The organism is Motilibacter deserti (assembly GCF_011250635.1).
GTDB lineage: Bacteria > Actinomycetota > Actinomycetes > Motilibacterales > Motilibacteraceae > Motilibacter_A > Motilibacter_A deserti.
The window spans coordinates 514,523-572,193 of the sequence record NZ_JAANNP010000001.1; the positions used below are offsets into that span (position 1 = coordinate 514,523).

The 57,671-nt window shown below is 69.5% G+C and carries 49 protein-coding genes (1 of these 49 cut by a window edge); 26 read left to right on the forward strand and 23 right to left on the reverse strand.

Going from position 1 to position 57,671, the window contains the following annotated elements; all coding sequences use genetic code 11:
- Positions 1-13: 13 nt before the first annotated feature.
- The 6 genes from G9H71_RS02405 to G9H71_RS02430 form a co-directional block, all read right to left on the reverse strand.
- Positions 14-469 carry a DUF6941 family protein gene (locus G9H71_RS02405; protein ID WP_166277224.1) on the reverse strand — a complete coding sequence of 152 codons (456 nt, stop codon included), beginning with the start codon at positions 467-469 and terminating at the stop codon, positions 14-16.
- A gap of 327 nt (positions 470-796) precedes the next feature.
- Positions 797-3,235, reverse strand: a complete 2,439-nt coding sequence (locus tag G9H71_RS02410) for a ComEC/Rec2 family competence protein (protein WP_331272692.1) — start codon at positions 3,233-3,235, stop codon at positions 797-799.
- Positions 3,232-4,575: a ComEA family DNA-binding protein gene (locus G9H71_RS02415; protein WP_269204422.1), complete on the reverse strand. Its 1,344-nt coding sequence runs from the start codon at positions 4,573-4,575 to the stop codon at positions 3,232-3,234. Before G9H71_RS02415 ends, G9H71_RS02410 begins: the two co-directional genes overlap by 4 nt.
- 157 nt (positions 4,576-4,732) lie before the next feature.
- Complete coding sequence (locus G9H71_RS02420; protein WP_331272693.1) at positions 4,733-5,554, reverse strand: DegV family protein; 822 nt, start codon at positions 5,552-5,554, stop codon at positions 4,733-4,735.
- A gap of 49 nt (positions 5,555-5,603) precedes the next feature.
- A complete protein-coding gene (leuS, locus tag G9H71_RS02425) occupies positions 5,604-8,462 on the reverse strand; it encodes a leucine--tRNA ligase (RefSeq protein WP_166277230.1) in 2,859 nt (952 codons plus the stop codon).
- Between the two features lie 271 nt (positions 8,463-8,733).
- The gene (locus G9H71_RS02430) at positions 8,734-9,798 is read right to left on the reverse strand and encodes a diguanylate cyclase domain-containing protein (protein ID WP_231134136.1); all 1,065 of its coding nucleotides are present in this window, start codon (positions 9,796-9,798) and stop codon (positions 8,734-8,736) included.
- A gap of 159 nt (positions 9,799-9,957) precedes the next feature.
- On the opposite strand from G9H71_RS02430, the gene G9H71_RS02435 reads away from it, so the two are divergent.
- Both G9H71_RS02435 and G9H71_RS02440 read left to right on the forward strand, forming a co-directional pair.
- Complete coding sequence (locus G9H71_RS02435; RefSeq protein WP_331272694.1) at positions 9,958-11,616, forward strand: RecQ family ATP-dependent DNA helicase; 1,659 nt, start codon at positions 9,958-9,960, stop codon at positions 11,614-11,616.
- A gap of 262 nt (positions 11,617-11,878) precedes the next feature.
- Positions 11,879-14,863, forward strand: a complete 2,985-nt coding sequence (locus G9H71_RS02440) for a M36 family metallopeptidase (protein ID WP_231133992.1) — start codon at positions 11,879-11,881, stop codon at positions 14,861-14,863.
- 93 nt (positions 14,864-14,956) lie between these two features.
- Here G9H71_RS02440 and G9H71_RS02445 read toward each other — a convergent pair whose 3' ends face one another.
- Complete coding sequence (locus G9H71_RS02445) at positions 14,957-16,753, reverse strand: amidase family protein (protein ID WP_166277239.1); 1,797 nt, start codon at positions 16,751-16,753, stop codon at positions 14,957-14,959.
- Positions 16,754-16,931: 178 nt separating this feature from the next.
- Here G9H71_RS02445 and G9H71_RS02450 point away from each other — a divergent pair, with 178 nt between their 5' ends.
- Positions 16,932-18,359 (forward strand): M1 family metallopeptidase, encoded by a 1,428-nt coding sequence (locus G9H71_RS02450; RefSeq protein WP_166277242.1) that lies wholly within the window; start codon positions 16,932-16,934, stop codon positions 18,357-18,359.
- A 66-nt stretch (positions 18,360-18,425) separates the two neighbouring features.
- On the opposite strand, the gene G9H71_RS02455 is transcribed toward G9H71_RS02450, so the two are convergent.
- On the reverse strand, positions 18,426-20,204 hold the full coding sequence (locus G9H71_RS02455; protein ID WP_166277245.1) for an ABC transporter ATP-binding protein: 1,779 nt from the start codon (positions 20,202-20,204) through the stop codon (positions 18,426-18,428).
- Between the two features lie 48 nt (positions 20,205-20,252).
- Here G9H71_RS02455 and G9H71_RS02460 point away from each other — a divergent pair, with 48 nt between their 5' ends.
- Positions 20,253-20,822: a TetR/AcrR family transcriptional regulator gene (locus G9H71_RS02460; RefSeq protein WP_166277248.1), complete on the forward strand. Its 570-nt coding sequence runs from the start codon at positions 20,253-20,255 to the stop codon at positions 20,820-20,822.
- A gap of 67 nt (positions 20,823-20,889) precedes the next feature.
- On the opposite strand, the gene G9H71_RS02465 is transcribed toward G9H71_RS02460, so the two are convergent.
- A complete protein-coding gene (locus G9H71_RS02465; RefSeq protein ID WP_331272696.1) occupies positions 20,890-22,452 on the reverse strand; it encodes an asparaginase in 1,563 nt (520 codons plus the stop codon).
- 276 nt (positions 22,453-22,728) lie between these two features.
- On the opposite strand from G9H71_RS02465, the gene G9H71_RS02470 reads away from it, so the two are divergent.
- The 3 genes from G9H71_RS02470 (at position 22,729) to G9H71_RS02480 (ending at position 24,431) form a co-directional block, all read left to right on the forward strand.
- Positions 22,729-23,067 carry a YidH family protein gene (locus G9H71_RS02470; RefSeq protein ID WP_166277255.1) on the forward strand — a complete coding sequence of 113 codons (339 nt, stop codon included), beginning with the start codon at positions 22,729-22,731 and terminating at the stop codon, positions 23,065-23,067.
- Positions 23,067-23,393, forward strand: coding sequence for a DUF202 domain-containing protein (locus G9H71_RS02475; protein ID WP_166277258.1), 327 nt, complete (start codon positions 23,067-23,069; stop codon positions 23,391-23,393). Before G9H71_RS02470 ends, G9H71_RS02475 begins: the two co-directional genes overlap by 1 nt.
- A gap of 180 nt (positions 23,394-23,573) precedes the next feature.
- On the forward strand, positions 23,574-24,431 hold the full coding sequence (locus tag G9H71_RS02480) for an NDNF family protein (protein WP_166277261.1): 858 nt from the start codon (positions 23,574-23,576) through the stop codon (positions 24,429-24,431).
- Between the two features lie 158 nt (positions 24,432-24,589).
- Here G9H71_RS02480 and G9H71_RS02485 read toward each other — a convergent pair whose 3' ends face one another.
- Complete coding sequence (locus G9H71_RS02485; protein WP_166277264.1) at positions 24,590-25,483, reverse strand: LysR family transcriptional regulator ArgP; 894 nt, start codon at positions 25,481-25,483, stop codon at positions 24,590-24,592.
- A 72-nt stretch (positions 25,484-25,555) separates the two neighbouring features.
- Between G9H71_RS02485 and G9H71_RS02490 the strand changes: the two genes are divergently transcribed.
- The 5 genes from G9H71_RS02490 to G9H71_RS02510 all read left to right on the forward strand — a co-directional run bounded on the left by G9H71_RS02490 (position 25,556) and on the right by G9H71_RS02510 (position 32,086).
- Complete coding sequence (locus tag G9H71_RS02490; protein WP_166277267.1) at positions 25,556-26,176, forward strand: LysE/ArgO family amino acid transporter; 621 nt, start codon at positions 25,556-25,558, stop codon at positions 26,174-26,176.
- A 187-nt stretch (positions 26,177-26,363) separates the two neighbouring features.
- Positions 26,364-28,379 (forward strand): MBL fold metallo-hydrolase, encoded by a 2,016-nt coding sequence (locus G9H71_RS02495; RefSeq protein ID WP_166277270.1) that lies wholly within the window; start codon positions 26,364-26,366, stop codon positions 28,377-28,379.
- A 133-nt stretch (positions 28,380-28,512) separates the two neighbouring features.
- Complete coding sequence (locus G9H71_RS02500; RefSeq protein WP_166277273.1) at positions 28,513-29,817, forward strand: endonuclease/exonuclease/phosphatase family protein; 1,305 nt, start codon at positions 28,513-28,515, stop codon at positions 29,815-29,817.
- A 332-nt stretch (positions 29,818-30,149) separates the two neighbouring features.
- Entirely contained in the window at positions 30,150-30,413 is a 264-nt protein-coding gene (locus G9H71_RS02505) for a hypothetical protein (RefSeq protein ID WP_166277276.1), read from the forward strand.
- Positions 30,414-30,415: 2 nt separating this feature from the next.
- Positions 30,416-32,086, forward strand: a complete 1,671-nt coding sequence (locus G9H71_RS02510) for an amidase (RefSeq protein WP_166277279.1) — start codon at positions 30,416-30,418, stop codon at positions 32,084-32,086.
- A gap of 183 nt (positions 32,087-32,269) precedes the next feature.
- Here G9H71_RS02510 and G9H71_RS02515 read toward each other — a convergent pair whose 3' ends face one another.
- Positions 32,270-33,109, reverse strand: coding sequence for a helix-turn-helix transcriptional regulator (locus tag G9H71_RS02515; RefSeq protein ID WP_166277282.1), 840 nt, complete (start codon positions 33,107-33,109; stop codon positions 32,270-32,272).
- A gap of 208 nt (positions 33,110-33,317) precedes the next feature.
- Between G9H71_RS02515 and G9H71_RS02520 the strand changes: the two genes are divergently transcribed.
- Positions 33,318-34,247, forward strand: coding sequence for an SDR family oxidoreductase (locus G9H71_RS02520; RefSeq protein WP_166277285.1), 930 nt, complete (start codon positions 33,318-33,320; stop codon positions 34,245-34,247).
- 603 nt (positions 34,248-34,850) lie between these two features.
- On the opposite strand, the gene G9H71_RS02525 is transcribed toward G9H71_RS02520, so the two are convergent.
- From G9H71_RS02525 to G9H71_RS02535, 3 genes are all read right to left on the reverse strand, one after another.
- A complete protein-coding gene (locus G9H71_RS02525; protein ID WP_166277288.1) occupies positions 34,851-35,477 on the reverse strand; it encodes a hypothetical protein in 627 nt (208 codons plus the stop codon).
- A 158-nt stretch (positions 35,478-35,635) separates the two neighbouring features.
- Positions 35,636-36,697, reverse strand: a complete 1,062-nt coding sequence (locus G9H71_RS02530; RefSeq protein ID WP_166277291.1) for a DUF3644 domain-containing protein — start codon at positions 36,695-36,697, stop codon at positions 35,636-35,638.
- Between the two features lie 128 nt (positions 36,698-36,825).
- Positions 36,826-37,203 (reverse strand): hypothetical protein, encoded by a 378-nt coding sequence (locus G9H71_RS02535; protein WP_166277294.1) that lies wholly within the window; start codon positions 37,201-37,203, stop codon positions 36,826-36,828.
- Between the two features lie 136 nt (positions 37,204-37,339).
- On the opposite strand from G9H71_RS02535, the gene G9H71_RS25415 reads away from it, so the two are divergent.
- Entirely contained in the window at positions 37,340-37,483 is a 144-nt protein-coding gene (locus tag G9H71_RS25415) for an Lsr2 family DNA-binding protein (RefSeq protein ID WP_456238367.1), read from the forward strand.
- Between the two features lie 127 nt (positions 37,484-37,610).
- On the opposite strand, the gene G9H71_RS02545 is transcribed toward G9H71_RS25415, so the two are convergent.
- The 3 genes from G9H71_RS02545 to G9H71_RS25420 are packed head-to-tail and all read right to left on the reverse strand — an operon-like array spanning position 37,611 to position 41,491.
- A complete protein-coding gene (locus tag G9H71_RS02545; RefSeq protein ID WP_166277296.1) occupies positions 37,611-38,786 on the reverse strand; it encodes a PP_RS20740 family protein in 1,176 nt (391 codons plus the stop codon).
- Complete coding sequence (locus G9H71_RS02550) at positions 38,783-40,705, reverse strand: ATP-binding protein (RefSeq protein WP_166277299.1); 1,923 nt, start codon at positions 40,703-40,705, stop codon at positions 38,783-38,785. Before G9H71_RS02550 ends, G9H71_RS02545 begins: the two co-directional genes overlap by 4 nt.
- Positions 40,706-40,738: 33 nt before the next feature.
- Positions 40,739-41,491, reverse strand: coding sequence for a very short patch repair endonuclease (locus G9H71_RS25420; RefSeq protein WP_407939653.1), 753 nt, complete (start codon positions 41,489-41,491; stop codon positions 40,739-40,741).
- Between G9H71_RS25420 and G9H71_RS02560 the strand changes: the two genes are divergently transcribed.
- Complete coding sequence (locus G9H71_RS02560) at positions 41,397-42,365, forward strand: DNA cytosine methyltransferase (RefSeq protein WP_166278967.1); 969 nt, start codon at positions 41,397-41,399, stop codon at positions 42,363-42,365. The genes G9H71_RS25420 and G9H71_RS02560 overlap by 95 nt on opposite strands.
- Here G9H71_RS02560 and G9H71_RS02565 read toward each other — a convergent pair.
- Positions 42,362-43,207, reverse strand: a complete 846-nt coding sequence (locus tag G9H71_RS02565) for an HNH endonuclease (RefSeq protein WP_166277305.1) — start codon at positions 43,205-43,207, stop codon at positions 42,362-42,364. The two genes, G9H71_RS02560 and G9H71_RS02565, sit on opposite strands and share 4 nt — an antisense overlap.
- 62 nt (positions 43,208-43,269) lie before the next feature.
- On the opposite strand from G9H71_RS02565, the gene G9H71_RS02570 reads away from it, so the two are divergent.
- Positions 43,270-44,244 (forward strand): NaeI family type II restriction endonuclease, encoded by a 975-nt coding sequence (locus G9H71_RS02570; RefSeq protein WP_331272698.1) that lies wholly within the window; start codon positions 43,270-43,272, stop codon positions 44,242-44,244.
- A 389-nt stretch (positions 44,245-44,633) separates the two neighbouring features.
- Positions 44,634-45,524 (forward strand): patatin-like phospholipase family protein, encoded by an 891-nt coding sequence (locus G9H71_RS25425; protein WP_407939668.1) that lies wholly within the window; start codon positions 44,634-44,636, stop codon positions 45,522-45,524.
- A gap of 510 nt (positions 45,525-46,034) precedes the next feature.
- Here G9H71_RS25425 and G9H71_RS25430 read toward each other — a convergent pair.
- The 3 genes from G9H71_RS25430 to G9H71_RS02590 all read right to left on the reverse strand — a co-directional run bounded on the left by G9H71_RS25430 (position 46,035) and on the right by G9H71_RS02590 (position 49,214).
- Entirely contained in the window at positions 46,035-46,907 is an 873-nt protein-coding gene (locus G9H71_RS25430; RefSeq protein WP_407939654.1) for an alpha/beta fold hydrolase, read from the reverse strand.
- A 107-nt stretch (positions 46,908-47,014) separates the two neighbouring features.
- Positions 47,015-48,169 carry a hypothetical protein gene (locus G9H71_RS02585; protein ID WP_166277318.1) on the reverse strand — a complete coding sequence of 385 codons (1,155 nt, stop codon included), beginning with the start codon at positions 48,167-48,169 and terminating at the stop codon, positions 47,015-47,017.
- Positions 48,170-48,203: 34 nt separating this feature from the next.
- Positions 48,204-49,214 carry a class I SAM-dependent methyltransferase gene (locus G9H71_RS02590; protein ID WP_166277321.1) on the reverse strand — a complete coding sequence of 337 codons (1,011 nt, stop codon included), beginning with the start codon at positions 49,212-49,214 and terminating at the stop codon, positions 48,204-48,206.
- A 388-nt stretch (positions 49,215-49,602) separates the two neighbouring features.
- Here G9H71_RS02590 and G9H71_RS25435 point away from each other — a divergent pair, with 388 nt between their 5' ends.
- Positions 49,603-50,262, forward strand: coding sequence for a lysophospholipid acyltransferase family protein (locus G9H71_RS25435; RefSeq protein ID WP_407939655.1), 660 nt, complete (start codon positions 49,603-49,605; stop codon positions 50,260-50,262).
- 226 nt (positions 50,263-50,488) lie between these two features.
- Here the strand turns inward: G9H71_RS25435 and G9H71_RS02595 are convergent, their stop codons facing one another.
- Positions 50,489-51,079 (reverse strand): hypothetical protein, encoded by a 591-nt coding sequence (locus G9H71_RS02595; RefSeq protein WP_166277324.1) that lies wholly within the window; start codon positions 51,077-51,079, stop codon positions 50,489-50,491.
- Between G9H71_RS02595 and G9H71_RS02600 the strand changes: the two genes are divergently transcribed.
- A complete protein-coding gene (locus tag G9H71_RS02600) occupies positions 51,063-52,082 on the forward strand; it encodes a hypothetical protein (RefSeq protein WP_166277328.1) in 1,020 nt (339 codons plus the stop codon). The two genes, G9H71_RS02595 and G9H71_RS02600, sit on opposite strands and share 17 nt — an antisense overlap.
- On the forward strand, positions 52,033-52,410 hold the full coding sequence (locus G9H71_RS02605) for a hypothetical protein (RefSeq protein ID WP_166277331.1): 378 nt from the start codon (positions 52,033-52,035) through the stop codon (positions 52,408-52,410). The genes G9H71_RS02600 and G9H71_RS02605 overlap by 50 nt, the downstream gene beginning before the upstream one ends.
- A gap of 176 nt (positions 52,411-52,586) precedes the next feature.
- Here the strand turns inward: G9H71_RS02605 and G9H71_RS02610 are convergent, their stop codons facing one another.
- Positions 52,587-53,453: a hypothetical protein gene (locus tag G9H71_RS02610; protein WP_166277334.1), complete on the reverse strand. Its 867-nt coding sequence runs from the start codon at positions 53,451-53,453 to the stop codon at positions 52,587-52,589.
- Positions 53,454-53,564: 111 nt separating this feature from the next.
- Between G9H71_RS02610 and G9H71_RS02615 the strand changes: the two genes are divergently transcribed.
- From G9H71_RS02615 to G9H71_RS02635, 6 genes are all read left to right on the forward strand, one after another.
- Positions 53,565-53,987, forward strand: coding sequence for a hypothetical protein (locus G9H71_RS02615; protein ID WP_166277337.1), 423 nt, complete (start codon positions 53,565-53,567; stop codon positions 53,985-53,987).
- A 208-nt stretch (positions 53,988-54,195) separates the two neighbouring features.
- Positions 54,196-54,927: a hypothetical protein gene (locus tag G9H71_RS02620; protein WP_166277340.1), complete on the forward strand. Its 732-nt coding sequence runs from the start codon at positions 54,196-54,198 to the stop codon at positions 54,925-54,927.
- On the forward strand, positions 54,924-55,940 hold the full coding sequence (locus G9H71_RS02625) for a nucleotidyl transferase AbiEii/AbiGii toxin family protein (protein WP_166277343.1): 1,017 nt from the start codon (positions 54,924-54,926) through the stop codon (positions 55,938-55,940). Before G9H71_RS02620 ends, G9H71_RS02625 begins: the two co-directional genes overlap by 4 nt.
- A gap of 123 nt (positions 55,941-56,063) precedes the next feature.
- Positions 56,064-56,594, forward strand: a complete 531-nt coding sequence (locus G9H71_RS02630) for a hypothetical protein (RefSeq protein ID WP_166277346.1) — start codon at positions 56,064-56,066, stop codon at positions 56,592-56,594.
- 206 nt (positions 56,595-56,800) lie between these two features.
- Positions 56,801-56,935, forward strand: coding sequence for a hypothetical protein (locus tag G9H71_RS24335; RefSeq protein WP_269204423.1), 135 nt, complete (start codon positions 56,801-56,803; stop codon positions 56,933-56,935).
- 60 nt (positions 56,936-56,995) lie between these two features.
- On the forward strand, positions 56,996-57,671 hold the start of the coding sequence (locus tag G9H71_RS02635) for a recombinase family protein (RefSeq protein ID WP_166277349.1). It continues 1,010 nt past the right edge of the window; only the first 676 of its 1,686 coding nucleotides appear in the window; the start codon lies at positions 56,996-56,998; the stop codon falls past the right edge of the window.

Below are 57,671 nucleotides of genomic sequence, written 5' to 3' on the forward strand. Positions count from 1 at the left end.
GGGGCGGGCCGCCTCAGGGAGTGACGCCCCCCAGGCCCATGGAGACCGGACGCACGAGGAACCCGCGGCTCCAGTGCTCCTTCGACTCGCCGTCGATCTCGAGCTGCCACGTGTAGCGCTCGCCGGGGGTCAGCGGCAGCCCCGGCCCGTAGTTCACGACAAAGCTGGCGTCGATGGGCGTGCCGTCGGGGGTCGCCGCGGGACGGCCCACCTGGACCGTGTTGGGGATGCGCAGCGGCACGTCCCCCTCGGGCCCGGGGACCAGGACGACGTGCCCGTCCGCGTCGAGCAGGGACAGCACGACTTCGTGGGGCTCGTTCGTCTGGTCCCACGGGATCCAGAGGAAGACCACGACCGCTCCGGCCGCGACCGCCGGGCCGGTGACCGACCAGCCGGCGCCGAGGATGTGCACCTTGCCGCCCGGCTCGGACTGCTGGGCCGAGTCGGCGAGGATGAGCACTGCGTCCATGCGCCGCACGCTAGTGCCTCCGCCACGGGCCGTGTCCCCGGGCTCCGCCTGCACCAGATGTGCAGCCACCGGTGATCGGGAGCGCTCCTGTCTCGCGGGTTCCCGGTGCGGACCGCCGGTTACCTCACGGCGCCGCAGTCCCTGCGGTGGCAGGCACGGCGGCAGCGGCCTCGGGAGTCGGAGTCGGATCGGAGTCGGCCAGCGTTCGTGGCCGCGAGCACGACCTCGAACGCTGGCTGACTCGCCCGCCGTCCACTTGGAAGCCTGCGGGCAGCTGACCGTCAGCAGCGGCCCGGGCCTCGATGCATCTGAGAGCCGACGCGGCGGTCACCGCTCCCGCCGCCCCGGGCCACGGCGTACGAGCGCGAGCTCCCCCTCCCCCGTCGTCACGACGGCCACGTCCCCGTCGGTGTCCGTCCGCCCGATCTCGACGCCCTGGCGCTGCAGCGCCGCGAGCGTCGTCATCGCCGGGTGCCCGTAGTCGTTGTCCACCCCCGCGGACACCAGAGCGGCGCGGGCGTGCAGCGACTCGAGGAACGCGAAGTCCTGGTGGGCCGAGCCGTGGTGCGGCACCTTGAGCACGTCGACCACGCCCGGCGCCGCGTCGCGCAGCGCCGCCTGGCCCGCCGGCTCCACGTCCCCGGTCAGCAGCATCCGGAGGCCGCGCGCCTCGAACAGCAGCACGACACTGGCGTCGTTCGCGTTCTCCCCGGCATAGGTCCGCGCGGGAGCGACGACCTGCCACCGCAGCTTCCCGGCAGAGCGCTGGTCGCCCGTCCCGACCGGCAGCGGCACGATGCCTGCGTCGGCCGCCCAGGCGGCGACCCGGTCCGCCTCCCCGGGCGGCTCCTCCAGCGGGCTCACTTCGAGCGCGGCGACGCTCCGGCCGCGGAGGACGCCGGGCAGCCCCTCGACGTGGTCGGCATGGAAGTGCGTGAGCACCACGAGGGCGACGCGCTCCACCCCGAGATCGGTGAGGCACCGGTCGGCGGCCTCCGGATCCGGCCCCGCGTCCACGACGACGGCGCCACCGGGGCCACCGTCGAGGACGAGGGCGTCCCCCTGGCCGACGTCGCAGGCGACGAGCAGCCAGCCGGGCGGTGGCCAGCGCGGGTTGACCGCAGGCTGCAGCAGCAGCGTCATGAGCCCGGCGAGCGCCGCCACCCGCATCGGGCGCACCCGCCACAGGGCCGGCCCGAGCAGCGCGCCGGCGCCCAGCACCGCGGCGAGCAGCGCCGCGCCGCCCCACCCCGCCGGCCACGGCACGGTCGCCGCCGGGAGCCCTGCGCTCACGGCCGCCACCTGCACGATCCACCACAGCGGCACCGCCGCGACGTGCGCGCACCCGGCCGCCGCGGCGGGAGACACCGGCGCGACGACCGCGGCGAGCACCCCGAGGACCGTGGCCGGCGCAACGGCGGGCGCGACGAGGAGGTTCGCCACGACCGAGACGAGGCTCACGGAGCTCGAGAGCAGGACGATCACGGGGGCCGTGAGCGCAGAGGCGGCGAGCGGCACGGCGAGCGCCTGAGCGACAACGAGCGGCAGCCGCCGTCGGTGCAGCGCGGTCACCAACGGCGGCGCGAGGACGAGCAAGGCGCCGGTGGCGAGGACCGACAGCGCGAAGCCGAACGAGCGGGCCTGCCAGGGGTCGAGCAGCAGCAGGACGATCACCGCAGCCGCCAGGGCCGGCACGCCGCGCCGTCGACGCCCTGTCGCGAGGGCTGCCAACGTGACGAGGCCCATGGCCGCGGCGCGCAGGACGCTGGGTTGCGGCCGCGCCAGGACCACGAAGCCCAGCAACGCCAGGGTGCCCAGGAGCGGGAGCCAGCGACCGCGCACGCCCACGCGTACGGCCACGAAGAGCACCGCACCGACGACGATCGCGACGTTCGCCCCGCTCACCGCAGTCAGATGCGTGAGTCCAGCTTCCTTGAAGTCGTCTTCGGTCTCGGAGGGCAGTCGGGACGTGTCTCCCACGACGAGCCCGGGCAGCAGCCCACGCTCGGCGGGGGCCAGGCCGTCCGCCGCGTCCCGGAGGCCCGCGCGGAGCACGCCGGCCACGCGTTGCAGCAGCCCCGGATCGCCGAGCAACGTCGGCCCGCCGTGCACCGAGATGGTCGCGGCCACTGCGTCGCCCGGCCGCGGCGTCGCCAACCGACCCGACGCACGGGCCCGTTGACCGGGGAGCAAGGGCAGCCAGGCCTCCTCGGACGTGAGGACTGTGATCGGTACCCGGAGCTCGAGACGTACGCCGCGCGCCGTCACCACTTCGGCCCGGGCGGGCACGACGACGAGGACCTCGCTGCGCCGCATGCCCTTGACCTTCGGCTCGTGCCGCTGCGGGTCTCCGGTGACGACGAGCTCGACCTCGGCACTCGCGCTCCGGGCCGCCAGCTCGGGCAGCGGCCCGGAGCGCAACGGAGCCGCTCGCAGCGCGGCTACCGCAGTCGCCGCGGCAGCGACGAGCAAGGCCGCGGCTGCCACCGTCGGCCACACCCGCCGCCGGTGCCCGCGCCACGCGAGCACGGCGCAGCCCGTCGCCGCCACCCCGGCTCCCACGGCGACGATGACGGCACCGGCCGCGGGCAGGACGAGGCCGAGCGCAGCGGAGCCCCATCCGGCCGCGGCCGCCGGGATGAGCCGGAAGTCCGGCCGCTGCTCCGTCTCATCCCCCGAACCGCTTCCGTTGCGGCGCCCGTCGCCGCCAGGACGAGTGCCTCCCGCGTGGGCGGCGGCGGCCACCGGGACGTCGGGGGCGGTCACACCCGGACGAGGTCGCGCAGATCGGCGAAGCGGGATTCACCGATCCCGTCGACCTCGCGGAGCTCGTCCACGCTGGAGAACCTGCCGTGCTCGGTGCGCCAGTCCACGATCCGCTGCGCGAGCACCGGGCCGACCCCGGGCAAGGTGTCGAACTGGTCGACGGTCGCGGCGTTCAGGTCCATCTGCCCCCCAGAGGCGGAGCCGCCGGCGGTGGCGGCACCGGGGCCGCCGGCTCCGGGCGCGGCACCGGCAGCCCCCGGGCCGCCACTCGACACGAGGCCGGCACCGGGCGGCGGGGTCTCGCCCTCCCCAAGCACCAGCACCTGCTCACCGTCCACGAGCCGGCGCGCGAGGTTCAGGGACCGCAGGTCGGCGCCCGCCGTGACACCACCGGCCGCCTCGAGCGCGTCCGCCACCCGCGCCCCGTCCGGCAGCTCGACGATGCCCGGGCGGCGCACCCGACCGGTGACGTCCACGACCAGGACCGCGGCTGGCCCGGCAGCGGCGCCGGACGCCTCCGCCGCTGGCTGCGCCAGAGGGCCCGACGCGGGGGTCGAGGTCGCCAGCTCGGCGCGCGGCGGGACCGCGACGGCGTTCGGCCGCGACGTGGCCCAGAGCAGCCCGACCACGACCACCGCGACGACCGCGACCGCGCCAAGGGCCAGCACCGCCGGGGGTGACAGCGCGAGAGCTCCGGAGCGCAGGGTGGGCGGCAGCCGGTCCGCGACCGCGCCCCGCCAAGCCTCGCCTCCGGTCGGCGCCCGCCGCCGACCTTGGCGCGCCGATGACGCCGTGCCCGGCTCGGGAGCCGCGACCGGGAGCGGTTGCTGCAGTGGCTGCGGCAGCGGCGTAGGGGGACTCGCCGGCTCGCCGGTCATCAGCCCCGGCATCCAGCCGCCCGACGTCGCGCCGCCGAGCTGCGGGCCGGCCAGCCGCGGGCCCTCGAACTCGGCGCCCCCGTACTGGGCGCTCCCGGACCCGGAGCCTTCGAATTCACCGTCCCCGAACCCGCCGCCTTCGAACTCACCGTCCCCGTACCCGGCGCGTCGGAACTCGGCGCGCTCGTACGGAATGCCTCGGAGCCCCCCATGCCCGAGCCCTCCGCCCAGCCCTGCATCCGCGGCCCCCGGGCCCTCGAGCTTCCCGTGCCCCCGCTCGCCGCCCGCAGCGAACGTCTCCCACTGCCCGAACCCCTCTTCACCGAAGCTGGGATCCCCCGCAGTGGCGGGATCGCCTGCAGTGGCGGGATCACCTGCTGCGGCGGGGTGCGACAGCGGCGGCGGCACCACAGAACGCAGGCGCAGGGCGGCCGGCGGCTCGTTCCGGCGAGGACGGGGCATGCGTCGACGCTAGGGCGGCCGAGCGCCGCTGGGTTGCCGCCGAACGCGAGCTGTGGACACCGCGCACAGCGCCTTCGCCCTGTGGACGAGGACCGGTGCTGCCGCCGGCCACGACCCGGAAGCCGCCAGCACGGCACGGCCACGACCCCGATGCCCGCTAGTGCGGCGCGACCACGATCCCGAGGACTCCCGGCCCGACGTGCGCGCCGATGACCGCGCCCACCTCGGTGACCACCAGCCGGCGCAGGCCGGGCATCAGCGCGGGCAGCCGGCCGGCCAGGTCGTGCGCGGTGTCCTCGTCCCCGAGGTGGTGCACGGCGACGTCCACCTCGTCGTCGCCCGCGTGCGAGACCGCGGCGGCGACCATGCGCTCGAGCGCCCGCGGCCGGGTTCGTACCTTCTCGAACGGCTCGACCTGCCCGTCGACCACACGCAGCAGCGGCTTGATGGCCAGCGCCGAGCCGAGCAGGGCCTGCGCGGCGCCGATGCGGCCGCCCCGCCGCAGATGCTCCAGCGTCGGCACCATGAACCAGATGCCGGACCGCTCGACCCGCTTGCGCGCGGCCGCTTCCACGTCCCCGAGGGCCGCGCCGGCAGCCGCGGCCTCGGCAGCGGACAGGACCGCGTAGCCCATGGCCATCCCGAGGGTCCGCGCGTCCAGGACGTGCACGTCGAGCGGTGCGTCCCGCGCGGCGATGCGGGCGGCCTCGAACGTCCCGGACCAGGTGGAGGAGAGGTGGATGGAGAGGCAGGCGGTGGCGCCCGCGCGCTCGGCCGCCGCGTACGCGGTGCGGAACGCGCGGGGCGTCGGGCTCGACGTGGTCACCGACGCCCTGCGCCGCAGCGCGTCCGCCACCTCGCCCGGAGCCACGTCGGGCTCGAAGGACTCGTCGCCGTCGAGGATGACGTGCAGCGGGACGACCGTGACCCCGGCGGAGGCCACGAGCTCCGCGGGCAGGCAGGCGGTGGAGTCGGTCACGATCGCGACCGACCCGCCCCTTCCGCCCGCCCGGGGAGCCACGAGGACGTCAGGCGGGGACGACGTTGACCAGCTTGGGCGCCCGGACGATGACCGTGCGGACGCCGCGCTCGCCGAGGGTGCGGCGCACTCCCTCCGTGGCCAGCGCCAGCTCGCGCAGCTCGTCCTCGGTGATCGACGGTGGCACTTCCAGCCGGTCGCGCACCTTGCCCGCCACCTGGACGACGCACGTCACGGTCTCCTCGACCAGCAGCGCGGGGTCGGCCTCCGGGAAGGGCTCGTAGGCGAGCGTCCCCTCGTGCCCGAGCCGCGCCCACAGCTCCTCCGCGACGTGCGGAGCGAGCGGGGCCAGCATGAGCACGAGCGGCTCGACCACGTCACGGGGAGCCGGGCCACCGCGCTTGGTGAGTGCGTTGTTGAGCTCGATCAGCTTCGCGCCGGCGGTGTTGAAGCGCAGCGCGGCGTAGTCCGCACGCACCCCGTCGATGACTCGGTGGAGCAGGCGCCGCAGCTCCTCGTCGGCCGGCTCTTCGCTGACGACCGTCGTGCCGCTGGCCTCGTCGACGACGTTGCGCCACAGGCGCTGCAGGAAGCGGAACGACCCGACGACCGCGCGCGTCTCCCAGGGCCGCGACACCTCCAGCGGCCCCATCGACATCTCGTAGAGCCGCAGCGTGTCCGCGCCGTAGGTCTCGGCCATCTCGTCGGGCGTGACGCTGTTCTTCAGCGACTTGCCCATCTTTCCGTACTCACGGTTGACGACCGAACCGTGATACAGGAACTTGCCGTCCTGCTCCTCGACCTCGGCCGCGGGCACGTAGACGCCACGCTCGTCGGTGTAGGCGTAGGCCTGGATGTAGCCCTGGTTGAAGAGCTTGTGGTACGGCTCGGAGCTGGACACGTAGCCCAGGTCGTGCAGCACCTTGTGCCAGAAGCGCGAGTAGAGCAGGTGCAGCACCGCGTGCTCGACGCCACCGACGTAGAGGTCGACACCGCCGACCGTGTCGTCCCCGCCCCGCGGCGCCATCCAGTAGCGCTCGTTCTCCGGGCCGACGACCTGCTCGGTGTTGACCGGGTCGACGTAGCGCAGGTGGTACCAGCACGAGCCCGCCCAGTTCGGCATCGTGTTGGTGTCCCGGCGGTACGTCTTCGGCCCGTCGCCCAGGTCGAGCTCGACCTCCAGCCACTCGGCGGCGCGCGACAGCGGCGCCTCCGGCATCGACTCCGCGTCGTCGGGGTCGTAGGTCCGCGGCGAGTAGTCCGAGACCTCGGGCAGCGTCACCGGCAGCATGGAGTCCGGCAGCGGCACGACCCGCCCGTCCTCGTCGTAGACGACCGGGAACGGCTCGCCCCAGTAGCGCTGCCGGCTGAAGAGCCAGTCGCGCAGCTTGTACGTCGTGGTGCCCGAGCCGGAGCCGAGCTCCTCCAGCCGCGCGATGGCCCGCTCCTTGGCCTCGACCCGCGACAGCCCGTTCAGGAACTCGGAGTTGATCGTCGCGCCGTCACCGGTGTAGGCGCCGCCCTCGAAGCCCTCCGGCGGCTGCACGGTGCGCACGATCGGCAGCCCGAACTTCTCGGCGAAGTCGTAGTCGCGCGTGTCCTCGGCCGGCACCGCCATGATCGCGCCGGTGCCGTAGCCCATGAGCACGTAGTCCGCGATGAACACCGGAAGCGGCTTTCCGTTCATCGGGTTGACGGCGTACGTGCCGGTGAACACGCCGGTCTTCTCGCGCGTGTCGGACGTGCGCTCCTCCTCGGTCTCGCGCGCCGCCCGCGTCCGGTACGCCTCGACCGCCTCGCGCGGCGTGCCGGCCCCGCCGGTCCAGCGCTCGTCGACCCCCTCGGGCCACGCCCCGGCGACGACCCGCTCGACCAGCGGGTGCTCGGGCGCGAGCACGACGTAGGTCGCGCCGAACAGGGTGTCGGGTCGGGTGGTGAAGACGCGGACCGAGGCGCCCTCGACGCCGGAGACGGCGAAGTCGACGTGGGCGCCGTGGGAGCGGCCGATCCAGTTGCGCTGCATCAGCTTGACCGGCTCCGGCCAGTCCAGCAGCTCGAGGTCGTCCAGCAGGCGGTCGGCGTACGCCGTGATCCGCATCATCCACTGGCGCAGGTTGCGCTTGAAGACGGGGAAGTTGCCGCGCTCGCTGCGGCCGTCGGCGGTGACCTCCTCGTTGGCAAGCACCGTCCCCAGGCCCGGGCACCAGTTGACCGGCGCCTCGGCGACGTAGGCCAGCCGCTTCGCGTCCAGCAGCTCGGCGCGCTCGACCCCGGACAGCGCCGACCACGCGCGCCCGTCCGGCGTGGGCCGCTGGCCAGACGCGTACTCCGCCTCCAGCTCGGACAGTCGACGCGCCTTTCCGGCGTCCTCGTCGTACCACGCGTTGTAGATCTGCAGGAAGATCCACTGGGTCCAGCGGTAGTAGTCCGGGTCGATCGTGGAGATCGAGCGGCGCGGGTCGTGGCCCAGCCCGAGCTTGCGCAGCTGCTGGCGCATGGTGGCGATGTTCGACTCGGTCGTGACCCGCGGGTGCTGTCCGGTCTGCACCGCGTACTGCTCGGCGGGAAGGCCGAAGGCGTCGTAGCCGAGGGTGTGCAGGACGTTGGCGCCCGCCATGCGCGAGAAGCGGCCGAAGACGTCGGTCGCGATGTAGCCCAGCGGGTGGCCGACGTGGAGCCCCGAGCCCGAGGGGTAGGGGAACATGTCCATCACGAAGACGCGCGGCCGGTCGTCGACGGGGCCGGCGAGCGGCCCGACGGGGTTCGGCGCGTGGAAGGTGCCCTCGGACTCCCAGCGGTCCTGCCAGCGCCGCTCGATGTCGGCGGCCAGCGTGGCGGTGTAGCGGAACGCCGGCAGCGCCTCCTCGACGTCCGCCGTCGTGCCCGGCTGGGTGCTGCTCTGCGTCATTCGTCCCGCTCCGTCGCTGCCGTCGTTCGCACACCCCGCGGGCGCCGTCGCCCCTGCTGTCCTGCGGCCGCGGCCCCGCCCGCCCGTCGAGGGCGTGACCTGCCCTGACAACGCGAGAGCCCCCCGGGACACCGAGGGGCTCGCCGCGTCGGCCGGGCGGTCCGGGCTAGCGCGGCTGGACGAGGAGGAGCGGCTGCGCTCGCATGCCGTCAACGGTAGCGCAGGACGCGAGCGGGGCGGGCGGCGAGGCGCGGCTCCCCGCGCCCGCCGGTCAGCGCGTCGCGTCCCGCCGCGACAGCGGGCCGGGCGCGTCCTGCAGCAGCGTGCAGCGGGCGAGCAGCTCCTGGCGCCCCCGCTCGAGCAGCGTGTCGAGGGTGCCCGCGTCCCAGGGGGCCAGCATCGCGCCGCCCGCGACGATCGACGCGGCGACGCGGTCGGCGTCGAGGGAGATCGCCCCCGAGCTCACCGCGGGGTCGGCGGCGAGGCGCCGGCTCACCCGGCGCTCGAGCTCGGCCGGCGGCATGCCCGGGCCGGGGCCGAGCACCCAGAACTCCGCGGCCTCCCAGTGGGCGACGACATCGGTGGTGCGGGTGGCGCCGCGCAGCGCCTCGGCGACGGCGACGAGGAACTCGTCGCGGGCCTCGCGCGGCAGGCCGGCCACGAGCCCGGCGCCGTCGGCCTGGACGATCACGCAGTGGACGGCGTCGCCCTGCCGGCGGGCCGTCTCGACGATCTGCGTGCCGAGCAGGTCGACTCCCTGCCGGTTCGCCAGCCCGGTCAGCGGGTCGCGGACGAGGCTCGCCTCGGCCGCCTCGAGCGCGGCCTGCAGGGCCTCCGCGTCGAAGCGGCGCTGCACTCCGATGCCGAGCGCGAGCAGGGTCGCCGGGAGGCAGCCGAGCACGAGGGCGAGGAGGTGGTCGAGGACCGAGGGCGACGCGAGCGCCGCGGCCAGTCCCACGGCCCACGCGCCGCCGAGAAGGCCCCACAGCACGCGCCCCGGCCGCAGGACCAGCCCCAGGGCGGCGACGGGCACCGCACCGGCGGCCGCCGCGGCGACGGTCCCCGTGAGCGCCGAGGCCGCCCCTGCGTACGCGGTGAGCAGCAGCAGCCCGGCGGCGGCGAGCAGGCCCGCCCGCCCCGGCTGCTTCCACCCCAGGGCCCCAACGGCACCCAGGGCGACTGCCACGACCGCGCCGACACAGAGCACGACCGCGCCGTGCCGCACGTCCGCAAGGGCTGCCGCCGCGCCGGCGAGCAGCACGAGGACCGCTGCCGCCGGCGCCGCCAGCGGCAGCGCACGGACGAGGGCAGCGGATGGTCCGGACGCCTGCGACATCGTCACGACCGCCCATCGGCAGGAGCTGGCATGTGCTTGAGGCTTCCACACGAGGTGCGCGGACGGAACCGACGCGGCGCTGATCACTCGTCAGATCCACACCTCTGGAGCAGAGGTTGCCCGGTTGACGGCATCTCCACCCGGGCAGGACGCCTCCCCGTGGACACGTACGCCGAGGGCCAGCACGCCGACGAGCAGCCGACCGCCGCCACGGACGGGCACGACGAGCACGACGAGCTCGACCGGATCCGCGAGACCGCCCGTGACGTGTTCGGCTGGGACGAGCTGCGCCCCGGCCAGGCCCAGGCCATCAGCGCCGTGATGCATGGGCGCGACGCGCTCGTGGTCATGCCGACCGGTGCCGGCAAGTCCGCGACCTACCAGCTGCCGGCCCTGCACCTGGACGGGCCGACCCTCGTCGTCTCCCCGCTGCTCGCCCTGCAGCGCGACCAGGCCGAGTCCCTGGGCCGCCGCGGAGAGGGCGCCGAGGCCGTCCGGGTCAGCTCGGACGTGGGGGCGCGCGAGCGGCGCGAGGCGTTCGAGGCGGTGCAGGACGGTGAAGCCGAGTTCCTCTTCATGTCGCCGGAGCAGCTGGCCAACGAGGAGGTCCTGGAGCAGGTACGCGCCGCCGCCCCGTCGCTGATCGCGGTGGACGAGGCGCACGTCGTCTCCGCGTGGGGTCACGACTTCCGTCCCGACTACCTCGGCCTCGGCGACGTCATCGACAGCCTGGGGCATCCCCCTGTCATCGCCCTGACGGCCACCGCCGCCCCGCCGGTGCGCGACGACATCGCCGCGCGCCTGCACCTGCGCGACCCGTTCGTGCTCGTGACTGGTTTCGCGCGGCCCAACATCAGCCTCGAGGTCGTCCGCCTCCGCACCGCTGAGGAGAAGCGCGACCAGGTCGTCCTGCGCGCGGCGTCGGAGCAGAAGCCGGAGATCGTGTACGTCGCGACCCGGCGCAGCGCGGAGGAGATCGGAGCGGCCCTCGCCGAGCTCGGCCTGTCGGCCGCCGCCTACCACGCAGGCATGCGCAAGGCCGACCGCGAGCGCGTGCAGGCCGAGTTCATGGACGGCACGCTCGACGTGATCGTCGCGACGAGCGCGTTCGGCATGGGGATCGACAAGCCCGACGTCCGGACGGTGATCCACGAGGCGATGCCGGACTCGCTGGACAGCTACTACCAGGAGATCGGCCGCGCCGGGCGCGACGGGGAGCCCTCGCAGGCGGTCCTCTACTACCGGCCGGAGGACCTCGGCCTGCGGCGCTTCTTCGCCTCGGGCAGCCTCAAGCGCGAGGACCTCGTCGCCGTCGCCCGTCTGCTGGCCGAGGGCCTGGACCGGGACGCCATCGCGGAGCGGACAGGGCTCGGGCCGCGCAAACTGGTCCGGCTCCTCAACGCGCTCGACGAGACGGAGGCGGCCGACCCGCGCGAGCGGGCGGACGAGGCGGTCGAGGCCGAGGAGGCGCGCCGCCGGCTGGACCGGTCGCGCATCGAGATGCTGCGCGGCTACGCGGAGACGGACGGATGTCGACGCCAGTTCGTGCTCGGCTACTTCGGCGAGGACCTCGCCGAGCCCTGCGGCAACTGCGACACGTGCCGGGCAGGAACGGCACAGGAGGCGGCCGAGGAGGTCCCGGAGGACGCGCCCTTCCCGCTCCAGTCGTCGGTCACCCACGACACGTTCGGCGAGGGCATCGTGATGCGCTACGAGGAGGACCGCGTCGTCGTCCTCTTCGAGCAGGAGGGCTACAAGGTGCTCGCCCTCGACGCCGTCACGAGCAACGGGCTCCTCGAGGCGACGAGCGAGGCCTGACACGCGTTCCGTGTCCCGGCTGAGGCCCCATCACGGACCGACGCCGTTGCCTCAAGATCACACCGACAACATCATTGACACTGCGTAGTCACGAGGTTGCAACAATCTTTGCATTCTGCAACGAGATTTCGGCCAAGTCGTTGCAAAGCGGCGGTTTCGATGGTTGCCTACGGCGCGCGCCCGGACCGTGGCGCAGGGGAACGCGAGGCTGCCGAGAGCCTCGCTCATTCTGGAGGCATGTGTGCCTACAACGAGAAGCAAGATGGCTTCTGCCGGGGGTGTGGGCGTCACCGCGTTGATCAGCATCGCGCTGATGAGCCCGCCCTCGTCGGCCGTGGCGGCAGGTAGCTCCACGGCTTCCGTGCCGCCGGTGCCCGTCGGTGTGATGGGCGAAGGGCTGCCGGACAAGTCGATCGACGTGCGCGCCGGATCACTGGCCCCGACCGCCGCCCAGCGCGAGGCGATCGACGGGCGCGCGGTCCGGTGGAACAAGTTCGGCACGCCGGCCAGCATCGTCGAGGCGGGCGACGGGGCGGAGGTCAAGCTCTCCAAGGCGCAGCGCGCTTCGGTGAAGCGCGCTGCGGTCGGCGCCACCGCTGCCGACCCGGTCGTCGTGGCTCGGCAGTACCTCATCGACAACGTCGCGCTCTACGGCCTGAGCGCCGCGGCGGTCGACAAGCTCACCCTCGTCACGACGACGCCGATCGGCAAGGGCACGGTCGTCGTGTTCCGACAGACGCTGGGTGCGCTGCCGGTCACCACCGACGGGATCGCGAGCATCGGGGTCCTCGAGGACGCCGTGCTCTGGGTCTCCTCCAACCTGACGCGCGACGTGACTGCGCCCGCGCCGGCGACGCTCAGCGCGGACGAAGCGAAGGCGATCGCGCTGCGCGAGTCCGGCCTGGTCGAGGGTGAGCTCACCCAGGAGCGCGTCCTGCTCACCGCGGTGCCCACCGCGACCGAGAACCGCGCCGCGTACGAGGTCACGCTGTTCGGCCCGACCGACGTGGCGAACCCGATCGGCACGCAGAGCTGGGTCGACGCGCGGACCGGCGAGATCCTCGTCCGCGACGACCTCTTCGACTACGCGAGCGACAAGAACAACACCAACCCCGACTGGCTGGTCTTCCCGGCCAACCCGCCGGCGGACTACTCCAGCAACGACACCCGCATGCGGGTCTGCTGGAACAAGGAGACCGACTGCGAGCTCAACGTCAACTGGGGGATCTCCGCCCTTCCCTGGGACGTCGACCCGACCACTGGCCTCTCCACCTTCACCACCGCGGGCAACAACACGCTCGACGTGGAGAAGTGGAACACGACGAACGGCAACACGTTCGGCACCAACTACGCGACGCCGAGCCCGACCCGGCAGTACTTCTACCCCTGGACGAACCAGTGGCAGGAGTCGAAGTGCTCGCCCGACGTCTTCACCTCCCCGCAGCGCAACGACATCGACGCGGCCATCACGAACCTCTTCGTCCAGCACAACCGCATGCACGACTTCGCCTACAACCTCGGCTTCACCGAGGCGACGTGGAACATGCAGCGTGACAACCTGGGCAAGGGCCAGCTGGGCAACGACCCCGAGCGCGGCAACGCCCAGGCGGGCGGCGTCGTCGGCGGCCCGCCGAGCTTCGGCGCCCGCAACAACGCCAACCAGGGCACCGGCCCGGACGGCATGAACAACATCACGAACATGTACCTGTGGCAGCCCAACGCGGCGAGCTTCTACGCTCCCTGCGTCGACGGCGACTACGACATGAGCATCATCGGCCACGAGTACACCCACGCGATCAGCAACCGCATGGTCGCCGGCCCGAGCCGCGGCCTGGGCGGGGCCGCCGGCGGCGCGATGGGCGAGTCGTGGTCCGACCTGGTCGCCGGTGAGTACCTCTACGAGATGGGCTACACCCCGGCCGGCAACAGCCCCTGGGTCACGGGCGCGTACGCCACGGGCGACCCGGTGACGGGCATCCGCAACTACGACATCAGCAACAGCCCGCTGAACTACAGCGACGTGGCGTACGACCTGCCCGGCGCCGAGGTCCACTCGGACGGCGAGATCTGGAACGCGATCCAGTTCTCCGTCCGCTCGGCCCTCGTGGACGAGTACGGCGACGGCACCCCGTCGAAGAACGAGAAGTGCGCCAACGGCCGCTTCTCCTACGAGAACTGCCCGGGCAACCGGATGTGGATCCAGCTCATGTTCGACTCGATGGTCATGACGGCACTGCCGCAGCCGACCTTCATCGACCTGCGCAACGCGATGCTGGCCGCCGACAAGCTCCGCTTCGGCGGCGCCAACCAGGCCATCCTCTGGGAGGGCTTCGCCCGGGCCGGCCTCGGCCAGGACGCCTCGACGACCGGCCCGGCCGACGCCGACCCGGTCGCGTCGTTCTCCGCGCCCGGCGGGCAGAACAGCGTCGTCACCTTCGCCCCCACCGGGGACGCGGCGGGCAAGGCGGTCAAGCTCTTCATCGGTGACTACGAGGCGCGTGCCACGCCGGTCGCCGACACCGACCCGGCCACCGCCCGCGGCAACACCTTCTCCATGGTGCCGGGCACGTACAGCGCCGTCGCGCAGGGTGCCGGGCTCGGCCTGCAGCGCCTGACGATCACGGTGGCCAAGGGCCGTCCGGTCACCGTCGCTCCCGACATGGCCCTCAACGTGGCCTCCGCAGCCAACGGCGCCACCGCATCCGGTGACGGCGTCTACACCAACTCCCTGATCGACGACACCGAAGCCACGAACTGGGCTTCGCTGAACTCGCCGGTTGCCGGGAAGGCGGTGACGGTCAAGCTCTCCGGCACCGGCGCTCAGAAGGTCGAGAAGCTGAACGTCAGCGCTCATCTCCACGGCGCCACCCCGGCGAACACGCTCGACCCGCAGACGCAGAACCGCTACACGGCCCTGCGCCAGTTCGCGGTCTACGCCTGCAACACCGACACCGGCACCGACTGCTCGAACAGCGCCAACTTCACGCTGGCCTACACCAGCCCGGCCGACGCGTTCCCGGGCCGTACGCCGCGGCCGCGGGCGCCCGAGCTGATCTTCCGCTCGTTCGACATCCCGACGACGACGGCGACCCACCTGCAGCTCCGCGTGGTCCACACGCAGTGCACCGGCGGGCCGGACTACAACGGGCAGCAGGACAACGACCCGCGCGCGAACGAGGAGTGCGCGACGGGCAGCCCGCAGGCGCTCAACGTCCGCGCGGCCGAGTTCCAGGCGTTCACGCGCTGACGCTCCCCGGCTGAGGCCTGACCGCACAACAGAAAGCGGCGTCCGGTGTCGTCTGACGACACCGGACGCCGCTTCTGTTGTTGCGGGCGCGTGCTACGACAGCGTCGAGACCGCCCGCAGCTGCGCGATCAGCGTCTCTGCGTCGTCGACGAGTACCGTGCGCACCGAGGGGGCGCCGACCCGGCGCTCCGCGTGCTCGACGAACTGGGTCAGCGCGCGTACGGCCTGCGCCGCGTCACCGTCGGCCATCGCGTCCTGCGCCAGGTCGAGCTTGTTGCGCAGGTTCGTCGCGACGCCGCTGCCCAGCGAGGTGCGGAGTCCGGCGACGGCCGCGTCGAGGTCGGCGACCGCCGGCAGCTGCGGGGTGAGGATGGTGTCGGTCGCGCGGGCGTGCGTGGCCTGCTCGTAGGCGTAGGCGTAGCCGAGCATCTGCGGCTCGGTGAACGCCTTGCCTAGGAAGGACAGCCCGACGGAGATGCCCGAGGCGTTCTTCCCCGCGGGCACCATGACCTCCGGATAGCCGGACAGGCTGGCGAGCGCGCTGCCGCTGCCCGTGGCGAAGACGAGGGCGTCGACCCCGTTCGCGTCGATCAGCGCGTCGATGCCGGCGCGCATGGCCGCGGGGCCCTCGGCCACCGCCTTGAGGTAGTCCGCGTCCTGCAGAGTGCCCCGCGTCGCCTCGCTGCGCAGCCGGTTCAGCACCGACGGCGCCATCCCGAAGCCGGGCTGCTCGCTAGCCGCGAGCACGTCGGCGTGCGACGTCACCGCGGCGTTCGGGCGACGGCTCTGGAGGTACTCCCCCAGCTGCGTCTTGAACTCGGTCTCGGAGATGAAGGTGTAGTACTGCCCCTGCAGGGACGACACGGACGAGGGGATCGTGATCCCGTCGACGACCGTGGCACCGAGCCCCTTCAGGGTCTCGAGCGCGGCGTTGATCGGGGCCGCGTTGGAGCCGGTGACGTACGACCGGACGACCCCGATGCGCTTGCCCTGCAGGGCGTCCGTCCTGAGGAACGTCGTGTAGTCGGCGGGGATCTTGCCGGCTGCCGCGGCGGTCCGCGGGTCCTCGAGGTCGACGCCGGCGATCGCGTTCAGCGTCAGGGCGCTGTCGGTGACGGTGCGGGTCATCGGCCCGGCGACGTCGAAGGTGAGCGAGAACGGCACCACGCCCGCGCCGCTGACCAGGCCCATGGTCGGCTTGACCCCGGCCAGCGACTCCGCGCTCACCGGGCCGCGGATCGAGCCCAGGGTGTCGCTGCCGACGCTGAGGACGGCGAAGTTGGCGGCGACGGCGGCCGCCGGGCCACCGCTCGAACCCGCCGGCGAGAGGCCGCGGCCGTACGGGTTGCGCGTCTGGCCGTTGGCCGAGCTGTAGCCGGCCATGCCGCCGTGCGCCCACTCGTCGAGGTTGCCCTTGCCGAGGACGAGCGCGCCGTCGGCCTTGAGGCCGGCCGTGATCGCCGCGTCCCGCTCCGGCACGGAGCCGAGAAGGGCCTTCGAGCCGGCGGTCGTCTGGATGCCGGCGGTGTCGATGTTGTCCTTGAGCACGACCGGGATGCAGTGCAGCGGCCCGACCTTGCCCTTGGCCTTCTTGTACTGCTTGTCGAGCGCCTTTGCCTGCTTCATCAGGCCGGGTGCCAGCGTGACGAGCGAGTTGATCGCCGGGCCGGCGTTCTCGTACGCGGCGATGCGCTGCTGGTAGGCCAGGACAAGGCCCTGGCAGGTGAGCGAGCCGTCCGCGAACGCAGCGTGGATGTCGGCGACCGTCGTCTCCTCGACCCGGAAGGGCGCGGGAGCGGCCTGGGCGATGCCCGGGACTGCGGCGACGAGAAGGAGCGGGGTGGCGACGGAGGCGAGCAGGGCGTGCGGAATTCGGCGGGATGGTCTCAACGGGTCTCCCGGGAGGTGCTTGGCGGAGCGAGGTCCCGGCGGACGGTAGGAAGCGTCGGTGTCGCACGTGTTACGCCTTCGTCACGGCTCTGCGAAAGCGGGGACGGACCGGGCATCCAGGGAGCGCCTGCCCCGGCAACAGGGGGACGTCGCGCCGTTCCCGGCTTAGGGTCTCGGCATGAAGCGACGCTACTACTCCACACTCGCTGTGGCCGGTGCCGCGGTGATGTTCGGCACCACCCCGGCCCTCACGTCCGAGTACAGCCCGGGCTCGACGACCGGCCCCGACGCCTACTTCGAGCAGGCGGGCAACGGCGGCTACGACGCTCAGCACTACGACCTCAAGCTGAAGTACGACACCGCCACCAAGCTGCTGACCGCGACGGCGGACATCACCGTCAAGACGACGCAGGCGCTGGAGTCGCTCAGCCTCGACCTGCGCGATCTCTCGGTCTCGGCGGTCCGGGTCAACGGAATGCCTGCGAAGTTCGTCAAGACGCCTCCGATCACGACCCACGGCTACCGGGAAGGTGGCGAGCTGATCGTCACGCTGCCCTCGCCCGTGCGCCGCCACAAGACGATCGAGCTGAGCATCGACTACGGCGGCACGATGGGTCAGCCGCGGGACAACACCAACACGCGCTACGGGTTCGTCGCCTTCGCCGACGGCGCCTTCGTGGCGAACGAGGCCGAGGGCGCAGCGACCTGGTACCCGGTGAACGACGTCATCGCGGACAAGGCGACGTACGACTTCGAGATCACGGTCCCCGAGGGCAAGACCGCCGTCGCGAACGGGCTGCTCGAGTCCCAGTCCACCGCGAACGGCTGGACCACCTTCACGTGGGTGGCGAAGGACCCGATGACGGCGTACCTCACCACGGCCTCGATCGGCGACTACGACCTCACGACGCAGACCGGGCCGGACGGTCTGCCGATCATCAACGCCGTGGACCGCAAGCTCACGGCGGCCGCGCGCAACACGACGAACGCGAGCCTCGCCCGGCAGCCGGAGATCATCGAGTTCCTCAGCTCGAAGTTCGGCCCCTACCCACTCGAGGCAGCCGGCGCGATCGTCGACAACGACTCCGTCGGCTACGCGTTGGAGACCCAGACCCGCCCGATCTACTCGGGCTCCGCGGGCCTCGGCACCGTCGTCCACGAGCTCGCTCACCAGTGGTACGGCAACAGCGTCTCCCCGACCAACTGGTCCGACATCTGGCTGAACGAGGGCTTCGCCGTCTACGCGACCTGGATGTGGACCGAGCACACCGGCGGCCGCAGCACCCAGGCCTCCTTCGACGCCGCCTACGCCGCTGGGCCGACCAGCGCTCGCTGGGCCGTCCCGGTGGCGGCGCCCGGCGCGACCGAGATCTTCGGTGATGCGGTCTACCAGAAGGGGGCGATGACCCTGCAGGCCCTCCGGGTCAAGATCGGCGAGAAGGACTTCTGGCAGCTCATGCGCCGCTGGCACCAGCAGAACCGCTACGAGGACGCCACCACGGCGAGCTTCATCGCGATGGCCGAGAAGCTGTCCAAGCAGAATCTCGACAACTTCTTCGACGTGTGGCTCTACACCGCCGGCAAGCCCGCCGCCGGCTCCTGGTAGTCCCTGAACCGCAGATCCTGCGACGCCCGGCCGGGAGCCTCCCGGCCGGGCGTCGCCGTCCTCGGGTCAGACCGCGACGGGCGCCATCCTCAGCGCCTCGACGAAGCCGCGGTAGAGCTCGTCCTCGACCAACAGCTGCGCATGCGTGCCCCGCGCCCGGACCCGCCCCCGTTCGAGCACGACGATCTCGTCCGCGTCGACCACCGTCGAGAGCCGGTGTGCGATGGTCACCACAGCACCTCGCTCGGCCGCGAGCCGGATGCCGCGGGCGATCGCGGCTTCGGTGAGCGGGTCGACCTGCGCGGTCGCCTCGTCCAGCAGCAGCACGTCGGGGAGGCGCAGCAGGGCACGGGCCACGGCGACCCGCTGCCGCTCCCCGCCCGACAGCGACGTCGGGCTCACGAGCGTGTCCAGGCCGTGCTCGAGCGCCGCGACCGTCCCGTCCAGCTGCACCGCGCGCAGCGCCGCGTCGATCTCGGCCTCGGTCGCGTCCGGCGCCGACAGCAGCAGGTTGTCGCGCACGGTCCCGGGCACGAGCGGTGCGTCCTGCTCCACGTACGCGAACCGCGACCGCACCTCCCCCACCGAGAGGCTGCGATAGGGCCGGCCGTCGAGCATCACCTCGCCACCGGACGGCTCGAGGAAGCGCATGAGCAGCGAGATGAGCGTCGTCTTGCCGGCCCCGGACGGGCCGACGACAGCGAGGTGGCCGCGCCGTGGGACGACGAGGTCGATGCCCGAGAGGACCTCGCCGCCCTCGTCGTAGCGTGCGTGCAGGCCGCGCAGCTCGAGCACCGGCCCGTTCCTCGGGCGATCCCACGAAGCTGAGGTTGCGAACCGGCGTTCGGGCTTCTGCTCCAGCTCCATCGCGTCGGCCTCGCGGATCCGCTCGGCGGCAGCGAGCCCGGACTGCAGGGCGGTGACGTTCTGCGAGAGCTCGGTGATGGGCCCCATCAGCTGGAAGGCGTAGAGCAGGAACGCGATGAGGCTGGACACCGCGAGCGCTCCGTTCGACACGCGCGCCGCGCCCACGGCCAGGATCACGATGACGGCCAGCTGCACGCCGGACCAGCTGATCGACCAGGCGAACGCCGAAGCCCGGACCGAACGGAGGCTGTGCCGGGCCGACTCCTGCGCCAGGCCGACGATGCGCTCGGCCTGACGGTCCTCGGCGCGGCTCGCCTTGACCGTGCGCAGGGCCCGGACGGCGCCCTCGAGCTCGGCTCCCAGCCGGCCGAGCGCCTCCTGCGAGGCCTGCTCGGCGCGCGCGATCGTGGGCATGAGGAGCGCGAACAGCACCACGACGACGACGACGGTCGCGAGCGTGACGCCGAGCAGCACCAGGTCGAGCACGGCCATGAGCACGAACGTCCCCACGAGGCCGACGACGGCGTTGATCAGCCCGACCACCGCGGACGAAGCCGCCTCGCGCAGCAGCACGGTGTCGGAGGTCACGCGCGTGACGAGCTCGCCGGGCGCGTGCCGCGTGACGTCGCGGACCGTCGCACCGAGGAAGCGACGGACCAGCGACGTACGCGCCGCCAGCACGACCCGCTCGGCCACGGTCCCGAGCAGGATCCACTGGGCCAGGGCGATCGAGGTGCCCGCGACCAGCAGCGCCAGCAGCCCGAGGACCGGCCCGGTGAGCCCGGCCCGGGAGTCGATCGAGTCGAGCACCCCCTTGGTGACCATCGGCGTGGCCAGTGCCGTCGACGTCGAGAGCAGGCCGAGGCCGAGGCCGATCGCGAGCGCGCGGCGGTGCGGGCGTACGACGTCGCGGAGCACGAGGAGCCGGGGGAAGCGCGGGAGGAGGGGCACCGCCCCAGTGGAACACTTGTGTTCCATTCTGAGCAAGCATGGTTCCGGCGTGGAACAGCCTCGTACGATGCGGCCGTGACGTCGTCCCCGCCCGCCTCCGGCGCTCGCAGCCGCACCCGGCAGGCGATCCTGGACGCGGCGATCCGCGTCCTCGGGCGCCGGCCCAACGCGTCGCTCTCGGAGGTCGCGACCGCGGCGCAGGTCGGCCGGACGACGCTGCACCGCTACTTCGCGAGCCGGCAGGAGCTGCTCGACGCCGTCTCCGCCGAAGCCCTCGCGGCGGTCGGGTCGGCGTTCGGGCGGGCCGGCCTGACGGAGGGCAACGGCCGGGACACGCTGCTTCGCGCCCTGAGGGAGCTGCTCGACCTGCGCGACGTGCTGACGCTGGTGTTCACCGGGATCTTCCTGGACCGCCCGGAGTGGCAGGAAGGCACGGAGCCGTCCGGGGAGCTCGTCGAGGTCGTGCGCCGCGGGCACGTGGACGGCAGCATCTCCCCTGAGCTGAGTGCGCTGTGGGTCGAGAACCTCCTGTGGTGTCTGCTCTACGCCGCAGACAGCTACGCGACCGTCAGCGGCGGCTCCCGGCACGACGCGCTCGCGATGGCCGTCCGCTCACTCGACGGAGCCCTGCGCCCCGCTCGATGACTGCACGACGGCGCAGGCCCCGCCCCCTCGGTCCGAGGGGACGGGGCCTGCGCCTGTGCGGGAACGGTCAGCCGGTGACGGTCTTGGCCGCCGGTGAGGCCGCCGAGATCTCGTTCTTCAGCGACGTCGCGAGGTCGACGAGGGCCGTGCGGGCGGCCTCGTCGTCCACGCGCTGCTTGGCCCGGTCGATGAAGTTCTGCAGGTACGTCCCGGCACCCGCGAAGTCCGCCGACTCGTACGCCGACTTGGCGCGAGCGAGCCGGTCCGTCAGCAGCTCGGTCGTCGAGCCGTTGATCGTGCCGGCGGTCGACAGCTCGGCGATCCGGGTCGCCAGGTCGGCGAAGCCCGTCTCGATCGCCGACGGCGGCGTGACCTTCCACTCGGCCTGGCCGATGGTGTCCATCCAGCCGCGGATCTTGGCCGCGTCACCCGGCGCGAACGTGAGGCCGAGCAGCAGGAAGAGCCGCGCCTTCTGGGCGAGCAGGTCGTCGCCGGCGATGATGTTGCCGCTGCCGCCGGTCACCGAGCCGGAGCCGACGCGCGAGGTGCTGATGAAGACGACCCCCGCGTTGGCCGCCGCCGAGCGCGCGGCGCTCTGCGCGGAGGAGATCCCACCGGCGCCGGTGCCCGCCGTGACGATGCCCTTGACCCCGGCGTTCGCGAAAGCCGTGATCGCCTCGCCGCCCGCCTGCTGGTAGTTGTAGACGATCTCGACGCGCGGCAGGGCCGAAGCCGGCTTCGTGGAAAGGTTGAACGGCGTCAGCCACTCCGAAGGCGTGTCGCACTTGGCCACACGCGCGGGGGCGCGGCCCACCTTGATGTAGTCCCCGTCGATCCAGCCGAGGCTGCCCATGCGGCGCGTCTCGAAGGTGTCCATGCGCGTGGTGTTGCCCTTGGTGACGTCACGCGCGGCGTGGAACTCGTCGTTCAGCATCAGGACGGTGCCGAAGCAGTACGTCGTCTGGCTCGCGGCGAGAGTGATGGCGTTGTAGAGGTTCGCCGGGCCGTCGGCACCGATGACCTGCGGGCCGTCGATGGTGCCCGCCGCCCACGGGCGCATCGCGCCGGTGAGGACGACCGGCTTGCGGCTCTGCACCGTGAGGTCGAGCCAGTAGGCGAACTCCTCCATCGTGTCTGTGCCGGTCGTGACCACGACGCCGTCGGCCGTCTTGAGCGCGTTCTCGACCGCGAGCGTGAGCGCGTGGAACTGCGCGATCGTGTAGCCGCCGGAGCCGGCGTTGCCGAACTGCACGGTCGAGACGTCCGCGACGTTGCCGATCTCCGGCTGCAGCTGCTGGACCATGCTGGCGATCGGGATGCGGCCCGCGGAGTAGTTCGTGAAGCTGCTGCGCGACTGCGCGACGCCGGCGATCGTGCCGCCGGTGCCGATGACCGCGACCTTCGGCTTGGCCGCAGCGGCGGCGGCGACCGCCGTGTTGTAGGCGACGCTCTCGACCTGGACCGCCGAGCTGACGCCCGAGACGCTGGAGAAGGACTCCTGCACGACGGGCGTGGCGCCGCCGTTCAGGGTGCCGACGAGGACAGCGGCGAGACCGGCGGAGACGAGCGGAACAGCGGTGGCACGGGCGCGACGCGCCCAGGGGTTGGCGAACAGAGAGGGGGACGACACACGAACCTCCGGGATCGGATTGAGGTTGCGCGCAGCTTCGTCGGGCGACATTGCCGGTCGATTGCCTACTGTTTCGGCTTCGTATCGTTCTGCCGCTCCGGGCCCCGCTTCTGTGTCCGGCGCGAGAAGCCCTGCCTGGGGCAACCACTGGCAACCGGGCTCTGTCGGGCGTACCCCTCGCAAACCGACACCGCACGATGCCCGCCGGCACTCCCCGGTTCGCCGGTCGCACCCCGCTCGGAACAGCGCCGCGCCGGGGCGGCAAGCTGGGGCGCGATGGACGAGCAGGAGCCGGACTACCGCTTCACCCTGGCCAACGAGCGCACCCTGCTGGCGTGGATGCGCACCGCGTTGGCCCTGCTGGCGGCGGGCGTCGGCGCCGTGGAGTTCCTCCCGCAGCCCGACGCCGGCTGGCTGCGCACCGCCGCCGGCGTCGCCCTCGGGCTGCTCAGCGTGGTGGCCTCGGTCGGAGGCGTGCTGCGCTGGCACGCCGTCCAGCGAGCGATGCGGCGCGGCCAGCCGCTGCCGGTCTTCCGGCTCGCGTGGGTCTTCGCCGCCGCGCTCGCCGCGGTCGGCCTGGCGGTCAGCGCCATGCTGCTGCTCACCGACGCCTGATGCCGCCGCGCGACGCACCGACGGGCGCGCAGCTCGAGCGGACCGCGCTCGCCTGGGCGCGGACGTCGCTGGCCCTGCAGGGCAACGGCGCCATCCTGCTGCTGCGCCACCCGCCCTCCCTCGACCAGCCGCTGCACACCGTGCTGCCGGCGTACGCGCTGCTCCTCTCGCTCGTCGCGGCGGTCGTGGGGCGGCGGCGGAGCGGGCGACTGCTGCGCGAGCGACCCGAGTCGCTGAGCTCGGGGCGCGCCGAGGCGCTCGTCGTGGGCATCGGCGTCGCCGTGCTCGCCGTCCTGACCACGGCCAGCCTGCTCCTCGACGGCTGACTCACTACTCAGGGGCGCGCGGCCTACCCAGGCCAGGCCCGGGGCTACTCAAGCCCGCCTCCTCGCCTACTCACCCGCGCTCCCGGCCGTATCGACCGCGGCGCGGGGCTCTCGTTAACCCCCGGAAGGGCGGACAGCCCGCCCGAACGAACGAGAACCCCCGACCCGAAAGGCACTCCGATGCGCTCCCTCCGCAACCGCCTCGCCCGCACCGCCTTCGCGACCCTGGCCCTCGGCGCCGCCGGCGCCGCCACCCTGACGACGACCGCTGCGCCGGCCTCCGCCGACGTCAACTGCGCCGCCGACTGCATTCTCAACGACATCAACCCCCACTCGATCCGCGGCGTCGAGATCGCCACCTCCGCGCAGACCACGGTCCCCACGACGGTCACGGTCAAGATCTCCAAGAACCTCTGGGACCTCGACGCCCAGCCGATCGCCTACACGAGCGGCGCGGGGGCCGGCAAGAAGACCAACCACTACCTGCCGATCAGCGGCTTGACCCCCGGCACGAACTACTTCTTCCGCGTCTTCGCCACGGACGCCGCGGGCAACGTGCGCAAGGAGCTCGGCTTCGTCCACACCGCCGACCGTGAGGTCACGATCAACATCAACAAGATCACCGTGATCGACGACAGCGACTCCAGCGGCGCCGGCGAGTTCGCCGTCGACCTGCGGGTCGGCGAGCAGGTCGCGGTCAACTTCCACGACGACATCTCGATCTCGTCCGGCGAGAGCATCAACCCCAACTGGACCCGGACCGAGATGGGCGGCTCCGTGCCGGCCATGGTCGAGCTGACCGACGACGACGACGACTGCTGGGTCGTGTGCCTCGACACCTCCGGCACGCTGCCCAGCTGGGGCCAGGGCTCGAACTCCGACGCGGACTGGGCGACGGCGAAGTACTACTCGAACGCCTACGCCGGGGAGCCGGAGTTCAGCAACAAGGTCGTCGAGTTCTCCACCCCCGCCAACGCCCCGGTGAAGTTCAAGGTCCTGGCCGCGGTGAAGGTCAAGTACTACGGCTACAAGGGCTGACACCCGGCGCGCGACGCGATGCGACCGTCGTCGACCGCGCGCCCGAACCCCCGCAACGTGATGATCACGGGCTTTGGCACGCGACACGCCGGTGTCGCCGCGCCGAAGCCCGTGATCGTCGTCGTGCGAGGCGCTCACGACCGCCGGGCGGGCGGTGGTCACCTGCGCCGCGCGGGAGGCCGGGCGAGGCTGGCCGCGGCCGCCTCCGTCACTGCGGCTGCGAGCCGGTCCAGGGCCGGCGAGGCGAGCCGCCACTGCTGCCAGTGCAGCGTCACGTCCACGGCGCCGCGCGGGTCGAGGTCCACCAGCGGCTCCGCGAGCCCGGCGGCCTGCAGCTCGGGGACCATCCCCCACCCCAGGCCGAGGCGCACGGCATGCACGAAGTCGGCGGAGGCGGGGACGTAGTGCATGGGCGGACGGGCACGCCCCCGCGTCCGCCGTCGCAGATAGGCGTGCTGCAGGTCGTCCCGCCGGTCGAAGACCACGACCGGAGCAGACCCCAGCGCTGTGGCGGTCACTCCTTCAGGGAACCAACGTTCAGCAAACCTCGGTGCAGCCATCGGCCGGTACCTCATGCTCCCCAGCCTTCGCACCGTGCAGCCGGGGACGGCTTCGGCCTCGCTCGTGACCGCGGCCACCACCGTCCCGTCCCGCAGCAGCCGGCTCGTGTGGGCCTGGTCCTCGCGGAACACGTCGAAGGTGATCCCCTCGTCCGCGAGCGGTGCGAGCGCCGGCAGCACCCACGTCGCCAGCGAGTCCGCGTTGACCGCGACGGGGACCGTGCCGCGGGCCGGGATGCCGGCGAGCTCCGCGGCGGCGTCGGACACGAGCAGGTCGACCTGGCGCGCCAGCCGGAGCAAGGCCTGCCCGGCGGGAGTGACCTGGACCGGGCGGCTGCGCACCAGAAGGACGCTCCCCGCGGCCCGCTCGAGCGCCTTGAGCCGCTGGCTGATCGCCGACGGCGTGACGTGCAGCGCACGGGCGGCGCCCTCGAAGGACCCTTCCGCGGCGACCGCGCTCAGCGCCCGCAGCTGGCCGAGGTCGGGCTCCACGTAAGCAACTCTAATCGAGCTGCAGAATTCCTCGTTCGACTTCATCTGTGCCCCGACCGTAGCGTCGTCCAGGTGGCCCTCTCCCCCGAACTGCTCGCCGCCGCCTCCGGGCTCGGCCTCGGCCTGTCGCTGATCGTCGCGATCGGCGCGCAGAACGCCTTCGTCCTCCGGCAGGGCCTGCAGGGCAGCCACATCACGGTCGTCATCGCGCTCTGCGTGCTGTCCGACGCGGTCCTCATCGGGCTCGGCGTCGGCGGCGCGGGAGCGGCGCTGTCCCGCGCCCCGCAGTTGATGGACGCCGTGCGCCTCGCGGGCGCGGCCTTCCTCCTCGGGTACGCGGTGCTCGCCGCCCGGCGCGCACTGCGCCCGGGGAGCCTGCGGGCGCACGAGCAAGGGGCGAGCACGCCGCTGCTCGCGACCGTGACGACGTGCCTGGCCCTCACCTGGCTCAACCCGCACGTCTACCTCGACACCGTGCTCCTGCTGGGCACGATCGCGAACACCCACCCCGGCCGGCAGTGGGCGTTCGCAGCCGGCGCGATCGTGGCCAGCACCGCCTGGTTCGTCGCGCTGGGGCTCGGCGCCCGGGCACTGCGCCCGGTGTTCGCCAAGCCGGTCGCCTGGCGCACACTCGACGGCGCGATCGCGGCCGTCATGGCGGCGCTCGGCGCATCCCTCGCCCTCAGCGCCTGATTTTGGCCAGATCCAGCCGAACCACACCGCTCTTGACCCTTTCGCCGCCCACTGCTCTACTCCTGCGTGTCGGGGCTTCCTTCTGGTCGCAACGAGGCGGCACGGAGCCGGCGGCGCTGCCGCGCTTCGGGCCCTGCCCTGCCGCGACGGGAGGGCCCGCACCACCGCGGACCACGAGGAGCAACCAATGGCGGTTGACGTTCCCGGGCCGGCCGGCTCGACGGCCTCCCACCACTCGAGCCCCGGCGGCGCATGCTGCGGCTCGGGCCACCCGTCGGGTCAGCTGAGCCGGCGTGCGGTGCTCGCCGTCGCGGCCGCGCTCGCCGCCGCCCCGCTGGGCGCGCGGGCCGCCGACGCCGCGTCCGTCCGGCCCCGGCGCATCACCCGGACCGGCCCCGTCCGCTACGACGACGTGGTGCCGGGCTTCCCCCGGGTCGCCGTCACCGCCAGCGGGACCCCGGCGGGCAGCGGGTTCGAGGGCCCGAACCCCTGGGGGTCCTACACGGCGTACCTCGTCTCGGTCAGCACGCTCGGCCACCGCACCTGGCGCATCGAGAACATGCTCGTGTCACCGACCTTCACGCAGGGGTCGACGATGTGGCTGTTCGAGGGCTCGTCGAAGGCCCTGCTGGTGGACACCGCGCAGAACACCCCGGACGTCGTCGGAGTCAACGACCTCAAGACCGTCGTGCGTCACCTGCTGAGCCACGACGACGACGGCACCCCACGCGCGGACCCGGTCGACTTCGACGTGGCCATCACGCACAACCACGGCGACCACACCGGCAAGAACTACTTGATGAGCGACCGCACGGTCTACTTCCCCGAGGGCGACTGGCCGGCCAACGCCCCGGCGTACTACGTGCCGACCAAGGAGGGCGGCGGCGTCTCGCCGCGCGGGAACGGGCGCGCGGTCGGCACGTTCGACCTCGGCGGCCGCACGATCCTCGCCGTCGACCTGCACGGGCACACCCCCGGCTCGACCGGGTATCTCGACCCGGACAACCTGATGCTGGCGACCGGTGACGCGCTCGGCTCGGCGTACGTCTGGATGCACTTCGCGTCGGGGACGACCGAGCCCTTCCGCAGGATGGTGCGCGGGCTGCGCAACTTCCTGCGGCGCTTCCCCGGGATCGCACTGCTGCCGGCGCACTTCTACCAGGTCGCCCAGGCGCCGCGGAACCTTCCGCCGGTCAACGGGCGGCCGCTGGACGCGGAGTACGTCAGCGACATGTTCGAGGCGGCGAGCGGGCTGCTCGACGGCTCGATCGCCGCGGAGCCCTACCGGACGGTCGGCCGGGAGGTCGGCTGGATCGGGTACGCCTCGGCGCGCATGACGTTCACGTTCGCCAACCTCTACCCGGGCGGGCCGGCCGGAGGGCAGGCGCCCGACGACGACTACCACGTCATGGCGATCCCCGGAACCTACGGCGTCCCGGCGACACCGTCCGGCCCGTACGCCGCGATCGACAACATCAAGACCGGCCTGCTCCTCATCCGAGACTCGGCGAACGAGTCGATGTACCTCGTCCGCGGCTCCGAGCGGGCGCTGCTCATCGGCTCGGGCCGCGGCACCCCGGGCATCATGCACTTCGCCCGCCGCTGGTCGCGTGGTCTCGACCTCGAGCTGGTCGTGACGAGCGACGACCCCGGGCAGATCGGCGGCCTCGCGCAGTTCCGGCACAACCATGTCCACCTCCCCCGGGGTGCGTCGATCTCCACGGCAGGGCTGAAGTCCTATTCCTACGTCGGGCAGGGCGACTCGATCCCGCTCGGCACCGACTCCGCCGGGCGTTCGGTCGCGCTGGAGGTGCACGCGCTGCCCGGGCACTCGCCCACCGGCATCACGCTGCTCGACCCGGTCTCACGGGTGCTGTTCTCCGGCGACGCCCTGGGCGAGCAGGGCCCCGGCGGGCTGGTCCTCAACTCCTCGCTGCAGAGCTTCGCCGACGCCCTGGCCGCGTGGCGCGCGCGCACCGACGGGCGCTACGGCGTCGTCTACACCGCACACAACTACCAGTGGCTCACCAGCCCGGCCTACGTCGACTCGGTCCAGGCGGCGGTGCTGGACGGCATCGCGCGCGGGCCGGCGGCGTACGTCCCGGGGCGGCCCGGCTACAACACCCTCCGCTCACCCGGCGCCGCAGACGTCGTGGCCTACGTGCTGCTGCCGACCGGGGGCGGGGCGCGCACCCGGCGCTGACGCTGTTGCGCGGTGGGGACGGCGTGCTGCTCGTACGCCGCCCCCACCGCGTCCCGCGGCGCACAGCCGGTGTCGACGGAGCGTTCATGCGGCGTTCGACTGCGCGTCAGGCTCCGCCCCTAGCTTGCGCCGCATGCGAACCCGTCTCCTTGCCCTGGTGGGGCTGCTGCTGGCCCTCGTGCTCGCCGCGCCCCAGTCCGCGGCCTCCGCGGCCGGCACGTCCCGCGCGGACGCCGCGACCCCCACCGTCACCCCGTACTCCCTGCTGCAGATGAACCTCTGCCTGTCGGGCCTCGCCGGCTGCTTCGGCCGCACGCAGTACCCGAAGGTCGTCGACGAGGCGATCGCGAAGGTCGCCGCGACGCAGCCCGACGTCGTGACCCTCAACGAGGCGTGCAGCGGTGACGTCGAGCGCATCGCGCGCGAGACCGGCATGGACTTCCGCTTCTCGACCGTGATCTACAACCGCGCCGAGCTGCCCTGCCGCAACCCCGGTGAGCGCGGCGTGTTCGGCAACGGCGTCCTCACCAAGCGCGCCATCACCGCCGTCGAGGACCGCGCCTTCACCGCACAGCTCGGCGCCGAGGAGCGCCGCTACATCTGTGTGACGACCGAGGACGGCGTCCGCGTCTGCGCCACGCACCTGGCCGTGGGCGGGAACGCCGCCAACGCGGCCAACAACGCCGCGCAGTGCGCGGAGCTGAGCGCCGTGCTCGCGGCCGGCGCCCCCGCGAGCCCCCTCGGCCTCGCGCCCACGATCCTGTCCGGCGACGTGAACCGCCAGGGGTCGTGCGCCTCCCCCGGCTACTGGACCGAGCGCGACTCCGCCGCGACCCAGCAGGTCGGGATCCAGCATGCGTACGGGACGGCCGCCCGGCTGCTGCTGCCGGCCGCGTCGGTGATCCCGATGGTCTACACCGATCACGACGCGCTCCTCGTGCGCGCGGTGTTCGCGCCGTCGCTGGCGGCGGGCATTGCGTACGTCTCCTCGGTCGCCGACGAGCTTGCTGCCTCGGGCGACGTGCAGCCGAGCGCGGCGCGCAACATCGCCGACCTCGTCGAGGCCGCGGCCGTCTCGGCCGACGCCGCCGACTACGCCGGGACGCTGACCGCCCTGACCCGGCTGGACGCCTACGTCACCGCTGCCCGTACGGCGAAGGTCAGCGCGGACGCGAAGTCCTCGCTGCTGGCGCTGCTCGGCAGCTGGCTCGGCGCGCCGACGGGCGTGCGGGCGTTCACCGTCCAGCTCGCCGCGCAGGCCGACGCCGGCGCGGTCAAGGCCAGCACCGCCCGGCAGCTGCGCGTGCTCGCCGCGGGCGGGGCGTACGGCGAGCTGCGCACCGCTGTCGCGTCCGCGAAGCCGACGAAGGTGAGCGCCGCAGCGAAGCAGGCGCTGCTGCCCCTGGTCGGCGCGCTGGTGCTCGCGCCGAAGGCCTGACGCCCGTCACCAGGCACGGCCGCCGTCCCCCGTGGGGGACGGCGGCCGTCGTGCTTCCGCGGACAATGCGTCGTACGAAGCGAGCTTCCGCCTCGCGTGGCGTCCGCATCGCCCCTTCGACGATGTCGGCCCGCTCCCGTCCGGCCATGCGGGAAGCACCGCCCGCGCGTGGGCCCGGGGGCACTGCCGACGAGAACACCCGGGCACAGCCGCGCGATGCGACACTGCCGCTCCTTCGCCGTCCCCGCCCGTTAACGCCGGGAGCACGCTGCCCGCAACATGCGTCTGATGTGGTCCGAGCGCCCCGACCGCTCCAGCCTCAGCGAGGACGCATGCCTGAGCCCGTGACACCCCCGCCGCCGACCGACGCCGAGCTCGACACGTACATCCGGACCCGCTACGCCCTGCTGGGCATCGACATCTCCGTGCTTCCCGCGAGCGACCCTGCCGCGGTCATGGACCAGCAGCGCCTGCTCAGCAACGCCCGCGGGATCCTGCGCACCGAGGTCGCCATCGCGAACGCAGAGATCGACTCCCAGTTCCACCCGCCCGCGCTCTACCCCTCCGCGCTCAGCGCCTGGACGCGGGAGGACTAGCGATGACCGACACCTACCCCGTGATCGCTTCCGAGGCTGCGCCCGTCGACGAGCAGCCGCAGGACGCCACCATCTCCCGCCGTCAGGTCCTCAACCGGTTCGCCTGGCTCTCGGCCGCCGCGACGGGCGGCGTCGCGCTCGTCGGCCCCGCCGTGACCAGCGCCGCCGCGGCCGCGGCTCCGCGGCCCCCGATCGTCGACCGGGTACGCCCCGAGGCGCTCGCCGACCCCACCGAGCTGACCATCGCCGAGGCGGTGACGCTGATCCTGCAGGGCCGGCTCCGGCCCGTCGCCCTCGCCGCGGCGTACCTCGACCGGATCGAGGAGTTCGACGGCGTCTACCAGGCGTACGCGGCCCGGCCCTCGCGCGCCGACGTGCTCGCCGCCGCAGCGGCCGTCCGCATCGACAGCCGCAACCTGCTGACCGGTGTGGGCCTGGCGCCGAAGGACAACTACTACACCAAGGGGCTCCTCACCGAGGCCGGGTCCCTCGTCTTCGAGGGGTTCGTGCCCGAGTACGACGCGACCGCGGTGGCCCGCATGAAGCAGCAGGGCGGCGTTGTGCTGGGCAAGGCCCAGATGGGCAACCTGGCCGGCGGCCGGGCCACCGTCCCCGGGACCCTGATCCCCACCACCCGCAACGCGTGGACGCCCGACGACGTGAGGTACAGCCCCAGCGGCTCCTCGTCCGGGACCGCGACGGCGGTGGCCGCCCGGCTGGCGACGAGCGGCATCGGGACCCAGACCGGCGGCTCGATCACCGGTCCCGGCCAGGCCCAGGGGCTGACCGCCCTGAAGCCGACCTTCGGCCGGGTCTCGCTGCACGGCGTGGTCCCGCTGACCTTCGTCCGCGACCACCCCGGGCCACTGGCGCGCGACGCCATGGACGCCGCGATCATGCTGCAGGCGCTCGCCGGCCCGGACCCGAACGACCCGCGCAGCCAGGGGCTGCCCGAGCCGCCGGACTACATCCGCGCGGCGACGCCGCAAGGCAGCAAGCGTCCGCGGATGCGCTTCGCCTCGCGCATCGGGGTCTGGCCGGGCTACCTCACCTCCGGCGCGGCCGATGTCCGCGCCCGTCGCGGGGCGATGGCGCGGGTGCTCGAGGACGTCGGCGGCCGCATGGTCGGCGAGCTCGCGCTGCCCGACGACTGGTCGGTGCTGTCCGGGGTGCTGAACGGCTCGACCGGCGACCCGACGGCGCCGTTCGTCGAGCACCTGCGCCGGGACGTGCGGCTGTTCGCGGACCGGCTCCCGCGCTTCCTCAACGGGATGCTGCAGAGCGCCGACAGCTACCTCAAGGTGCAGCAGGGGCGGCTCCTGCTGCTGCAGCGCTTCCTCGACCAGGTCTTCGACAAGTGCGACCTGGTCCTGGGAGCGCCGAGCGACGCGTTCGACGGCACCGGCATGCCGCTGCTGACCTTCCCGATCGGCCTGGTCACGGAGACGACCACGGGGCTGCAGGTGCCGACCGGCGGCATCCTCGGCGCCCGGCCGTACGGCGAGGAGCGGCTGCTGTCGGCCGTGTCGGCGTACCAAGCGGTGACGGGCTTCCACCTGCAGCGGCCGCCGGACCCGCGGACCGGCGTCGCTCGTGTCGCACGGGCGGCCGTGGGCCCTCGCGCCGTCACGACCATCGCACCGGTCGGGCTGGAGGCCATCGCGCAGCAGTAGGCGTCCCTCGGCGGTCGGCGCCGGTGGCCGTCAGGGCAGCCACCGGGGCCGGCCGCTCAGGGCTCCCGTCCGACGCAACGTCGAGCCCCGCGCTCGACAAGGGCGCTCGGCCCTCGCAACTGGATGCAGCTCAGTCCCCTGATCTTCACGTTGGGTCTTGCCCCGACGACGGCCTGCCCGCGTTTAGGACATCGCCTGCGCTCCGATGACCGAGAGCAGTTGCAGCTTGTCGTAGCTCTCGGTGCCCGGGACCGCGGTGTAGACGAGCAGGTAGTGCGACTGGTCCGGGTCGAGCAGCGTTTGGCACTCCAGGTCCAGCGCGCCGACCTCGGGGTGGACGTACCGCTTGACCCCGTCCGGGCGCACGCCGACCTCGTGCGCGCCCCACACCTCCCGGAACTCCTCGCTCTGCGCGAGCAGGAGGTCGACGTAGTGGGCCGCACGTGACCCCGCGCCGCGCAGCGTGGCGATCTCACGCAGGCCGGCGGCGAACACGCGCGAGTAGAACGCGTGGCACTCGGGTGCGTAGAGCTGCCGGGTGGCCGGGTCGGTGAACCACCGGTAGCCCAGGCTGCGCGCGGGCCCGGTGTGGCGCGTGGTGTCGCCGGTCAGCGCGACCCCCAGCGGGGTCTGCCGCAGGGTCTCCCCGAGCTCGGTCACGATCTCGGCGGGAGTGTCCTGCAGGCGGTCGAGGATGCGCAGCAGGCCGGGCCCGACGTAGTCGCTCAGGGCGCCGCGCGCGGGCGGGTTGTGCCCCGCCAGTCGGAACAGGTGGTCGCGCTCGTCGAGCGACAGATGCAGCCCCTGCGCGATCGACGCCACCATCTGCTCGGACGGGTGGGGCCCGCGCTCCCGCTCCAGCCGCGCGTAGTAGTCGATCGACATGTGGCACAGCATCGCGACCTCCTCGCGGCGCAGGCCGTTCGTCCGTCGGCGCTGTCCGCGCGGCAGCCCGACGTCCTCGGGCTGCAACGCCTCCCGCCGTCGCCGGAGGAACGCCGCCAAGCCGGGTCGATCGATCACGGTGCCTCTCCTGCCTCGTCACGGGTGGCCTCTGTCTACCGCCCGTGGCCCGGCGCAGCCACGGCCCGCCGATCCCCCTCTACGCAGGCCCCGCCACCCGTCGCGCGGCTCGCGCGCCACGGCGCGGCCATCAGCGGATCACCAGGCCCTGCCTGGCGGGCGCGGGCCAGGCCACCGTGGTGCCACACCACGACCGCAGGAGGAGCGCATGCCCCACACCCCGACCGCCCCCGTCCCCGACCTGTCCGGCCGGCGAGCCGTGCTCACCGGCGGCAGCGACGGACTGGGCCTCGCCCTCGCCGGCAAGCTGGCTGCGGCGGGGGCGGAGGTCGTCCTGCCCGTGCGCAACGTGACGAAGGGCGAGGCGGCGATCGCCGCGATCCGCCGGCGCACCCCCGGCGCGGACGTCTCCCTGCGCGCCCTCGACCTGTCGTCCCTCGACTCCGTCGCCGCCCTGGGGAGGACGCTGCTCGCGGAGGACCGCCCGATCTCCGTCCTCGTCAACAACGCGGGCGTCATGACGCCGCCCGAGCGGCAGACGACCGCCGACGGGTTCGAGCTCCAGTTCGGCACCAACCTCGGCCACGTCGCGCTCGTGACCCATCTGCTGCCACTGCTGCGAGCTGGCCGTGCCCGCGTCACCTCGCAGCTCAGCATCGCCGCGAGCCGCCACGGCATCAGGTGGGACGACCTCAACTGGGAGCGCGGCTACCACGGGATGCGGGCCTACAGCCAGTCGAAGATCGCGCTCGGGCTCTTCGGCCTCGAGCTCGCACGGCGCAGCGAGGACGCGGGCTGGGGCATCACCAGCAACCTGTGCCACCCGGGGGTCGCGCCCACGAGCCTGCTGGCGGCGCGCCCGGAGGTCGGGCGCGCCGAGGACACGCGGGACGTACGGCTCATCCGCGCGCTGTCCGCGCGGGGCTTCCTCGTCGGCACCGTCGAGTCCGCGCACCTGCCCGCCCTCCACGCCGCGACCTCGTCGAGTGCCCGGTCCGGCGGCTTCTACGGGCCCAAGGGCCTCGGGCACCTCAGCGGGCCGCCGGCGGAGCAGAGGCTCTACCGCACGCTGCGCAACGACGACGACGCGCGGCGGATGTGGGACCTGTCCGCGGACCTGGTGGGCGCCACGAGGTGAGCAGCCGTGACAAGGCAGCCACGTCGGCCGAAACCACGGAGAAAAAACGAGGACGTGCAGTCTGCACGTCCTCGTCGTTCGGTGGTCCTGTTGGAGCTCTTCTCCAACCCAAGTTCACGCTACAAGCGAATTACTCGCTGCGTCGGCTCGACTCCGATCGGGTGACCCACGGGTGTGTAGGAAGGTTCACCACCACTCCCCGGCACGTTCCGCCGTGCGGGTCGCCGACCGACTGACGCCTGGGCAGGTCGCTCGGCTGATCGCCGACTACCACGCTGGCAAGCTTGGCATGGAACTGGCTGAGGAGTACGGGATCAGCTTGAGCAGCGTCAAGCGGCTGCTGCGTCGGCACCGGGCTCGGCTGAAGGATCGGCCGGCGGGAGCTTGATCTCCCCTCAGCCATCTGCCCCCGGCCAGAAGGACGGTCGCCCGGGCGATGAGTTTGGCGTTGGGCTCAGGCTGGACCGCGCCGTGGACGTCGTGTTGGGGGCCAGGCACACCGCGAGACGACGTTCGCCCACATCATGAGCCGGCACGGCGTGACCGAGCCGCTTCAGGAGCGACCACGCCAGCAACCTGCACGACGGTAGCCCCCGCGCACGATTACCAGCGTTTGGTGATACGCCTCCTGACTCGTTGAAACCGCGACTCGCGGACCACCGCAAGGGGGCGGTACTTTCTCAGTCTCAGCTCCCTTGACTTTAGATCGCTCTGCCAGTATCGCCCAGCGCCATCGTAGAACAAGAGGCTCAATGAGTAGAACATAGGCGGGAAGGGCAACTCGATTCGAATCTCCCGCTCCTCGCCGGGCTTTACGATCTCCGTGACACGATCTCCCAAGTCATTTGTCTCCGCGTCACTTAGGACCATGTGAAGCTTTTCGATTGTGACGCCAGCCTCTTTCAGCAGGAAAGGCTTGAACTGTCGTCTCAGTTCACGTAACGTGCGGGGCCGCCCCTCTACCTCGGGATTGATGATTGGCGCGTTTGACATATTTTGTAGGCGCAGCACGATAAGGGTGACATCCTCAGGCATGGACTCATCCCAAACGTCTTCCCACCAGTATGCTACCTGCCTTGCCTGCTCTTGCTCGGCGTTTCTCCGGTCTCGCAAGAGAATGTAGAACCCAAGCAGCAGAGATGCGCCCGTAAGCACACTTCCTACCCAGGCTGGGACAGTTCCCCAATCCACGTTGCCCCCTCTGCCGAGTTCGGGCGTGCGAACGAACACTGTTCCACGCTTTGTTTGAAAGTTGACATTGAACCGCGTGCCCAGGCGTTGCAATACAGGGCTGGGTCGCATGTTCGGCCGGGCGGGTACAGCAACCGGGGAGTATCTCTGTTCAGGCCCGGTTATGGTCCTCCTACTTTGGACTTAGTTGAGGGGGATCATCCATTCGCACTTTTTAGCTGCGCTTCTCTTCCAACCTCGTCTCGGTATTGCTCCTTTGTGCTGACCGCTGCCACTATTCGATCAACGAGCTCCGGCCGGTAAACGAATTGCGAGAACGCGGGTGAGTACACGCAATAACCGTCGGACTTGGGCAGCTGATCCTTGGATCCGGCCTTGACCGGTCCGATTTGCCACTTCTTTCGAAGCCGGGTGAAGTCGTTGACGCCGAACTTGAACGGGATTTGAGCTTCAACTGCCGCCGCGACGGCCTTCGGCAGCACTTCATTGCCATGCACGGCTTCCCGGAACTTCTCGGCAATGATGACGCTGCCTTGTTGTCCCAGCAGCTCTTGGAGCTCCTTCTCACTGAGGTCGTCTTGACGCACGAAGTTCAGTGCCATATCCGCTTCGGTCTTCGGACCCTTCATGGGAAGTAGGAGAAGCCGGTAGGCGAATCGCTCGTCACTCCGCACATCATCGGGGACACTGGTCCGGAAATCGGTAATAAACGACGAAACCGCTGCGGGCAACCCCCGGCGAAGGTCGAGCTGCTCCTGGTACCGCACCGGGCTGAGCGACTGAACGAAGACAGGGAATTTAAGCTCGTTTCCCAGGCTCTCATCTGCGCCGAACCGGCGAAGCAACTCCGCCTCGAAGTTAATGATGCAGGCGTGTGCTTCGGCAGCCGTAACTACCAACACCGAGTCCTGGAAACGGTGCTCCACGTGATTCCGGAGACCGACGAAGAATTCTATGTTGGCACGGACCGGATCATTGTCCTTGAACTCATGCTTCAAGCATTGCATCAAGTCCCACGTCTTCTTGGATCCGTCGGGATTCCGCTTGAATAGGCGACGTCCACCAGTCTCGCGATAGAAGATCTCCGCCTTCCGGCGCATTCGGTCGGCGTGTAGGAGATTCTGCCACGCGAGATGCATATGCACGATGAAGTCGCTGAAGCTGCGGCGGTCCCCCGGTCTGTTGTAGAAATCGATCGCGACAAGCGCTTGTCGCCGAGCCTCGTCGAGTGTGTGGCGCCAGGCCGGTGGTCGTGCCATGATTCCTCCGGCCCTCTTCTCCATGTCGCGTCCCGAAAGTGCTAGCCTAGTCAAGGGGGCCGAGCGAGGCCGCCCCCAGCCTTGCGATTCTGGGCGGCTCGCCCATGCGGCCACGGCTGACCGTGTCCTCAATTGTCAAGCAGCGGCAGCGCCAGCAAGGCTGTGGCGCAAGGCCACGGCCGCCCGTCCTCGGCGCAGATCGGAGCTCCGCCAGGGAACGGCTCGGCCGGCCGGTGCACCGTCCGCAGGGCCTCCAGCAGCCCCCGCAGCGCAGGTGGCTTCAGGTGCGGCAGCGCGGCCTGCAGCGCCGCACGCGCCAGATAGTGAGCGTTCTCCGGCGGCACCCGCTCGGGCAGCAGGAGGGCCAACGCCTCGACCGCTTCACCCGGCAGCGCGTTGGCAGTCGCGGTAGGGGGGACGGGCGGCACAGGGGGCGCGCCGTCCGAGTGCGAAGGCGCGAGCCCGACATCTAGGCCGACCTCCTGGAACAGGATGGGCCGCAGCACCGCAGTGCGTTCCGACCTCAGCGGGGGACATACCGACGAGCTACGCACGCTGCTGTAAGGCTACTCGCAGCACGCCCGCGAGGTTGGCGGAGGCAGGAGCCGGCGGACCGGGCGTCGACCCGCTGCGCCGCCTACGGTGCAGCGTTCGGAAGCCGCGACGAGCGCGGAGAACGTCGATCCCAAGGCCGTCCGTCGATGGGCTCAGGAGCAGGGCTACGAGGTGAGCGCCCGGGGGCGGGTCAGCAAGGCCCGGTCGAGGGAGTATCTGGCGCAGGTGTAGGAGTCATTGGTCACGGAGGTACGGGAGCGGTAGCGCGAAAGCCGTGTTCGCCCGCAGAAGGGACAGGTTCCTCACCCGATGACACCGCACACTTTTCGATCACCGTTCACTCGAAAGGCAAGGTCACCTAGGAAGCCTGTGTCTCAGCCCATTTCATATAGGCCTCCCGGTCATATCTGGCCGCCACTAGAAGATCCGCCGCGTCCTGAATAAGACGCTCTCGAAGGTTCACGTCCTCCCTTACAACTCCATCGATATCACGGCCACCCGCCACGCGATCGATATATCTCTCCAAGGCGGCGCAAACATCAGCAGCTGGATTCCCGTCGACTTCTTCCTTCCTCAGCGGGTCCTTCAAGACGATGCCTTGTCGATCAAATCGGATCACCAAACTGGCCATGTCGATCGCTCCGCCTGTGGTGAAACTCGTGTAGTAGAAGCAAGACGTGACCTTAGGGCGGCTCTTTACAGTAGTATTCACCATGGTAAGGGAATAGATCCACTGAAGCATCGCGACGAGAGTCAGTATGCGGAAGTCCTTGGGTGAGCAAGTGGGAAAGCAACTAAGATCGAAAGGCTCGTCGCACACCTCAGCCAGCCGTTCACCCAGTGAATCACACTCGTCGAGCTTCCCGTTTAGTAGCGCAACCACTTCGTCCGCCGCGGGCGAGGCGGTGCCCCTGTCTACTTTGGTTGTTACGAGTAGCACCCACGGATTGGGGTTGGCAACTTGCAGGGCCAATAGCTCCCGGAGCGCGTTCGGGTACGACAAGGATGCAGCCGGGGCGTCCGTGTAGAAGTTGTCGGTCAGGTCCAAGTTCACGACGTCCACTGGTGCTAATGTCCGCACGGCGCGCCAAGCAGTTGTATTTTTTCTGGCAACGTGGCGAAGGTCGTCCGGCCGGATGCCAGACGTCAAGTGGACGAGGTGATGTGCTTTGAGCTCGGTCTCCGATACGTTCAGCTCGGTGGCATCGGGTCCGGCGGTCCCGGCGGCTGTGTCGAAGCCGATGAACTCAAGACCTCGGTCCGTGGGCTCGCACACAGTCTTGAGCAGGTGTCGAAGATCGAGCAGATCAATACCCGGCAGTCCAAGGTACTTGAGGCGGTCTGCCGAGTCCCTTCCCGCGAGGATTTCTGCAACCGCACGAGTCCATTGCTTCTCGCGGACGTATTGTTTCCTAGGGCGGTGCCAAGGCGAGAATGAGTCGCGCGGGGCCTTCTCCTGGCGTTCGTAACCGCCCTCCGGAAGATCCTCGAGCGGTTCAGGCAACCCAATGTCGTTCGTAGTCTCGTCGCTCATCCTTGAGCCTCCGGACGTACCGCGCGGGCAATGTACGACATCAATAGTTGAATCTCGCTCGCGCTTAGATCGTCGAGCATTTGAAAGGCCGAAAGCATCTGCGCGATGGCCGCCACCTGGGCTTCCGTTCGAACGGCCTTGGCCGATGAGCGCTGAGAGCCCAACACTTTCTGACGAGACAGAAGAATCTCGTCGGCTAGCCCGCCAGGTTCGCCAGGTTCACGCCTTATCCCGCTCGTCCACCTGACAGGCGGGATGGGAGTGTCGGCATCGGACCCTAAGACTTCGCTCCACAGCTCGTCGACAAGACGCTCGAGCTCGCCTTCAGTGTCTCGGGATGACTGCGCGCGCAACTCGCGGCGCAAGGCGTTGCCGTAACTTTTCTGGGTGCCTATGGAGCGGCTCAAAGCCATGTGGAGCCAATTCGTGAGCCTACCGACGTGCGGGTGTCCGAAGTTGTAGTTCTCGCGATCGATATTCAGGGCAGCTTCTAGACCCTGCACGACGAAGATCTCACAAGTGATTTGTCGCAGGCGTGTTGTCTCCGCTACTTGGTATTTGAAGAAGGTCTCATCGAAACCGGAGCCTGAGGCGCCGTGAATCCGCACCAGGGAACCGACTTCATCGGTAGGAACGATTTTCGGTACCCAAAGTAGGTACGCATAGAACTCCAGCGCACCGCCGCTTCGAGCCGGATCCGCGCCATTGAAGTCGTCCAGCAGGTGGCCGACGAACATCATAGGCGTCTTCACTTGATTTGACGTCTCAGGCAGGTCTTTGAACTTCAGAGGCCGCTTGAGCTCCAGCTCATCCAAGAACACGTGGAAATCACTGGCTACGCCTAAGCCGGCGGGCCATTCCCATCGTGTCGCGACCGGTAAATCGCTCTTGGCGCGGACCACGCTGTCCGGCCCTGACCCTACGAGGTCGTGCACTACCACGTTCTCCAGGACATCGTCGAACGGGTGTTGATGAACGTAGGGTAGCGGGGCTGCAAGGCTAAGCCTCCAGACCATCTGCAGATAGTAGTCAAGAAGGTCAGATATCTTTGGGTTTCGAGATGTTTCGCTCTCCGGGTAGGTGACGGCGTCCACGAATCGAGCAAATGCGACGTCGGGGCTATCATTCATTGCCCACGGCAGGCGAGGAGACCCTGCCGCGCCTGCCGCGAACTCATGCTCGGAACCCGGTTGAACTGCACCGACATGGTATTTCGGAGCGTCTTGGATACCTCGCCTGACACGAAGCCAAGTATCTGAGCTGCGAAGCATCTTCCTCGCCGTGGGCTTGAGCCCATTGAGGACGACCGTTGTGCCTTGGCTTGACGTGTCCTGAGCGGGCTCTCTCCAAACAGCGACAAGTCCGGCCTCGAACGGCTCGTCGCTATCCGGCCGCTGCTCGTTCTCCGAGTACTGTCGCAACGTAACGGAAACGACCGTTCGCCACGCCTCATCTTTGCGCTTGGTTATCACCTGGAAGCTCTGCGTCAGCTGACTGACGCTAAATAGCCCGATTCCGATCTTCCCAATCAGGCGTCGGCCGCCCGGGCTTAGGAATGCGCTCCCGGGTTTAGTGACCCCCAGCCCTGCCCCCGCTTCGGTGCGCTTTGCGCTACCTCCGATGTGCTCAATGAGATGAGCCACGGCGTCGGGTCCCATGCCATGGCCGTCATCGCTGACGGTAATCCGCTGGAATCTCGGCCTGTCGGTCGTTATAACCACGCGCTTGGCGTCGGCATCGTAGGAATTCGAAATAAGTTCACGAAAAGCGGAAGCCGGCTCGCTATAGATCCCGTCGGTCACCCGCGCTATCACTTGGGCGTCGGTCTTCAAGACAGTTTCCACGACAGAGCCGTCTTGCTCAGTCCTGCGGATTCGCTCTCCCAGTTCGAGCGATTCCGCGCCGGGTGCGGTTGTCACTTCCACCTACCTGTCGACGGGGGCGCGGCAAGGCTAGCGAACTGCGGCTGTTCGGTGGCGAGGATGAGCGAGTTCCGCGTACCGCTCCGCCAGCACGGCGGAGGTTCGCTCGACAACCTCAACAAGTGCCTCGTGCTCCCAGAAGCGGAGCACGAGCCAGCCGTGGGCTTGGAGCGTGCCTGTCACGAGCTCGTCGCGGTTCTGATTCCTGCGGAGCTTCGGGTTCCAGTACCACGTGTTCGTGGTTGGCGGACGCCCGTGCTCAGGGCAGGCGTGCCAGAAGCACCCGTCCACGAAGATCGCGACCTTGACGCGAGGGAAGACGACGTCAGGCCGTACCCGCAGGTCACCAAGGTCCAGGCGGTAGTCCACCCGGAACCGGTAGCCTGCGGCGTGTAGCGCCCGCCGTAGACCCTGCTCTGGTCTGGTGTCCCGGCGTCGATTCGCCTGCATGTTCCGCGAGCGGCCAGGGGACTGAGGCGCGGGGTACACCCCCCGTTCGTAAGCGCGCTGCCGTGCGCGAGCGCGGCGGTCAGCGCCAGACGACACGCTGTCGTTCACGGTCACGAAGGTCCTCGCACATGCTCGCGTCGTCTGGCAGGATGACGACGAGCGGACGAACACCTGTTCGACCCGCCGGCGTCTGTGGCGCATCAGACTGTACGACTGTGGGAGTGACAGCGTGTCCGAGTTGACCTGCCTAGAGATCTGTGCAGGCGCCGGCGGGCAAGCTCTGGGACTTGAACAGGCAGGATTCGGCCATGCTGCGGTCGTCGAGATCGACATGGACGCGTGCGAGACGCTGCGGTTGAACCGGCCCGAGTGGAACGTGGTCGAGAAGGACGTCCACCACTTCGACGGGAGGCCGTTCAAAGGCCAGGTCGACCTCGTTGCAGGTGGTGTACCCTGCCCCCCGTTTTCAATCGCTGGCAAGCAGCTCGGAGCCGACGATGAGCGCGACCTGTTTCCTCAGGCGCTGCGGCTTGTGCGCGAGATCGAACCCCAGGCGGTCATGCTCGAGAACGTCCGGGGTCTCTCGGGCCCCCGCTTCGATGGCTACCGCCAACAGGTGCTCGACGAGCTGACAGACCTCGGCTACCAGCACGACTGGAAGCTGCTGAACGCGTCGGACTACGGGGTGTCTCAGCTCCGGCCCCGGTTCATCCTGGTAGCGCTGCGTGCCGACGCCTTTCAGCACTTCTCCTGGCCCGAGCCGCAGCCCGCTCCCCCGACCGTTGGCGAGCTGCTGAAGGACCTGATGGGCGTCTACGGCTGGGCGGGGGCAGACGACTGGGCTCGCCGCGCGAGCGGGATCGCTCCTACCCTCGTCGGTGGCTCGCGCAAGCACGGAGGACCCGATCTTGGCCCAACGCGGGCACGGGCTGCATGGCTAGCCCTTGGCGTTAACGGCAAGATCGTGGGCAACGACGCGCCTGCGGCGGATGCGCCGCCAGACCACCTGCCTGCTCTGACGCTCCCGATGGTGTCCCGAGTGCAGGGGTTTCCTGACGACTGGCGCCTCTACGGTAAGAAGACCGCCGCGTATCGGCAAGTCGGTAATGCTTTCCCGCCGCCAGTCGCAAAGGCCGTCGGACAGCAGATTCGTCAGGCTCTCGAGGCCGCCCGAATTGGCAATGGCGAGCTACGGGCGGCGGTCTAGCCTCTGCGCTTTGCTTTGCGGAGAGCCTCCTCGTCCTTGATGGCCTGCGGGATGTTCGCCGGCCACGGAGCGGACTTGGTGAGTCGGTAGTAGGACCAAACTCTGACGCCCTCTTGCCCCGTCTTCTGCACTTCATAGTCCCAGCCGAGGAAGCGTAGGTCACGTAAGCGCCTCTGCCAGTCCTCCTGGTACTCCTTTGCGCTGGCGACGACCCCCAGCACGTCAGACCGAATCCACTTCGGATGAACCGTGCGCAGCAGTTCTCCGATCCGGCGTTGCGGCTCGTCGTATGTCACAGCGACGCGGATGGCGTCGGCGTGCGCCGCAAACGTCTCAAGATACTGCCACCGGCCGACGGCGCACTCCTCGCAGAGCGCGTGCAGATTCTCTATGTTCGCGGAACCGCCCCATGAGATCGGCAGCATCCTCTCAACCGACAAGACGACTCCGTGATCGTCGGGAGTACGGCCGCACTGAGAACACCGCTTCGACTCGAGAACCTGCGCCCTGACGCGCAAGCTGATCGGCTGTACGTCAAGTGCATCAGTCTGCGTCGTCCGAGGCCGCTGAGCCCAACCAACGAGTGCGACGGTGCTTTCACTCGCTTGAGGGTCGCCCCTCCACTCCAGGCGAAACACACGCTCAAGATCTTCGAGCAGATTCTCCAGCGGGGGCTGCCCGTCGACCGCGTTGCGATGCCACAGGTCGAGCTGCGCGCGGCTGAGACGTCCTGTGGAGCACTCCCGTCGGTGCAGAGACTTGTAAAGCAAGCGCGCCTCATCACGCGCCAGTAACTCGCGCAGCTCGGAGCTCCCGGGCGCGGGCAGCGGGTGGCCTGCCATGCTGCCGACGGTAGCCGGCCATGATCTCCCCGTTAGGTCCGACACACTACGGGGAGCGGCAAGTGCAGCTGGGGACGCACCAGAGTCTGGGTGGAGACGGCGACGACGAGTTGGAGTCCGTCATCTCGGCGCTGTACGAGCTCGACCGGGGCGGCGGCCGCTTCGCGACCGTGCTGCGAGACACGCTCGACCAGCTCTACGACGGGCAGCACACGGGTCGTTGGAACTTCCACCAGCTGCACCGGACCGAGAAGACCCATATGGGCACGTTGGTCGAGATCAACCTGCACCGTGCCTTCAACTTCGATGATGGAGACGCCACCGACTACCGGATCGCGGGCGTCGAGGTGGACTGCAAGTACTCGATGACAGGACAGTGGATGCTGCCCCCGGAGGTCATCGGGCACCTGGCACTTGTAGTTACGGCTGTCGACGAGCAGGCGAGCTGGCGGGCGGGCTTGGTACGCGTCACGCCGGAGCGGATGAACCGCGGCACGAATCGTGATGTAAAGGGCACTCTCTCCGCTGAGGGGCGGTCGCACATCCGCTGGCTCTGGGGTGGCCAACGCCAGCTTCCACCGAACCTCTTCCTCACGCTGGACCCGACAGTGCGCCAGCGCATCTTCGCCGCCAAGTCGAAGCGCGGCTCGCAACACGGGCAGGCCCGCGTCAATGAGTTGTTCCGGTCAGTCCAGCGCCGGATCGTCCGCCGCGCTGAGCTCGCTACCGTTGCGCAGCAGGACGACTTCATGAAGCGCGCTCGCGGCAACGGCGGCGCTCGCGACCGGCTCCGACCCGAGGGCATCGTCGTGCTAGGACATCAGGACAACGATCCGCTAGTCGCTGAGGCACTCGGTCTGCCGAGACCGAGTAAGGGCGAACTGGTTTCAGCCCGGGTCGTACCAGGAAGCTGGCATCCCCAGCAGCGGTACGCGCTAATCGAGGGAACCTCGTGGACGCTCGCCGCGCCCGCCGATCCGGTACGCGAAGCGCCTGTGGTGCCCCGTACGCAGCGCACCACCGGCGATACCGCATGACGTCGTAGGCCACGGAACGAGAAGCAATGTGAGAGAGTGCTTGCCATGTCCAACATGTTCACGGTCGTGGCAATCGTCGATGACGACTCCGGAGTGAACGGAGGGGGCGGGATCTGCGTCGCCCAGTTTCCCACGCCTCTAGGCAGCCGGGCGATGAGTCGTTCGTTGTGACTGCGCTTCAGGCCCGAAGACCACCACCGACGCCACCGGCGTGGACCCGCATCGGAGTCCTTGACCTCAGCCCCGGGGCCATCGCAACCGCGGAGCGTTCCAGACCCACAGTCGTGACTTGAGCGCAAGTTGCGTCCGGAGATAGAGAGGCCCCAGGCAATCTATTGGATGTCGACCCGATCCCGCCGAGCCTAGCTGGCGGCCACGATGCACAACCTGTGGCGAATCGCCGGACCCACGAACTGCGCGACATCTTGCACGCACGCATCGCCGGAAGGACTGATCATCACAGACTTGCGCTCGCCGTCCCGGGTGGCGCGATGCGCGGGATTGTCACTGCCGGAATGCTACTCGCGCTGCGAGATGCCGGAGCGCTACGCGTGTTCGACAGTGTCTACGGTGTCTCCTCGGGCGCAATCAACGTTGTTCGCGTCGCAACCGGCGGCGCGTGGGATGATCTCAAAGGCTATCTAGACTTTGCACGGCGGCCCTTCTCCACGAGTAGCCTGATTTCACTCGTAGAGGGTCTCCGGTTCACTGACGAGTCTCTAGCTGTCTTACCATATTCACTGAACGTTGTCGTGACAGACGTTGACGGGATCTTGCCCGTCTGGTGGGATACGCGCGGCAGACACGCTACCGACGTCCGTCAACTATTGTGCGCTTCGTGCTGGCTTCCCATCCTCGCACCCCACCCATTCGAATACGCGAATAAGCGGTACGCTGACGGCGCATTGCTGTTGACGCACCCGGCCGAGGCGGCTCAAGCCGACGGGGCGACTCACGTACTGGCCCTTCTGTCGGGCGCTGAAGTACCTGCACGACCCCACGTCCTGTCATTCGGACGACGCGTCCTCGCTCGGGGGCTTGACCTGTGGGCTCCGGAACTCGGCTCTGCGTACCTGCGGAGCCGCGGCTCGTTCCAGCACAACACGGGAACGGCAACAGAATCTGGCGCCGCACCTCACATCGACTTCCTGTCCCCGACTAGCGACGGAATCCGCGTCACGTATTGGACTCGTGATCCGGCAGCACTCCTAGCCGGCGCTGAGGCCGGCTACAGCGCGGTCACCTCCATGCTGAAGGCAAGACCAGAGGGGGCGAAGTGAACAGTCCGGGCGCATCGGCATCGGCTATTCTGATGGTCGCGGCGGTGACTGGAACAGAAGGAACAGCTTGCTATATCGCCAGCGGCCCATCGGAGGCATCCGTACTTGAGGCGTTGGCAGTCGAGGTCCCACCGGACTCTCGTCTTGAGGTACACGCCCTCGTGTCGAATCCCAAGGTCACCGACGAGATTGGTCCCATGAGCGACGGAAGCATCGTCATCAATCCGGGACCGGAGCGACAGGTAGTGATCGCAAAACTAGATGATCACACCAAGCAACGAGCGACAATCCACCCGTTCGCAGAAATTGTGTGGGGCAGGTGGCCCTCACGATCAGCCTTCCTTGCGTTCGTCCTTTCACAGGACACGTGGGCTTTCGCTGCAGGGCTAGGAGACCGAGAAGCTGCTTTTCGGGAAGTCAGTCACGGCCTGCTCCTCGTGAACGACAACAGCGGCGTATGGGTGATTGACTTGCCTAAAGCGCGTAACATCCATTAGCATGGACCTTGTTTCAGTGTGGGCCAGAGACGCGTAGCCCGTCTATAGCCTCGCCAACCAGGCCAGCAACGACCGCCGCGGTCTCAACGGGTGCCACGTGCCCTATTCCTGAAATGCTTCGCAGGTGAGCGTCGGGCAACATTGAGGCCATGATCCGGGTGTCCGCCTCGTTGCTCATGGGATCGAGCTCTCCTACGACGAAGATGGCGTGAGCTTCAATCAAGTGCGCGTACGCGCGGAACTCTTGCCAATGGTGACGATTCGTCCAAAGAGCGCGCAGCACGTCCGTGCTCCCTCCGTGCTCAATAAGAGAAGCACGTTGCTTCTGCGACGCCACGGTGTCCTCGCTCGCCAGCTTACCTAGTAGTAACCGAGTCAAGCGAGGGGACGACGCTATAACACGCTTTACGCCTGGGGGTGTCGGGGACCCGGCGAGGGCGAAAAGGCGAATGGCGTTGAGACACCTAATCGGTTCGTGACTCATCTCTACCACTGGTCGATCCAGGAAGCGCGCGACCGTGGTGAGACCCCCGTTTAGCAGGATCGCCGTCTGTACCCTATCGGGTAGCAGCCGACATAGCGCGAAGGCTACGAAAGCCCCAACCGAGTGAGCAACGACAACCGCAGAGGAGTACGAGCGGGAGTCCAACTCCGCTTTCATCCTGGCGGCAAGTTCTGTTACCGTTGGCTGCTTGCCATCGAAAGCAGGATGTGGGCGAATAGGTGCACCGTAGGCGATAGAAAGCTCCCTGCTCGCCAAGCGTTCCACGACGGGGTCCCATTGACTATTGTTCCCCGTCAATCCGGGTAGGAACAGCACGAGAGGCGCGTTCGGCCCGCCCTCACGCACCATGCGAATCGTGGGCGCCTCCGGCATCGGTTTCATCCTTCCACTTCGATTAACGAACTAATAATACCAATAGTACTGTAATGGGCACTTTGCCGCAAGGGCGTAATCGTGCACGTGTAGCGCGGCCTAAACTCACTTTCCCCTCACTTTAGGAGAGCTGACACCAACGCGAGCAAGGTGGGTAGCAGCAGATAAATTGTGATGACGCTCAAGGCGCTGCGGAGGCGGAATGGGATGGAGGGAGCCGCCCAAACGCGCGTGACCTGCTTCTCCAGTTCGTCCCCGGTAGACGAGTTGGCGAGCATCCGGACGAAGTGCTTCTTCTCCAGCAGCGCGCCGCCGATCGCGACGGATGTCGGGTATAGGACCGTCAGCACGTTTGTGGCCACTACTACGAGGAGCATGAACACAGTTAGAACGTTGAAGGGCAGCCACACGACGAGGATCCCCATCATCATAAAGAAGTCGAGTGTAGTTGCAACGTACGTCCATTGCATGAAGTACCTGAGGTCGCGCAAGCCGTGGTAACCGTCGGTGTTGAGTTCCAAGTTGGGGGCAACTCCGAAGCCTCGCTTCAAGGCTCGCCCCGCGAACACCGCAAAAATAATGCCCATCGCAAGTTGCTTCGTTACGTGGTAGGTGAGATACGTCCCGATTACGACGACAGCAGTCGACAGCGCCCTGTTCGACTGGTCGTTCGCCCACCAGCCATTGTATGCCACCTTCCGCCAATCATCGTCGGTCAAGCGCGACGGATTCCAGCTACTAAGTAGGCCATACTTGTCTATGTTGTTCTTGAAGATGACGGCGTTCCAACAGGACATCATCAGTATGCCCAGGGAGACCCAGCGAGACCCAACAAAGGAGAACGCTCGGTTGGTCTTTCTTACCAGCTGGTTCAGCTTAGCAAGATCAAGAGAACTAACGCGGTACTGCATATTGCGTTCGTTCATCTCGTTGAACTTGTTGATGCCGACTACTTGTTGTGCGCACAACAACGGGACCGATAGGGCTGTCAGGATCAGCACTATCCCAACCGGATCGAGAAACAGAGGAAGCCGTACGCTCTTAGGCTTGCCGGGATTGTCGCCGAAGAGGGCGAAGGCCCACGGGTGCTCACTTGCTCCTAGCAAGTCTCCGCTCGCAGCAGTCCAGATAATCAAACCAAGGAGCAGGGCCGTCGAGTAGATGATTATGAGAACCTTCGGCTGGAACGAGCGAAGGATGTGAGTGGCAAAGACCGAGCCATCTCGGCCGTAGAGTCCAGCTATCTGCTGGGGCAGCAGCGGATCGATCATGGCTCCCCCCGGAGGCTACTTCTATTGGCCTTGCTCAAGGCCGCTGGATCAGGACTTGTGCGAGGTCAGCCACGCCGGTGTCGAATCGATACTTCGCACCTTCCAGGTACATCCTCCAAGCTCGAACGGTCGGCTCCCCTGCTAGCCGTACACACTCTTTCCAGTTCATCTCGAGGTTCTTACGCCAGTGCGACAGTGTACGCGCATAGTGCTCGCCGAAGGTCTCTACGTGGAGCACCCTCATGCCAGCCCGTTCGATATCTCGTATCTGCTCGCTCAAGCTGAAGACGTGGCCGTTAGGGAAGATGAACCGCTCGGTGAACCCGTTTCGTCGGAACTTTTCACTACCGGTGCGACGCACAATGGACTGGTTCAGGAATAGTCCTCGCGGCGGCAGCGTCTGCCGTACTAGTTCGAAGAACTGCAGAGAGTTTCGCCGACCGACGTGCTCGTACATTCCAATGCTTGTACCGCATGTCACCCCCTCCAGCGGCAAAACCCGACGGTAGTCGCCGAACAGGATTCGGGCGGACTCACTGTCTAGTGAACCCTGCAGGTGCCTGTACTGGGTAGCCGATGCCGTTACGCCAGAGCTGGAGCAGTCCACCGTACGTGACACATATTCGAGGAATCCGCCCCAACCGCACCCCAGGTCTAGGACGTGAGAAGACGCGTCCAGCTCCAGCTTGGCGGCGACCAAAGAGTGCTTAAAGTCCTGCGCCTGCTCAAGCGACGCGTCTTCCGTGGGGAATATTGCGCAGGAGTATGTCATTGATGCGCCGAGGACCCGCCGATAGAACTCCGGCGACATACCGTAGTGAAAGTCTAGTTCACTCGCATCAGCCTCAATTGAGTGAGTCCCAGGGCGAGCTGACTTATATTCATTTGGAGCCGCGCCTGTCGCTCTCAAAACCCCGAGTCCCTCAGCCTTAACCACGTGCGTGGCGGTTGACACGAGGGCCACTGCTAGCCGCGGGGACCTAAGCACGTGTTCCCTTGGCATAAGCAGGGAGATATCGCCATGGATATCGATGCTGCCGGTCACCCAGGCGCGCGCAAGGCCCAGTCCTCTAGGCGCACGCACCACCTGTAGTACAGCCTCCGGAGATTTCAGCTCAATTTCTAAAGGCGCTGCGTCTGGTCCGACCCAATCGCAGTCAAAAGATCGTACCCGCGCCTCGGGGAGGAGACGGGCAATCTCCTCGACTAGCCCCCTGGTTGAACTATTGCCCATCACGTAGACCCTCCCCGCGCCATTCGCACCACGTGTGATGGAGGACCGTAGCTGAACATGCTGCGCGCCACAAGGAGCGGATACCGTCGGCTATGCTGCTGGTTCGTTCGTATGTCGCGAAGCACGGCAGCAGGACCGAGGGACCTAACCAGCCCCGTCTTGACAGCGGATGCTAGGGCACGGGGGGCAGGTACGGGGCATGAGATCACTGGCTGACTACGTCGCGTATGATCCGCGTTACTCATCGTCTGCACGGCACCGGCGACGTCCACCCCAGGTTGCAGGCCGCGGACCAGTAGTCCGGCTCATAGCGAGCCTTATCATTCTCGGTGTCAAGACCCGCTTCCGCCTGAAGTGGTCTGGCGAACTGCCCGCGTCCGCTTTCATCGCCGTCTCACGTCACGACAGCTACTGGGACGGGGTCGTTGCTTGCGTATTGGATCCGCGCATTATGCCGGTGGTGAGCCGCTTCTGGAGGCGGGTGCCCTTTGTTGGATGGTTCCTCCGCAGCTATGGGGCCATATGGACTAAGGACCAAGCCGTGGCCAATGCGATCGACGCTGTCTTCGCGGGACGATGTCCTTGGATAGCGCCGTTCGGATTTGAGCGGCGTACGCCTCGGTCAAGCCCCTCGCCTGGAGCAGTACAAATAGCTCGCGGAGCTGACTGCCCCTTGCTAGTGATCCAAATGAAGCGTATCCCGGCGACTCCGAGGAGGCTGCTGGGCCGTCCTGAGCTTCACGTAACTGCGTCTGAGCCCTTCCGGCTCTCTGCTGATGAGCCTCTCCGTACGTTAACGATTCGCCTTGACGTCCTTCGGGGCGACGTTTCTGCTAATGATGGCTTGTTTGACTACTAGCGAGCCTCGATCTGGAGCTTCCGTCGCTAGGACCCAAACGAACGCGACGCCGGAGCGCGGGAAGACCCAGCCGTCGAACTGGACGCTGACGCTCTGCCCCGGCACGCTCTGTGAGGTCTGCGAGACGCGCGTCCGCTGGCTGCTGGCGATGAAGTCCAGGACGTTCACGTAGGCGACGTCGCAGTCGCTGTAGTCCAGGTCGACGGTCAGCCCGCGGGTCGGTTGGTCAACGCGTAGCTGCAGCAGGTGCCCGTGGGCCGAGGTCAGTGTCGGCGACCTTGACCGGCTCCCCCGCCTCTAGCGTCTGCCGGGGCAAGCTGACGCTGTACGTCTGGCTGCCGGCCTTGGCGCTGCGCCGGATTGGCCTGGGTTGTCCGTCGACGATGAACTCCACGAGCTCGAAGGTCTCGGGGGCGCCGGCGTCGAGACCGGACTCGGGCTTGACGAACCAGGCGGAGGTGGCGGCGGTGTCCTGGTCGAGGTCGCGGTACTCGTCCCAGTCGGACAGGCAGGCGAAGCGCCGCGTGGCGTAGGTCGGCACGACGGTGAACTCCCAGCGCACCGTGGTGACGAAGACCGGCACGGCGGCGGGCAGGTCAGGCTGCGTGAGCCGGATGGACGTGCGGGCGTCGTGCAGGCGCTCAGGCATGCCGATGGCCTGCTGGCGGATGTCCCGGTAGATCTCGTCGGCGAAGCTGGCGTCCCCGAGTCGGAGGGCCAGGCCGTCGGTGACGATCTTGTCGAGCGTCTCCGGCGTCGCCACCCGGGCGAGATCGGCCGGCTCGAAGGCGAAGCCGTCGATGACGGCGTCCCGCATGGCCGGGGTTGCGTCGGCCAAGACTCGCTTGAGCCGCTCGGTGTCGCGAGCTTCACTGTCCCGGCTGAAGCTCGAAGGACGGGTCGACCGGTTGTTCGACCAAGCTCAGCTAACGGCCGCCTTCCGGCAGACGGTCGAGGAGTTCCTCCGCGACGAGCTGAGCCGCGCCCTCGCCGAGATCCGTAAGCAAGCTGACGACATTCAGCGCGAGACCCAACGCCTGGAGGACGAGCGGCGCAAGCTACTGCAGCTGGTCTACGCCGACGCGATCCCGCTCGACCTCGTTAAGTCCGAGCAGCAGCGCATCGGGAAGGCCCTCGAAGCGCTGGCCGCCAGGCGAAAGACCGTCGTCCAACAGGTCGGAACGGCCGAAGACAACCTCGCTCGGGCGCTCGATCTCGTGCGCGACTGCGCCGAGGCCTACCGCGCGGCCACGCCGCTGATGCAGCGGCTCTTCGTGCAGGCCTTCTTCACGACGATCCTCGTCGGCGAGGACGGTCAGGTACTGGGTCAGCTCAGCGAGCCCTTCGGGCTGATCCTCAACGACGACGTGCGCGATACAGCCGTCGTCAGGGTGTCGCCCGTGGAGGTCCAAGGCGGGTCGCAGGGTCCTCGCGTGCAGGCGCACGTCCCCCGCGTCGATGAGGTCGACTTCGCGGTGTGGGAGGCGATCTGGAACGACAACAGCCACGAGGCAAGCCTCGTGGCTGTCGGTACCTGTCCTCGTGAGGGTCAGGGTTTGAACAACGACTATTTGGTGGAGTGGGAGAAACGGCTTGCGAACGCCGCGGCCGCACCTCCGCCTGGAGTGTCGGCCCCTGTCGGTGAGCGAGTACGTGCTCGGGCGTCGCGTCCAGCGGCGGCTCACTGTGCGTCCCCGAGCCGCTGTGGCAGCTGTGCTCATGGCGGCTCGCTCACTGGCAGCAGACGGGGGCACGTTCACGGTGCCCCAGATGCAGGACCAGCTCGAGCTCGCCGGCTGGAGCCGCTACACAGTCCCTGAGGTCCTGCAGGAGCTGGCGCGGGCTGGTGGTCTGGTCCGGGTTCGTCGCGGGCAGTACCGGCTACCTGCCGAGACGGAGTCGACGACGCAGTCAGCGCCAGCTGGCGCCCAGGCGCATGTGCTGCAGGCGCTGCGGGACATGGCGCTGACGGGGAATGCGACGCCGACCGCGCGCGAGGTTGGCGGCGTCCTGACGTCCTCTGGCCGCGTCTACACCGCGCGCACGGTGCGCCTGGCGCTCCTCGAGCTGCGGACAGGTCCGGATGCCGCTGTCCAGCTGATGGCGGACGGCCGGCGCTACCGGCTCGTGCCCGCCCAGCGGTCGTAGCCGTTGCGGCCTGATCTGTAGCGCGGCCGGCTGCGGGCGACGAAGGGTGAAGACGACGCCGCCCCCTCCGAGAGCTCGAAGGGGGCGGCGTGGTTCTACGTGTCTGGTCAGGCCTGCCCGGGGTGGGCGGGCCCCAGGGGAGTGTGGCTTCGCCGCGTGCACGCCCCCGACTTGACCTACACAGCCCACAGCAGGTCGTTCTGCGCCTCGAGGCTGCCGTCGGGCGCCTTGAGCGCCGGGTGCAGCGCGATGATCGACGAGGCGTGCTGGAGCTCGAACCTGTCAATGAGGCAGCTCCAGCCGGGCGCGGGCTGGTCACCGGGCTGGACATCCCAGACCGGCTGCCCGCCGTCCAAGCCCGCGATGAACTGCGAGTACTCGCGTGTTTCCTCCAGCGAGGCGAAGCTGGGAGCGGTCTCGCAGTCGACGGTCACGCCGAGGGTGGCGAGCATCAGGATCTGGTGACCCACGAGCTGGGCGGGGAAGCCGCCTGGGAAGTAGTCCTCGTGCCGGGTGCCGCACGCGGCGTCGAGGGCGACCGGGTCGAGCGTGCGCAGGGAACGCAGCGCGCGGCCGAGGGAGCGCCGGCTCAAGCCGATGTCGAGGTGGTCGGCGTCGTCGATGCACACGACGACCGGAGCGGCTTCGGCGAGCGGGACACCTGCGGCCGCTGCCTCGGTACACGCGCTCTGCACCGTGCGGTACACGGCGTCTGCGAGCTCGGCCAGCGTCGTCGCCGAGGCGAGGCGCAGCCGGTCGCTCGCGCCTGCAGCCAGGCGCTCCGCGGCGTCACGCACCGCGTTGTGACCGGAGACGTCGTCGGTGGACAGCATGAGCACGGTGGCGTGAGGCCGCGCCTCTGCGGTCGAGGCCGCTGCGGCTGCCGCCCGAATGCCCAGGTGCGTGGTCTTGCCGACCCCGACCCGCCCGATGATCAGCTGCGACCAACCTGGCTCCATCGGCGTGACCATGTCCTCGTCGAGCTGGGTGAAGCCGGTTGGAACGGGGAACAGCGGGAGGCGCGTGAGGGTGGTGGCGAGCACGGTGGGCTCCTTCGGTCAGTTGTTCTGTCCCCTCCACTGCTCCGCGCGGTCATGACACGGGCAACGCCGCCCTGGCTCTGGGACCGCATGCCGCGAGCTAGGGTCCGTGCAATGACCGTGACCGTGCCGGGCGTCGCGGACGTCCACCTGCGTCTGCGCGCCGACGTTCCACACACGCAGGCGCTCGTAGTGCTCTGGGCGGAGAGGAAGTTGACCTTCGCGGTCACCTCTGCGAACGGTGACGTTCTCGCACTGCCTGGTTGGTTCGATGCGGAAAGCAGCACCCCGACTCCACGTCCCCTCGACGAGCACCGCTGGGACGAGGAGCGCTTCACGCCGGTGCAGGCTGTGCATTACACGAACGGGCCATGGCTCGCCGGGGAACTCGGGTCACGGCTCTCGCCGACCTACATCCCCGCGGTCCACGCCGACGAGCTACTCCGGGAGTATCCGGCAGCAGCGGTCGCGTCGGCGGATCTCGCGCGAGCGGCCGTCGCCCGCGTGGTGGCCTACGTGCCCGTCGTGCGGACCTAGCGTCCCGCGCTGCGAGGCCGGCTCACCGTAGGACTCCGGTGGCTCCTGCATCCGGCCCCCAGGTACAGGCCTACGGTCAGGGCATGCCGACACACCCTGACTGGAGTGGGTGCCCTTGACGTGCACCACCCACAGCAGCTTCTCGTCGCCGCATGCGTGCGCGCACCGGCAGCTTCGCGTACCGTGATGCTGGACTCGGGGAGGCAGGATGTCGCAGCTCAAGACGGCGGGGCGGAAGGCAGCGGCTGGCCGCGCCCGCAGTGCGACGCGCACGCTCTCCGCACGGGACGCTGTGCTCGCCAGCAAGAACCGGTTCTGGCGACCAGGCGACCTGGCCGGAGCGAACTCGACGGTGCACCACCTGCTCTCGGGCTTGGCTTCCCAGGGCGAGCTCAGACGTGTCCGGCGCGGGCTCTACTGGCGCGGAACGCGCACCCCGCTGGGGATGAGCCCGCCTCCCGTGGATGCGCTGGTCGACGCGTTGGCCGGGCACGAGGGCGTCGGCCCCGCAGGGCTCTCGGCCGCGAACCTGCTGCGCCTCTCGACGCAGGTGCCCCGCGCCGCTCAGGTCGCCGTCCCAGCCCGTCCCCCCGGCGGTGTCGGTCCGGTGACGTTCGTGTCGAGAGCCCGCAGGACCGCACGGCGCACCCAGCGGCTCCAACCGGCCGAGGTGGCTCTGCTGGAGACGCTGGGCGATTGGGACAGGGTGGTGGAGCTGGCACCCGAGGACGCCAGGCGCCGCCTGGTCGAACTCATCCGCGATCGCGCTGTCCGTCCGGACAAGCTGGTGAAGGCCTCCAGGACTGAGCCTGCCGCGGTGCGGGCTCGGCTGGCAGCCGCTCTCGAGGACGCCGGTGAGCATGCGCTGGCCACGCAGGTCCCGAAGGTCGACCCTCGAAGCAGGGCGGCACGGGCCGTGCCGGCGCGCGGGGAAGCATGAGCGCGCCGGCGACCGCTGGGCAGCGACCGCGGTGGCGGGAGGAGGATCCGGAGACCTTCCGGGCCACCCTCGCCGCCGCGGCCGAGCAGCTCGGCATCCAGCCGCTGGCCGTGCAGAAGGACTACTGGGTCTGCGAGGCGCTGCGCGCCATCGAGGCGGACAAGCCCGACGCGGTCATCTTCAAGGGCGGGACCAGCTTGGAGAAGCTACGCATCATCCAACGGTTCTCCGAGGACCTCGACCTGCTCGTCGTCGGCTCGTTCGGCCGTGAGGCAGCGACGAAGACCGCGATGAGGCAGATGATCGGCGCCGCGCACGCTGCGGTCGGAGGCGCTCCGCCCTCTGGGCTCAAGAGCGGCGGCACGCTCGGCAACCTGCACCGCCATGCCTACCTGCACCCGCCGCTGGACGCGCCCAGCGAAGCGGCCACAGGGATCGCCGACCCCGGTGCTGTCCTGCTTGAGCTCGGGCAGTCCGGCGGCCGGCACCCGTCCAGCCGCCAGCCCGTGACCTCACTGCTCACGCGCCAGCTGCAGGAGGCCGGGGGCTTCGACGTCGACGCGTACGCCGACCTGGTCCCGTTCACGGTGCAGGTGCTGCACCCGGGCCGGACCCTGCTAGAGAAGCTCCTTCGCGTGAACAACTTCATCGTGCACACGGATGACCCTCGCCACGGGTGGCCACGGATCGGGCGCCAGTTCTACGACATCTGGGCCCTGCTGGCGCAGCAGGACGTGCTCGCGTTCCTGGCGGACCGGCAGGCCACTGCGGAAGTGCTCGACGACATCTACCGCGTCTCAGCAGACTTCGGCGGCGACGAGCCGGTTCCCGCAGGCGGGTTCGCGGCTAGCCCAGCCTTCGACCCTGCCGGCCGCTTCGCCGACCGTCTGCGGGCCGAGCACGACGCCGCAATGAGGGACCTGTACTACGGGTCGGAGCCCAGGGTGCCTTACTACGAGGTGCTGGCTCGGGTCGCTCAGCACGCTGACCTGCTGGACGTGCGGCCGGCCTAGCCACGGCACCTCAGCGCGCGCCGTCCTCACCTTCGGCAGTCTGGGGCACGCAGCGCCCGGTGACTGCAGGACACCCAGAGGCGGGCACGGTGCCGTCATGACCCAGCGCCCCACGCCGCGTCCGTGCTGACCGCGACCCGTCCCCTCGCGGACCTGTGCAAGCTCGACGAGCTCACGCGCCGCCGACTCGGTCGCCAGATCGAGGCCCGCCTCGGCCCGATCCCGCTGCTCGACCTGCACCTGGACGTGTTCGACCCCCGCGGCACCCGGTATGCCGAGCTCGCGCTCCCCGCCTGGGACAGCGCGATCCCAGACGCCTTCTTCGGCTTGGTCCGGCACGTCGTCCGCACCCAGCTGTCCGTGCCCAGCGAGGCGCCGGACCCGGACGTCGAGACCTGGCTCGCCGCCGGCCGACCCGCTGACCCCCACCTCGGGGCCGCCTGGGACCAGCTCGCCGAGCAGCGCTACGCCGGGGCGACCGCCAGCGGCCCGCACCGGCTGGCCAGCCGGGACGACGGTAGTGGTCCCCGCGTCGCGCGGATGGACCGGATCGTGCGCGCGTGGCCCGCGGATCAGCTGTTCGTCTTCGCGGTGACCTACGGTGCAGTCGAGCGGCTCGCTGAGCAGAACGCGCTGCCGCCCTGCTTCCCCTGACCACAGTTCACCCGCCCGGGTGACGCGGTTCGCCCGGCATGCCGCTCTTGTCCGGTGGCAGGTGACTGCCACATGCCCGGCAGCAGGCACCTGGCCTCGCCGTGCCCGCCTCAACCGAACATCACCAGCCCCCGCCCACAACCACCATCAGCCGCCGCGCCCTCCGCCGGCGGCCGATGGCATTGCAGGAGCCGACTGACGCGCCGATGACCTGGGAGCAGCACACCGCCGCCGTCCGCGCACTCGCGGCGCTGCTCACCCACGAGCTGTCATCCATAGACCACGAGTCGACCCCGCTGGCCGAGCGACAGGCCAGCGACTACGAAGACCAGGCGGCCTGACCCTGGCACCCTGACCCGAGCGTTCGCTTCCCTCACCACCGCCGCCAGAAGGACTCTGCCTTGGCTCCTCGCTTCCCGTCCGGCACCACCGACCGCCCGGCAACCAGCGCACCCCTCCCCCGCCGCGTCCCCGGACGTAAGGCCAAGCAGCCCAGGTCCGCGACGGCTGGCGACCAGACCCAGCCGAAGGTCATCCGCGTCGCCTTCTACCGGCGCGCATCGACCGAGGAAGCCAACCAGCCCTTCTCCCTCGACGCCCAGAAGCTCAAGCTCGAGAGCTTCGTCCCGCTGCGCGACGGATGGGTCCAGGTCGCCGACTACGTCGAGCGCGCCAGCGGCAAGGACATCGCCGGGCGCCCCGAGATGCGCAAGCTGCTCACCCACGCAGCGCAGGACAAGTTCGACCTCGTCCTCGTCGCCCGCGTCGACCGCTGGTCCCGCAGCCTTGCCGACCTGCTCGACACCGTCGACCTGCTCAAAGAGGACGGCGTCGACTTCGCCTCGGCCACGGAGGAGTTCGAGACCCGCACCGCGATGGGCAACCTCATCCTCGCCATGCTCGGCAGCTTCGCCCAGTTCGAGCGCAGCATGATCATCGACCGCATCACCCGCGGCATCCACGCCAAGGTCCACCGCGGCATCCCGCTCACCCGCCGTGTCGGCTACGGACTCCGCGTCGACGCCGACCACGTCATCGAGGCCGACCCCGACACCATCGGGGTCGTCCGGCGCATCT

Coding starts and splice junctions, on each gene's coding strand:
- G9H71_RS02450 (WP_166277242.1), top strand. CDS start 16,932: ATGAAGCGACGCTACTACTCCACACTCGCTGTGGCCGGTGCCGCGGTG.
- G9H71_RS02500 (WP_166277273.1), top strand. CDS start 28,513: ATGCGAACCCGTCTCCTTGCCCTGGTGGGGCTGCTGCTGGCCCTCGTG.
- G9H71_RS02520 (WP_166277285.1), top strand. CDS start 33,318: ATGCCCCACACCCCGACCGCCCCCGTCCCCGACCTGTCCGGCCGGCGA.
- G9H71_RS02475 (WP_166277258.1), top strand. CDS start 23,067: ATGCCGCCGCGCGACGCACCGACGGGCGCGCAGCTCGAGCGGACCGCG.
- G9H71_RS02480 (WP_166277261.1), top strand. CDS start 23,574: ATGCGCTCCCTCCGCAACCGCCTCGCCCGCACCGCCTTCGCGACCCTG.
- G9H71_RS02620 (WP_166277340.1), top strand. CDS start 54,196: ATGTCGCAGCTCAAGACGGCGGGGCGGAAGGCAGCGGCTGGCCGCGCC.
- G9H71_RS02605 (WP_166277331.1), top strand. CDS start 52,033: ATGCAGGACCAGCTCGAGCTCGCCGGCTGGAGCCGCTACACAGTCCCT.
- G9H71_RS02625 (WP_166277343.1), top strand. CDS start 54,924: ATGAGCGCGCCGGCGACCGCTGGGCAGCGACCGCGGTGGCGGGAGGAG.
- G9H71_RS02415 (WP_269204422.1), bottom strand. CDS start 4,575: ATGCCCCGTCCTCGCCGGAACGAGCCGCCGGCCGCCCTGCGCCTGCGT.
- G9H71_RS02495 (WP_166277270.1), top strand. CDS start 26,364: ATGGCGGTTGACGTTCCCGGGCCGGCCGGCTCGACGGCCTCCCACCAC.
- G9H71_RS02595 (WP_166277324.1), bottom strand. CDS start 51,079: ATGCGGGACGCCGTCATCGACGGCTTCGCCTTCGAGCCGGCCGATCTC.
- G9H71_RS02510 (WP_166277279.1), top strand. CDS start 30,416: ATGACCGACACCTACCCCGTGATCGCTTCCGAGGCTGCGCCCGTCGAC.
- G9H71_RS02455 (WP_166277245.1), bottom strand. CDS start 20,204: ATGGAACACAAGTGTTCCACTGGGGCGGTGCCCCTCCTCCCGCGCTTC.
- G9H71_RS25435 (WP_407939655.1), top strand. CDS start 49,603: ATGAGATCACTGGCTGACTACGTCGCGTATGATCCGCGTTACTCATCG.
- G9H71_RS02470 (WP_166277255.1), top strand. CDS start 22,729: ATGGACGAGCAGGAGCCGGACTACCGCTTCACCCTGGCCAACGAGCGC.
- G9H71_RS25430 (WP_407939654.1), bottom strand. CDS start 46,907: ATGAAACCGATGCCGGAGGCGCCCACGATTCGCATGGTGCGTGAGGGC.
- G9H71_RS02430 (WP_231134136.1), bottom strand. CDS start 9,798: ATGTCGCAGGCGTCCGGACCATCCGCTGCCCTCGTCCGTGCGCTGCCG.
- G9H71_RS02600 (WP_166277328.1), top strand. CDS start 51,063: ATGACGGCGTCCCGCATGGCCGGGGTTGCGTCGGCCAAGACTCGCTTG.
- G9H71_RS02615 (WP_166277337.1), top strand. CDS start 53,565: ATGACCGTGACCGTGCCGGGCGTCGCGGACGTCCACCTGCGTCTGCGC.
- G9H71_RS02545 (WP_166277296.1), bottom strand. CDS start 38,786: ATGAGCGACGAGACTACGAACGACATTGGGTTGCCTGAACCGCTCGAG.
- G9H71_RS02530 (WP_166277291.1), bottom strand. CDS start 36,697: ATGGCACGACCACCGGCCTGGCGCCACACACTCGACGAGGCTCGGCGA.
- G9H71_RS02440 (WP_231133992.1), top strand. CDS start 11,879: ATGGCTTCTGCCGGGGGTGTGGGCGTCACCGCGTTGATCAGCATCGCG.
- leuS (WP_166277230.1), bottom strand. CDS start 8,462: ATGACGCAGAGCAGCACCCAGCCGGGCACGACGGCGGACGTCGAGGAG.
- G9H71_RS02505 (WP_166277276.1), top strand. CDS start 30,150: ATGCCTGAGCCCGTGACACCCCCGCCGCCGACCGACGCCGAGCTCGAC.
- G9H71_RS24335 (WP_269204423.1), top strand. CDS start 56,801: ATGACCTGGGAGCAGCACACCGCCGCCGTCCGCGCACTCGCGGCGCTG.
- G9H71_RS02565 (WP_166277305.1), bottom strand. CDS start 43,207: ATGGCAGGCCACCCGCTGCCCGCGCCCGGGAGCTCCGAGCTGCGCGAG.
- G9H71_RS25420 (WP_407939653.1), bottom strand. CDS start 41,491: ATGTCGATCTCGACGACCGCAGCATGGCCGAATCCTGCCTGTTCAAGT.
- G9H71_RS02585 (WP_166277318.1), bottom strand. CDS start 48,169: ATGATCGATCCGCTGCTGCCCCAGCAGATAGCTGGACTCTACGGCCGA.
- G9H71_RS02405 (WP_166277224.1), bottom strand. CDS start 469: ATGGACGCAGTGCTCATCCTCGCCGACTCGGCCCAGCAGTCCGAGCCG.